The sequence below is a fragment of the Nocardia sp. NPDC049935 genome (assembly GCF_055586645.1).
The window spans coordinates 111,974-166,233 of record NZ_JBVJHV010000010.1 but is presented as its reverse complement, the minus strand read 5'-3'; the positions used below and the strand labels follow the sequence as shown (position 1 = coordinate 166,233).

Genomic DNA, 54,260 nt, shown 5'->3' with positions numbered 1-54,260 from the left:
CCTCGTCGATGACCGCGGTGGAGGCGTCGATCTTCACCCGCGGACCGCCGGTGTGCGTCGCACCCTTGGCGGCGATGGAGATACCACCGAAACCGGTCTCCGAGGAGCCGATCGAATCGGTGATCACCGTATTCGGGAGGAGGTCGATGTACTCATCCTTGAGCGCGGGCGAGAACAGCGCCGCACTGCTGGCCATCGCCCACAGACTCGTGTGCTGGTAGGCCGCACCGGTTTCCGGATGACCCGCCTTCAGCGCGTCCAGCATCGGACGGGCCATGGCGTCACCGGTGATGAAGATCATGTTGATGCCGTGCGCGTCCACCGCCTGCCAGACGGTGTGCGCGTCGAACTCCGGGATCATGATGGTCTTGCCGCCGTCGAACAGGCCGTGGAAGACCGCGGTCTGCGAACCGCCGTGGATCAGCGGGGGGATCGGGTAGCGCACCATCTGACCACCCGCGGCGCCGGTCTTGGCCTGCTGCCATTCGTCCTGCACGTACTCGCCGGTCATGAAGTTGATACCGCCGCCGAGTACCCGCCACCAGTCCTCGTGCCGCCACATGACGCCCTTGGGCATACCGGTGGTGCCGCCGGTGTAGATCATGAAGATGTCGTCGTTGGAGCGATCCCCGAAATCGCGTTCGCCCGACGATTCGGCCAGCGCCGCTTCGAAATCCACCGCGTCGGCGGGAGTCGCCGCGTCGGTGCCGTCGTCGACGATCAGGACCGCTTTCAGATGTGGGACCTTCGGCCGGACATTCACCACCTTGTCGGTGTAGCGCCGCTCGTGAATGAGCGCGACCATGTCCGAATTCTCGAAGATGTACTGCAACTCGTTCTCGACATAGCGGAAGTTGACGTTGACCATCACCGCCCGCGCTTTGAACACCGCCAGCATCGATGTCACTGCCTCGATGGTGTTGCGCGAGTAGATACCGACCTTGTCACCCGGCTGGACACCGTGTTCCAGCAGGTAGTGCGCAAGCCGGTTCGCCCTGTCCTCCAGTTGGGCGAAGGTCACCGAGCGGTGGTCGTCAGCCAGCGCAACCCGGTCCGGCACAAGATCGATGGTGTGTTCGACGAGGTCGGCTATGTTGTACGTCACAAGGTCAAAAATAGAACGTGTTACTGTTTCTGGCAAGGGTCCGAGTAACAGGAGAAACAGCGATGCCTCAATGCCTCGTCGAGAAGCGCGGCCATGTCCTCATCGTCACCATGAACCGCCCCGAGGCGCGCAACGCGCTCTCGACCGAGATGATGGCGATCATGCGCGACGCCTGGGATCAGGTCGACAGCGATCCGGATATCCGGGTCGCCATCCTGACCGGCGCGGGCGGGGCCTTCTGCGCGGGCGCCGACCTCAAGGGTATGACGCAACAGCACCCCGGTGACTCGTTTTCCGGCGGCGGCTGGGATCTCTCGAAGATCGAGGCACTGCTGAAGGGCCGGCGGCTCACCAAACCGCTCATCGCCGCGGTCGAGGGCGCGGCCATCGCCGGCGGCACCGAGATCCTGCAGGGCACCGATATCCGCGTGGCCGGTGAAAGCGCGAAGTTCGGCGTCTCCGAGGCGCGCTGGGGCCTGTTCCCGCTGGGCGGCTCCGCGGTCCGGCTGGTCCGCCAGGTCCCCTACACCGTCGCCGCCGATATCCTGCTGACCGGCCGCCACCTCAGCGCCGCCGAAGCCAAGGACATCGGCCTGATCGGCCATGTGGTGCCCGACGGCCAGGCGCTCGACAAGGCTCTCGAACTGGCCGACCTGATCGCGGCCAACGGCCCGCTCGCCGTCCAGGCGATCCTGCAGACCATTCGCGAGAGCGAATGCATTCCCGAGGAAGAGGCGTTCCAGATCGACGCCAAACTCGGTATGGCGGTCTTCCAGTCCGCGGATGCCAAGGAGGGCCCGAAGGCGTTCAAGGAGAAGCGCAAGCCGAACTTCAGCGGTAAATAGGGCTTCACTCCCGGACGCGTGCCCGGCCGGACTCCGCCCCGGCACCGGATCACGCGGCCCGGCAACCGAACGCCCCGGCCGACAGTGTCGGCCGGGGCGTTCGGTTGCCGGTCAGGCGCCGGGGTAGTCCATGTAGAAGGGCTCCCACTGGTGGCCGTCGGGGTCGAGGAACGTGCGGCCGTGCATACCGACCTGCGCCTCCTGCGCCTGTTTATCGGCATTGACCTCTTCGGTACCGCCCGCGGCCACCGCGGCCCCGGTCAGCCGGTCGACCTCCTCGGCGCTCCCCAGCGACAGCGCGTAGGCCGCGCCGGTGGCCGCCGCCGTATCGGCGATCGGCCGGCGGCTGAACATCGTGAAGTGCTCGTGGGTGAGCAGCATCAGGCAGATGTTGTCGTCGACGACGATGCAGGCGGCGTTGTCGTCGGTGAAATCGTCGTTGACCTTCCAGCCCAGCGCCTCGTAGAAGCTCTTCGAACGGCCCAGATCGGTAACGGGCAGATTTACGAAGATCATCTTGCTGCTCATGGTTTCGGTCCTCTCGGGAAGGTGGTCTGTGTTCGCCGGCCGCATAGTTGGAGACGCGGCCCGGTACCGGAACTAATCGGCGGCCGGTGGAGAATTCTCTCCCCACCTGCCGCCGCCCGCGTCCGATGGCCGCCGAGACCGTTGATACGCCCATGATCACCCTCGCGAACTGCGCGTTTCATCCCCTGTTCAGATGTCGGTGGGCTATGCCAGCATGGCACCCATGAGCGAGCAGACCGGCACGGTCGATGCCGATGTCCTGAGATCCTTCGAGGCGCACAGACGCGAACTCTGCGCCTACGCCTACCGCATGCTGGGGTCGTCCTTCGAAGCCGAGGACGCCGTCCAGGACGCGTTCACCCGCGCCTGGAAGTCCTACGATTCCTTCGAGGGCCGGGCCAGCCTGCGGTCCTGGCTCTACAAGATCACCACCAATATCTGCCTCGATATGCTCGACGGCCCGCAACGCCGGGCCCGGCCGATGGACCTGTCGAGTCCCTCGACACCGGATAAGCCGCTCGGCCCGCCGCAACCGGACTACGTCTGGGTGGAACCCATCCCCAACTCGCTCGCCTTCGGTTCCGACCCCGCCGACCACGTCTCCGCCAAGGACAGCCTGCGCCTCGCCTTCGTCGCCGCCTGCCAGCATCTGCCCGCCACCCAGCGCGCCATCCTCATCATGCGCGAGGTGCTGCGGTTCTCCGCCAACGAAACGGCCGAGGCGCTCACCATGAGCACCGCGTCGGTGAACAGCGCCCTGCAGCGCGCCCGCGCCACCATGAGCAAAGTGCAGCCCGCCGATACCGACAGCTACGACGAAACCGATTCCGACCAGCGCAAACTCATCAACGATTTCGTCACCGCGTTCGAGGCCTACGATATGGACGCCCTCACCACGCTGCTGAAAACCGATGTGGCGCTGTCCATGCCGCCCTTCGATCTCTGGATCTCCGGCCCGGAGAACGTCGCCGCCTTCATGCTCGGCACCGGCGCCGCCTGCCGCGGCTCGCGGATGGTCCCGCTGGCCGGCGCCAACGGCCACCCCGCCTTCGGCCACTACAAGCCCAGCGGCGAACCGGGTCGCTGGGTGCCGTGGTCGATCACCGTGCTGGAAATGCGCGACGGCGAAATCGCCGGCCTCAACTTCTTCCTCGACACCGAACGCCTCTTCCCCCTGTTCGACCTGCCACCGGAGTGGACGGACGAACCGGCCTGAAACCGTCCGGGTCGGCGGCAGGTACCGCCGACCCGGCACAGGCCCCGACACCGGACTCGATATCGGCCGTGTTCAGCGACGCCTGGCGCTACGGGTGCATTTGCCGAGGGAGGTCTTCGGCGCGGTAGCGGCAGCCGGTCACGCCATCGACCGTGGCGGCCAGCCGGGTGCCTATACGGATTTCGTTGCCATGGTCGGGCGAATGCAGTGTGATGTCGTGGTTGCCCGGCTTATCGACCAAGACGGTGACCACTGTCATGCCGTGTGCTGCGGCGATCTCTCGGACCCTGCCTACGACACGAGGCCATGCCGTGTCACTGATCGGTACCGAAGAGTAGAAGGTATCGGTGGTCATCGTTACACCGTCCGTCTTCAGGTAGGGGCCGGTGCAACCCCCTTGCGCACGGTCTTTCTTCATTTCCCACACCAGCTCAGGGGCGATGGTCGTGGCGGCGTCGGCGACCTGCCGGACGACGCCGACATGTTGCTGGTAGGTGTCCTCCAGGGAAGGTAGCTTCCGCATCTCGGCTTCGGCGTGGGCAATTTCTTCGGGAGTGAGTGTGTCCGTGTTGTCCACACTGGAGGCGCACCCGGCGAGTATCAAGGCGATCGCGGGCACGGCCAGCGCGCGCACGAATGACCGTGTCATATCAGCGCACCGCCAGGTGTGGCAGTCCGGCGATGATCACGGCCATGTTGTATCCGGCAGTGCGGAGTTCGCCGTTCGCACTGGAGCGGGGGTACTCGCTGTGGCCGTTGGAATCCTCGCGGCGGACGCCGTCTTCGGTGGTGGCCTCCAGTACGGAGAGCTGCTCCAAACTCGTGGTCACCGGGTCGGGGCCGAACACACCGAAGCCGTCGCCGAAAACGATGGGATCATCGTGTGCGCGCATCACGTAGCCACGTCCCTGCGGCAACCCCAGGTCCGGCTCGTCGTCGGCACTGATGCCCGGCGAGCCGTAGAAGACCGCGTCGTCCACCACTCCGGCCTCACCGGATTGCTGCAATGCCAGCGCGGTCGTATAGGAACCGTAGGAGTGGCCGAGAGCCGTGATATGCGGATCATCCTGGTTCGATGCCGCGTCCAGGCCGGCGAGGAACCCGGCCAGCTTCGGCGCACCCGCCTCGGCGCGGGCGGAGTTCGCCGCGTCGGGTCCGATTTCGGGCGGCGGCTCGTAACCGAGCCACGCGATTGCCGCCACTTGCTCATCGGGCCGGCCTGCGCGGTCCAGTTGCTTCTCGGCTTCTTTCTGCAATGTCCATGCCTCGCCGGCCATACCGTCCAGCGACTGCATCGTGGTCGAAACACCGGGCGTGGTCACCGAGATATGCTCCGCATTGTCGGGGTCACCGATCGCGATCGCCGCCATTCCTTTGTCTCCTGATTGCATATCCAGCAGTAACAGGCGAGCTCCGGCATTCGGGTTGTCCGGGTCCAGCGGGTACTTCTGCAGCGTATCTTCGAGCGCGTCGAGGTCCTTCAGCTTCGCTTCGACCTGGGCGAGATCGGCTTCGTATGACGGGTTCTCGACGAACGATTCGTCCACTTCCCGCTGCAGCCGATCACGCTCGAGTGTCAACCGCGCACGTTCGTCGTCGATGCGGTTGACATTGGCCTCGTGACGGGCCGAGGACGGTATGCCGTCGGTATTGCCGATCCATTCCGGATGTTGCTCGATGACCTCGCGGCGCTGCTGGTCGCTCAGCGCGTTCCAGTACGCGTTGTTCTGTTCCGGTGTCGCGTTCTCCGGCCGAGCGAGGGCGGTCAAACCGCCCTGGGTCGCGCCGGTGGCGGCGGCCGTCGCGGTATCGATGGCGCCCTTGTCGTCGATTGCCCCGTCCGCGGCCTTGTTCAGTACCGCGGCGGCATCGGCGATGATGTCATCGGCCTGGCGCATCACAGCACGGGCCGCATCGATCAGTTCCAGCCGCAACGGTTCCACCGTCGCGGCATCCGGCGCGCCGGGTTTGTCCGCGATGGTGACGTGGCCGGCGTCCCAGACCTCCAGCCCGTTCTCGGCCGCCCTGCGGTCGATCGTGGCGAGGGTGGCCTTCAGATGTTTCACGGCTGCCCGGGTCTGTGTGGTCAGCGTCCGCACCGCGCCCAACGCCGCGGCCTCATCGGTCAGCTGGTTGGAAGCGTCGGTGAACCGCCGTTGAGCCGCGTCCGCGGCATCGCCGCTCCAGCCGGGAAGATTTCTGAGATCGGCGAATTGTTTACCGACATCGTCGATGGTGGTGATGCGGCGCGACAGTGAGGTCTCCAGCATCTCGAGTGCGAGCTCGTTCCACCATCGGATGTCGGGCAACAACATGATCTCGTCCCCCCGGAAGTTCGCGCCATCTGTTGTTACGGTACCAATGCCGCTCTTTCAGTACAGGGGGGAACCGCATGCCCGATCCGACAGCGATGGACCCGCGAGTCCTGTATGCCGCCGCCGACCGGCTCGATGTCCTGTTCGACGAATCGGGAACTGCGCTACGCGATACCGACCGAGAGATCGCGGGCAGCGCAGACAGCTGGAAAGCGGAGGCGGCCACCGCGTTCGGGAGATTCAACGGATACCTCGACGAGCGCCGGTCGCTGCTGCAGACGAATATCGGTGAAATGGCCGAGCTGATGCGTTCGACGGCCGACAGCCTTCAGGCACAGGATCAGGCGACGTCGCAGGGTTTGTCGGAGCAGACTGCCGCACCACCGGAATCCAACAGTCTCAACATTTGACCGACCCCGGCGCGGCGCGGTCGCGATGGATGCTCCGGATCAGCTCCTACCGCACCCACGGCGACGCCGCGAGTGCGACCCGATACCCGCCGGCGCCTCCGGCGGGTATCGGCAGACAGCATTTCTGAAACAAGTTCACAGGGTGGCGACCAACGGCGCCAACCGCTTCAGCTGCTCCACATCGGGGACCGAAACCAGCAGCATCGTGACCCCGGAGGCCTCCCAGACCCCGATCTGCTCGCGCACCTGGGCCTCGTTGCCGATGATCGCCGTCTCGAGGACCAGTTCGTCCGGGACGGCGGCCGCGGCTTCGGCCTTCTTGCCGGCCTGGAAGAGGCGGCCGATCTCGTCGACCTCCTTCTCGTAGCCCATCCGGCGGTAGACCTGGGCGTGGAAGTTCAGTTCGGGCGCACCCATGCCGCCGATGTAGAGCGAGGTGATCCAGCGCATCCGCTCGATCTCCGAGGCGATATCGTCGGTGATGATCACCTGCGCGGTCGCGGCGATCTCGAAGTCCGCCCGCGAACGCCGGGCACCCGCACGCGCGAAGCCCTCGTCGAGCCATTCGTTGTACACATCCGCCATCCGCGGCGTGTAGTAGATGGCCAGCCAGCCGTCGGCGATCTCCGCGGTCAGCGCGACGTTCTTCGGGCCTTCGGCGCCCAGCCAGATCGGCAGATCCGCACGTAGCGGATGGGTTATCGGCTTGAGCGGTTTTCCCAGACCGGTGGCGCCGGGGCCGTTGAAGGGCAGCGGGTAGTTCGGGCCGTCGTTGGTCACCGGACCCTGCCGGGCCAAAACCTTGCGCACGATATCGACGTACTCGCGGGTGCGCTGCAACGGTTTGGCAAACGGCTGGCCGTACCAGCCCTCCACCACCTGCGGACCCGAGACGCCGAGCCCGAGGATGGCCCGGCCGCCGCTGAGGTGGTCGAGGGTCAGGGCGTGCATCGCGGTGGCGGTGGGGGTCCGCGCGGACAACTGCACCACCGAGGTGCCCAGCCGCACCCGTTCGGTCGCCGAGCCCCACCAGGCCAGCGGCGTGAACGCGTCCGAGCCCCAGGACTCGGCGGCGAACACCGCGTCGAACCCCGCCTGTTCGGCGGCCACGACGACTTCGGCGGCGTGTTCCGGCGGTCCGGCGCTCCAATATCCGAGCTGCAATCCGAACTTCACATCCGACCCCTTTCCGGCCTACTGCTTGCCAGCAGAATAAGAACCTGTTCTACTCGATATCGTGACTCAGGGGAATACTGCACCCACGGTAATTACGCAGGAACGCCCGCCGGGACTGAAACCGAGCGATGTGCTCAGTGCGCCCCTGCGGATGGAGTTCGACTACACGCGCTCCGTGGGACCCATCATCGGCAAGTTCCTTACCGGCCTGCGCGAGCGGCGCGTCTTCGGTAACCGAGGTTCGGACGGCCGGGTGCTCGTACCACCGGCCGAATTCGACCCGGTGACCTCCGAACCGCTCTCGGAGTTCGTCGAGGTCGCCGCGACCGGCACCGTGAAGTCCTGGAGCTGGGTACGCGACCCGCTTCCGGGCCAGCCCTTCGACCGGCCGTTCGCCTACGCGCTGATCCAGCTCGACGGCGCGGACACCGCGCTGCTGCACGCGGTCGACGTGCAGAGCCCGGAGCAGATCAGCACCGGTATGCGGGTGACCGCCCGCTGGGCCGCCGACCTCACCGGCACCATCCACGACATCGTCTGCTTCGAGCCCGGCGAGACACCGACGGCCGAACCGGCGCCGGCCTCGGACGCCGAACCGGTCACCGGGATCGTCACGCCGATCGGGATGGACTACAAACACACGGCCTCCCCGGAGGAGAGCACCTTCCTGCGCGGCCTCAAAGAGGGCAAGCTCATCGGCGCCCGGGCCGATTCCGACAGCAAGGTGTACTTCCCGCCGCGCGGCGTCGATCCCATGACCGGGCGGTCCACCGCGGAAACGGTCGAACTGGCCGAGACCGCGACGGTCACCACGTTCTGCATCGTGAACGTGCCGTTCCTCGGACAGCGGATCAAACCGCCCTATGTGGCGGCATATGTGCTGCTCGACGGCGCGGATATCCCGTTCCTGCACCTGGTGCTCGGTTGCGACGCGAGCGAGGTGCGGATGGGTATGCGGGTCAAGGTGGTCTGGAAGCCCCGCGAGGAGTGGGACTTCACCATGGCCAATATCGACCATTTCGAGCCGACCGGCGAGCCGGATGCCGACTACGACACCTACAAGCATCACCTGTGAGAGGGCTCCCCGCGTGACCATCACCGAGCGTTCCATCGACAACGCCACCGAGATCGCCGTCGTCGGCTTCGCGCACGCACCGCATGTCTCGGAGACCTACGGCACCACCAACGGTGTGGAGATGCTGGTGCCCTGCTTCCAGCAGCTCTACGACCAGCTCGGCATCACCAAATCCGATATCGGCTTCTGGTGCTCCGGATCGTCGGACTACCTCGCCGGCCGTTCCTTCTCGTTCATCTCCGCCATCGACTCGATCGGCGCGGTACCGCCGATCAACGAATCCCATGTGGAGATGGACGCGGCCTGGGCCCTGTACGAGGCATGGGTGAAACTGCGCTCCGGGCAGGCCGAAACCGCGCTGGTGTACGGGTTCGGTAAATCCTCGGCGAGCACCCTGCGCCAGGTGCTGACCACCCAGCTCGACCCGTACCTGGTCACCCCGCTGTGGCCGGATTCGCTGGCCATCGCCGGTCTGCAGGCCCGCGCCGGACTCGACGCCGGCCGCTGGACCGAACGGGATATGGCGGCGGTCTCGGCCGCGCACACCGTCGACGGCACGTCTGTCGACGAGCTGCTCGCGGGCGACTACGTCGCCGATCCGCTCCGGGCCCACGACTGCGCGCCGATCACCGACGGCGCGGCCGCGATCGTGCTGGCCGTGGGCGACCGCGCCCGCGAACTGACCGAACGTCCCGCGTGGATCACCGGGATGTCGCACCGGATCGATTCCAGTGTGCTGGGTGCCCGCGATCTCACCGTCTCCCCCTCGGCGGCGGCCGCGGGCCAGGCGGTGACCGGCGGCGACACCAGCGGTATCGACGTCGCCGAACTGCACGCGCCGTTCAGCCACCAGCAGCTCATCCTGACCGAGGCGCTCGGACTGAAACCCGAGACCAAGGTCAATCCGTCCGGCGGCGCGCTCGCCGCCAACCCCATGTTCGCCACCGGGCTCGAGCGCATCGGTTACGCCGCGCTGCCCATCATGGCGGGCGACGCCGGCCGCACCCTGGCACACGCCACCAGCGGCCCGGCCCTGCAGCAGAACCTTGTGACAGTCCTGGATTCGGAGGCCCGCCGATGAGTTTCCCCGCCGCGGTGCTGGGCACCGGACAGACCCATCACGTCGCCAAACGCGGCGACGTCACGATGGCCGGGATGTGCCGGGAGGCCATCGACCGGGCGCTGGCCGACGCCGAACTGACCATGGCCGATATCGATGCCATCGTCATCGGCAAGGCCCCGGACATGTTCGAGGGCATGATGATGCCCGAGCTGTACATGGCCGACGCGCTGGGCGCGCCCGGCAAGCCGCTGCTGCGCGTGCATACGGCCGGTTCGGTCGGCGGCTCCACCGCCAATGTGGCCGCCAACCTGGTGCAGGGCGGCGTGCACGAGCGGGTGCTGGCCATCGCCTGGGAGAAGCAGTCGGAATCCAACGCCATGTGGGCGCTGTCGATTCCGGTGCCGTTCACCATGCCGGTCGGCGCCGGCGCGGGCGGCTACTTCGCGCCCCATGTCCGCTCCTATATCCGGCGGTCCAACGCACCGCTGCACGTGGGCGCGATGGTCGCGGCGAAGGATCGCCGCAACGGGGCGAAGAATCCGTACGCGCATCTTCAGCAGGGCGACAAGACCATGGAAGAGGTGCTGGCCTCCCAGGTCCTGTGGGACCCCATTCGTTTCGACGAGACCTGCCCCTCCTCCGACGGCGCCTGCGCGGTGGTGATCGGCGGCGAGCAGTCGGCGACCGCGATGGAGGCCTCCGGCAAGAAGGTCGGCTGGATCCACGCCACCGCGATGCGCACCGAACCGCTGGCCTACGCCGGCCGCGACCAGGTGAACCCGCAGGCCGGGCAGGAAGCGGCCAAGGCGCTGTGGGCGCAGGCCGGGATCACCGACCCGCTCGCCGAGATCGACGCCGCCGAGATCTATGTGCCGTTCTCCTGGTTCGAGCCGATGTGGCTGGAGAACCTCGGTTTCGCCGCCCCCGGGGACGGCTGGAAACTCACCGACAAGGGTGAGACCGAGATCGGCGGCACCCTGCCGGTGAACCCCTCGGGCGGCGTGCTCTCGTCCAACCCGATCGGCGCGTCCGGCATGATCCGGTTCGCCGAGGCCGCGAAACAGGTCATGGGCCGGGCCGGCGACTACCAGGTCGAGAACGCCCGCAAGGCCGTGGGCCACGCGTACGGCGGCGGTTCGCAGTACTTCTCGATGTGGGTCGTCGGATCGGAACGCCGATGACTCTGCAATTCAGCCTCGGGATCGCACTGAGCCCGCTGGAGCAGCTGCCCGAACTCGCCCGGACCGCCGAGGAGGTGGGGTTCACCTCCATCGCCCTGCCGGATTCGCTGTTCTATATGAAGTCCCAGGCAGCGAAGTATCCGTACACGCCGGACGGCAGCCGCTTCTGGGGCCCGGAGACCCCGTGGGTGGATCCGCTGATCGCCGCGACCGCCATGGCCGCGGTGACCACGCGACTGCGCTTCTACACCAATGTCCTCAAACTCGGTTCGCGCAATCCGCTGCTGCTCGCCCGCCAGGTGGGGTCGGTGGCGAACCTGTCGAACAACCGGTTCGGCTTCGGTGTGGGGATCGGCTGGGCGCCGGAGGAATTCGAGTGGTGCGGGGTGCCCTACGCGCGCCGCGGCACCCGGGTCGACGAGATGATCGAGGTGATCAAGCTGGTACTGGCCGGCGGGATGGCCGAGTACCACGGCGAATTCTTCGATTTCGACGAACTGCAGATGAGCCCGGCGCCGAGCGAACCGGTCCCGTTCTATATCGGCGGCCATACCGAGGTCGCGCTGAAGCGCGCGGCCAAGGTCGGTGACGGCTGGACCTCGGCGATGATGAAGTTCGAGGATCTGCAGAGCACCATCGCCCGGCTGGGCGAACTGCGGGCGGAGTCCGGGCGGGCCGACGAACCGTTCGAGATCCAGGCCGTCTGCATCGACAAGTTCGGCCGCGACGGTTACCAGGAGCAGTACGACGCCGGTGTCACCGACGCCATCGTGATCCCCTGGCTGGCCGCGGGTATCGGATTCGACGGCGAAATCGAGGCGAAGAAGGACGCGCTGCGCAAATTCGCCGAAGAGAACATCCAGAACCCGATCAACTGATCCCCCTGTCGCCGCCGCCCACCCGGCGGCGACAGGTCTGCCGAGAGGACACCCCATGAGCAGCGACGAACATCCCGCCCGGGTGGCGGGCCTCGCCTCGCAGGCCGCGGTCCGGGCCCGGGACAAGGACGCCTGGCTCGCGCTGTTCGCCGCCGACGGCATCGTGGAGGACCCGATCGGGCCCTCCGGATTCGACCCCGAGGGCAAGGGGCATCGCGGGCCGGAGGCCATCGCGGCGTTCTGGGACAAGGCGATCGCCGGCACCGAATCCATCGAGTTCCTGTTCGGTGATTCCTTCGCCTGCGGCGCCGAAATCGCCTTCACCGGGACCATCCGCAGCATCATCGGCGGTCACCGCATCGACGCCGAGGGCGTTTTCACCTACAAGGTGGACGACGCCGGCAAGATCCTGGCGCTGCGCGCGTTCTGGGAAGTGGACCGCGCGATGGCGACCGCCACCAAGATCAGCTGAGCGGTGGGGCGGGCCGCCCCTCACGGCCCGCCCGGTCACTCGGCCGCACGACGAACAGGCCCCGCACTCTCGGTAGGTGCGGGGCCTGTTCGTTCGAAAAGCGAGAGAGTACCGGCCCCCGCGCAACCTCATCGGGCACGAGCCCGACCGGGCGCGGGGGCCGGTCCGGTGCCTACGCCGCCGCCACAACGACGCGGCACATCCCAGGGTTGAGGCGCCGGAGGCGACGCCACAATTACTTCTACTTGCCCGTTACCGGGCAGGTCTTGTAGTCGACCTCGAATTCCTTGATGCCGTTCAGCCAGCCCGACCGCAGGCGTTTGGGGTCGCCCAGCTTGCTGATATCGGGCATATGGTCGGCGATCGCGTTGAAGATCAGGTCGATTTCGAGCTTGGCCAGGTTGGCGCCGATGCAGTAATGCGCACCGGTGCCGCCGAAGGCGACATGCTGGTTGTCCTCGCGCATGATGTCGAACTTCTCCGGGTTCTCGAAGACGTCCTCGTCGAAGTTCGCCGACCGGTACAGCATCAGGACCCGCTGTCCCTTCTTGATCTCGACCCCGCCCAGTTCGGTGTCCTCGAGCGCGGTGCGCTGGAAGGTGGTGATGGGGCTGGCCCAGCGGATGATCTCGTCGGCCGCGGTCTTGGGGCGCTCCTTCTTGTAGAGCTCCCACTGATCCGGGTTCTCCAGGAAGGCGATCATGCCGTGGGTGATGGCGTTGCGGGTGGTCTCGTTACCCGCGACCGCCAGCAGCATCACGAAGAATCCGAATTCCTCGGACTTGAGGGATTCGCCGTCGATATCGGCCTCGACCAGGGTGGTGACGATATCGTCGGCCGGACAGGCCTTACGGGCCTCGGCCATCGCGTAGGCGTAGCCGAGCAGTTCGGTGGAGGCCTGTACCGGATCCACATCGATTTCCGGATCGTCGTACCCGGTCATCTCGTTGGACCAGGTGAACACCTTCATCCGGTCTTCCTGCGGGACGCCGATCAGCTCGGCGATCGCCTGCAGGGGCAGTTCGCAGGCGATCTGGGTGACGAAATCGCCGGATCCGGTCTCGGCCGCGGATTTGACGATCGCCTCGGTCCGCTTCGACAGTTCCTCGCGCAGCGAGTTGATCGCGCGGGGGGTGAACCCGCGCGAAATGATCTTGCGCATGCGGGTGTGCTCGGGCGGATCCATATTCAGCAGGATGAATCGCTGCAGGTCGATCTGCTCGCGCTCGATATCGTCGTTGAAGCGCGGCAGCGCCGTGTTCTCGTAGGTCGAGAACACATCGCTGCGTCGCGAGACCTCTTTGACATCGGCATGCTTGCTGACGACCCAGAAGCCGTCATCCTTGAATCCGCCGACCTCCGGCGACTTCTCCTGCCACCAGATCGGGGCGGTACGCCGGAGTTCGGCGAACTCCTCGACCGGAATCCGCTGCACATACATGTCCGGGTCCGTGACGTCGAACCCGTCCGGCAGGTTCGGCCGGGCATTGCGCGTATCGACCACCAGATGTCTCCTTCGACAAACTGAAACACGTTCTACAATCATTGAAGCACAGGCATGAGAACGAGGAAAGAAACCGGACTGATCCACACCTGTTCTGTGTGCGGAACACGTTACAGTTTTATGTCCGAAACGAAAGGTTCACCATGGGCTCACCCGTTATCGTCGAGGCAGCTCGCACCCCCATCGGCAAGCGCAACGGCTGGTTGTCCGGGCTGCACGCCGCCGAGATCCTCGGCCTCGCCCAGCGCGGCCTGCTCGACCGCGCCCATCTCGATCCGGCGAAGGTCGAACAGATCATCGGCGGCTGCGTCACCCAGGCGGGCGCGCAATCCAACAACATCACCCGCACCGCCTGGCTCGCCGCCGGCCTGCCCTGGCAGGTGGGCGCCACGACCATCGACGCCCAGTGCGGTTCGGCCCAGCAGGCCAATCACCTGATCGCCGGACTCATCGCCACCGGGGCCATCGATATCGGTGTGGCGTGCGGCGTGGAGGCCATGAGCCAGGTGCCACTGGGCGCCAATGTGGGCGAAGCGGCCGGGCCGCGGCGGCCCGAGGGCTGGGATATCGATATGCCCAACCAGTTCGAGGCGGCGGAGCGAATCGCCAAGCGGCGCGGTATCACCCGCGAGGATGTGGACGCGCTCGGCGTCCGGTCCCAGAAACTCGCCGCCCAGGCCTGGTCCGAAGGCCGTTTCGACCGTGAGGTGCTGACGATCACCGCGCCGGTGGTCGACAAGGAAGGCAATCCGACCGGCGAGAAGCAGGAGGTCAAGCGCGACCAGGGTCTCCGCGAGACCAGCGCGGAGAGCCTGGCGAAGCTGAAGCCGGTGCTGGAGGGCGGTATCCATACCGCCGGCACCTCCTCGCAGATCTCCGACGGCGCCGCGGCGGTGCTGCTGATGGACGAGAAGGCCGCCGAGCGTGAGGGTTTGCGCCCCCGCGCCCGCGTGGTGACCCAGTGCCTGGTCGGCGCGGAGCCCGAATTCCACCTGGACGGACCGGTGCAGGCCTGCGGCCGGTTGCTGGAGCGGTCCGGGATGAGCATCAACGATATCGAGCTGTTCGAGATCAACGAGGCGTTCGCCTCGGTCGCGCTGTCCTGGGCCCAGGTCCATCAGCCGGATATGGACCGGGTGAATGTGAACGGCGGCGCGATCGCGCTGGGCCATCCAGTGGGCTCGACGGGATCGCGACTGATCACCACCGCGTTGCACGAACTGGAGCGCTCCGACAAGAGCGTCGCAATGGTTCTCATGTGCGCCGGTGGCGCACTGGCGACAGGAACGATCATCGAACGCCTGTAGTCGTATCGCCGAATTACCCGATGCGGCACGGGTGATGGGGCCGGGGCCCGCAGTGTAAGTACACGCGAGCCCCGGCCTCGCCGCAAATTCCCCCTGTAGGTTGAACGTTCATCTCCCACTTTCCGCGACGTGTCGTACGCCACAAAAGGCGTAGAAGACCCACTGGGAGGGGTAACAGCTACCCGGAGGCTACTCGAGAGACTTCCGGGAAGACCCCCGCGACGGGCGGCTACCTGGCGGTATCAGTAGTCCGCAAGATCCGTGCGGGCAACCCGCAAACGCGAGACCACGGTCCACTTCTCCGGATACGCGCCTAGAAGCTTCAAGGAAATCCTGAATCAGGCGTAGGTTTTCAGTTACTGAGCCGCTAATATCAATGATAGGTATCCGAGATAACGACTGTTAGTACAGTGAAGGGAATTGGGCGGCTCACAATGGCTGATTTCGCGGCGCGGCTGAACAAGCTGTTCGAAACCGTGCATCCCCCGGGGCGCAAGCCGCATACCAATGCAGAGGTAGCGGCCGCTCTGACGGCATCCGGTCATCCGATCTCCAAACCGTATCTCTCGCAGTTACGGTCCGGGCAGCGTACGAATCCCTCCGACGAGACGGTGGCCGCTCTGGCGAAGTTCTTCAAGGTCAAGCCCGACTACTTCTTCAACGACATCTATGCCGCGAAGATCGACCACGATCTCGAGCTCCTCTCGCAGCTACAGGGTTACGGGCTGCGGCGGCTGTCCAGCCGGGCGTTCGACCTCTCCGAGGAGTCGCAGAATCTCCTCACCTCCATGGCGGAGAAACTGCGCGCCAGTGAAGGTCTCCCCGAAATTCCTCCGGACGGGACCGAATAGAACCGGAAGTCGACGCGGTGCGATCCGATCGGGGTCGCACCGCGTCGTCGTCCGCGGGTAACCATATCCGGCTCTACGTATGGATCGGCGGAACGAATTCGTCCGGCAGAAGTATCGCCGGGCCTGAACTTCTACGGTCGAGGCGATTCCAGACCGACCGCTCGGCATGATTTCCCGGGCCGCCGGGCGCGCAATCACAGTGACGTAACGGACATACCGCACACCCCCGGCAACTAGCGAACCGACATCTCCGCCGGATTCACGGGCTCCGGTTCGGCGTCGAAGGCCTGAGCGATCGCCTGCACCCAGCCGCGCGGGCTCATACCTTCGGGCGGCGCTATCCAGCGGGCGTCCACCATGGCCGGGCCGAGCGGATTGCGGGCCCACCGCGCCACCCGGCCGGCCCGCGCGGAGACCGAGTCGGGAGGCTCACCGGCGGTGGCGATCTCGACTCCGCCCCCGGACTGCAGGTAGAGCGCGTCCATGATCTGCGCGACCCGATCCGAAGCCTTGAGCTGGGTGGCGGTTCCGGTTTCCTCCTGCACGACCTCCGGGAAACGCTTCACCAGCACCCGGTGCAGCAGCCGGACCCGGCGCAGCAGCAGGCGCGCGCGGACCCACATCTCCACCACGATCCACACCGCCCCGAACGCGATGAGCAGCGCCGCCGCCTGCCAGACCGGCCATGCCCAGCCCGGTTGCCCGGCTTCGGCTCCCGCAGTATCGGTCAGGCCGCGCTGCACCTGCGCCGCCGCGAGCACGACAACGGTCGCGGTCCCGGTGATGTAGACCGCGATACCGCGGCCGAGCGCGGTCCAGCTCAGGTTCCGCAGCCCGGTGACCACGATGAACACACCCGCGGCCGCGATCACCGCCCAGCCCGCGATATAGGTCCGGGTGAGCGCGCCGAGCACCGCCAGCGCACCGACCCCGTAGATACCCCAGGCGATCTGGCGCAGATTCCGGCGCGAGACCACCGGCCACGCCGCCGACGCGACCACCGAGGTGGCGGCGACGAACAGCAGCCAGGCGCCGACCACCACCCCTTCGGAGAGCAGACCGGGCGGCAGGCCCCCCGGCAGCAGATTGTCGATGGCGAGCCCCACATCGGGGATGGCGGCCGTACAGGCCAGCGCCACCGCCGCGACGGCGATCACGATGGCCACCCGGGCGGTGGTCGCCGGTTTCACCAGTACCCGGCCCACGCGCGCGCCCGCGGCGATCCACACCAGCAGGGCGGTCAACCAGAACGTCATCCCAGAGCCTCATCGAATCGAAGGACCGAGACGCCCGCGCCCCGGCTGTTGAGTACGCGCAGGCGGGTCATCAGCATGGCGGCGAAGGTTTCGGCCTCCCATTCCGCCTGATCGTCCTCGCCGTCCTCGAGCGCCCGCTGGTGGGCACGCTGACTCAGCATGTAGGCGATGAGTTCGTCACTCACCTCGAGGGTCACCTCGGTGGCAGGCGCCCCCTCGTGGTCGAAGACGATATGGCCGAGTTCGTGGGCGAGCGTATGGTCGCGGCTCGGCAGCGCGCTGGCCAGCACGATGATGTCCTTGGCCGGGTAGTAGCGCCGCTGCCCGCACACCCCGGGCCCGAGATCGGCGTCGGCGATCTCGATCGGGCGGCCGCGTTCGGCCGCCACCGCGTGCACCACGTCTTCGAGAGTGGTGGCGTCGGCGTCCGCGGCCACCGCGCAGACCGCGTCGACCGCGGCGGCCACCCGGCGGTAGGCGAGGGCGTTCTGGGTTCGGCTCCGCGTCATCGCGATCACGCACCCGTTCCGAAGAATTCGGCACGCGCGGCGTCGATCCGCGCCTGCGCCTGCGCCGCGCTCTGGTAACTCATCACGGCCGAGCCCGCGCCCGCGATGGTCAGCGCCACCAGCCCGCCGATCACCGAGAGGACCTTCGGTGCGGGCAGCAGATCCTCCGCGTTCGTGGGCCGCACCGCGTGATTCGGCGGCGCGGCGAGCGCGGGAGCTCCGCCGGGAGCCGCGTTCGGGGGTGCGGGCGGCGGGGTCGCGGTGAGACCGGCGCCGACGGCGACGGCCGCGCCGGCCCCGAGTCCGCCCCCGGGCGCCGGTAGCGCGAGAGGCGGCCCGACCGGTGGTGCCGGGACCGGGGGCAGCGGGATGAGGAGTAGCAGAAGCGGAGCCGCCGAACCGACCGCTGCCGATCCCACCGCGGCCGAACCGGTGGCTGCCGAACCGGCTGCCGCCGATCCCGTCGCCGCCGAACCGACCGCGGCCGATCCCACCGCGGCGGAACCGGTCCCCAGCACCCCGGCCCCGGCCGAGCCCACGGCCGCCGAACCGGTCCCGAGGACCCCGGCACCCGCGGAACCCACGGCCGCCGAACCGGTCCCCAGCAGTGCCGAACCTGTACCGAGCGCCGCCGAACCGGTCGCGCCGACACCGACACCCGCCGAACCGACCGCGGCCGAACCGACGCCGACTCCGGCCGAACCGGTACCCGCCAGGGCCGATCCCGTTCCCGCGGCGGCCGAACCGGTGAGTCCGAGCGGGGCGAGGGCGGCGGAACCCACCGCCGCCGAACCGGTGGCGAGGATGGTTCCCAGGGCGGTGCCCGCCAAGCCGGCCGCACCCGCCGGACCGGCGACCGGGGCGGGAGCGGGCGCCGGAGGCGGTGCGGATTCGGTGGCACCGCTCACCACGGCTTCGCCGGCGCGGCCGGGAATGCCGAGCGGCTGCCATCGGGCTACGTCTTCGGAGTCGGCGGCACCGGTCTCGGCCGGTCCGGGATCCGGGCTACCGCTGCCGGTATCGGCCGGTACACCGTGCCCCGGAATGGCCAGCGATCCCCCGTCACCCGGCGGTTGGGGCGCACCGGGTGGCACCGGCGCGGCCCCACCCGCACTACCGGTGGGTCCCTGTTCCAGGATCGGGTCGCGTCCCGGATCGGCGTGGGTATATCCCGTCCCCCCGGCCAGTCCCAGACAACCCGCCGCCCCGGCCACTGCGAGCAATCGCCTGATGCGACCCACGGCCATGCGCCAGCCATCCCCTCGATCGGTATTGCGGATTCCCCCCGGTGATGACGGCTTCCGGGCAGAACGAACGAACGGTTGCTCATGGTAAACCAGGCTCACGACCGGTGCATGAGGAAGCGGTGGACCGGTGAAAGCGATACCGGTCCACCGCAGTTCGGGGTGTGGGCCTGCGTGCGAAGACGCCGATCCATAGTGTTGTAGGTCACAGTGACCAGGTTGTGGGTCGGATAGCTGACCGGCCGCACGGATCCGCGTCCGCCGCCGGTTCCGCGCTCCCGGCACGGCCGATCCGCACCCGGTCGCCGTCCTCGGCGACCGAGGGAACCGGGCGACCCGGTTCGCTCGGGTCAGGCGCCGTAGACGGGTTCCGGGGTCGCGCCCTTGGCGATCAGCTCCGCGACCACCGTGCCGAGCTCGGCCGGCTGCCAGCGGGTGCCGCGGTCGACCGGGACGCCGTGCCGCCAGCCCTCGGCCAGCGCCAGCCGCCCGCCCTCGACTTCGAACATGCGGCCGGTGATCCCGGCCGATTCGGAACTTCCCAGCCACACCACGATGGGTGAGATGTTCTCCGGCGCCATGGCGTCGAAGCCGTCCTCCGGTTTCGCCATCATGTCGGCGAACACCGTTTCGGTCATCCTGGTGCGGGCCGACGGGGCGATCGCGTTCACGGTGACGCCGTAGCGCGCGAACTCCGCGGAGGCGGTGAGGGTCAAGCCCGCGATACCCGCCTTCGCGGCGCCGTAGTTGCCCTGGCCGACACTGCCCTGCAGCCCGGCGCCGGAGCTGGTGTTGATGATCCGCGCGTCGACGGGACGACCGGCCTTCGATTCGGCCCGCCAATACGCGGCGGCGTGCCGCATGGTGGCGAAATGCCCCTTGAGGTGGACGCGGACCACCGCGTCCCATTCGTCCTCACCGAGGTTCACCAGCATGCGGTCGCGGACGAAACCCGCATTGTTGACCAGCACGTCCAGGCCGCCGAAGGTGTCCACGGCCTGCTGGACGAGGTTCTGGGCGCCCTCCCAGCTCGCGATGTCGTCACCGTTGGCGACCGCTTCCCCGCCCGCGGCGCGGATCTCGGTGACGACCTGTTCGGCGGGGGTCTCCGCGGTCGACTCACCGCTGAGGCTGGTGCCGATATCGTTGACCACGACCTTCGCCCCCTCGGCGGCGAAGGCGAGCGCGTGCGCCCGGCCGATGCCCCGGCCCGCGCCGGTGATGATCACGGTCCGTCCGGCGCAGATGCCCTCGGTTGCCATATGCGTTCCTATCGTCGATGTCGGTATCGGGTGGTGGTCGAACTACGGGTGCGCGGTCTCGCTGCCCGCCGAATGGCCCGCTGTCGCCACCGACAGGAAGGCCGGGGGCTCCCCGCCGCCGTGGATCTGCAGTGTCGCGCCGCTGATATAGGCGGCGAGGGGCGAGAGCAGGAACGCCACCCCGTTGCCGACATCCTCGGGCCGGGCCAGCCGGCCCATCGGGATGGTCCGCCCGACCGCGGCGACGCCGTCGTCGTCGCCGTAGTGCAGGGCGCTCAGTTCGGTTTCCACCGCGCCGACCACCAGCGAGTTGATGCGGACCCGGGGCGCCCACTCGGCGGCGAGCGAAACGGTCAGAGCGTCGACCCCGGCCTTGGCCGCACCGTATGCGGCCGTTCCGGGCGAGGGCCGGTGGCCGCTGAGGCTGGAGATATTGACGATCGATCCGCCGGACTCCTGGCGGCTGATCACCGCGTGCGCCGCCTGCGCCACATGCAGGGCGGAGAGCAGATTCAGTTCGATGATCTTGGTGTGGAACCGCGGGCTGGCATCGGCGGCCAGCGCGTAGGGCGCTCCGCCGGCGTTGTTGACCGCGTGGTCGAGCCGGCCGTGCCGGGCGACGATTTCCGCGACCATCGCCTGCACCGCGTCGGCATCGCGCACATCGCAGGGCAGGAAATCGATACCGCGGCCGTCCACTTCCACCGGTTGGTCGCCGGGCCGGCGGGCGCAGGCCACCACGGTCGCGCCGGCGGCCAGCAGGACCCGGCTGATCCCGGCGCCGACCCCGCGGACTCCGCCGGTTACCAGAACGACGCGATCGGACAGGTCGATTTCGAGTGCCACCGTGTTAACCTACCAAGCAATTGCTTGCTTAGCCAAGATGCTCGAGATGCGAGATGGGATACGCGATGGGGATCAAGCGCCATACGGAATCCGCCGGTATCGCCGTGGTCACGGTCGACTATCCGCCGGTCAACGCCATACCCTCGGACGGCTGGTTCGCCCTCGCCGACGAGATCCGGGCCGCGGGACGCGACCCCGAGACCCGGGTGGTGGTGTTGCGCGCGGAGGGCCGCGGGTTCAACGCGGGCGTCGATATCAAGGAAATCCAGCGCAAACCCGGCCACCAGGCGCTGATCGACGCCAACCACGGATGCTTCGAGGCGTTCGGCGCGGTCTATGACTGCGCGGTTCCGGTGATCACCGCGGTCCAGGGCTTCTGCCTGGGCGGCGGTATCGGGCTGGTCGGCAACTCCGACATCATCCTCGCCTCCGAGGACGCGACCTTCGGCCTGCCCGAGGTCGACCGTGGCGCGCTCGGCGCCGCCACCCACCTGGCGCGCCTGGTCCCCCAGCATCTGATGCGGGCGCTGTTCTTCACCGCGAGCACCGCCACCGCGCAGCAGCTGCACCACTACGGGTCGGTGCTGAAGGTCGTACCGCGTGCCGAACTGGACGCCGCCGCGCTCGAGGTCGCGAAGGATATCGCCGCCAAGGACGGGCGTGTGATCCGTGCCGCGAAACGCGCCCTCAACGGTATCGACGTGCAGGACGTGCACCGCAGCTACCGGTTCGAGCAGGGTTTCACCTTCGAACTGAACCTTTCCGGGGCCTCCGACGAGATCCGCGAACGATTCGACGCCGATCTGGCGGCGCAGAAGGACAAGAACTGACATGGAACGGAAAACCATGCGAGACAAGCGGAAATCGCTGGACGAGATCGTCGGCGAACTGCGCAGCGGAATGACCATCGGCATCGGCGGCTGGGGGTCGCGGCGCAAGCCGATGGCCCTGGTGCGCGCGCTGCTGCGGTCGGATGTCACCGACCTCACCGTGGTCACCTACGGCGGCCCGGACCTCGGCCTGCTGCTTTCGGCGGGCAAGGTCCGCAAGGCCTACTACGGCTTCGTATCCCTGGATTCGGCGCCGTTCTACGATCCCTGGTTCGCCAAGGCCCGCACCTCCGGGCAGATCGTGGCCCGCGAAATGGACGAGGGCATGCTCAAATGCGGCCTCGAGGCGGCCGCCGCGCGGCTGCCGTTCCTGCCGATCCGCGCCGGGCTCGGCTCCGACGTCCCCAACTTCTGGGACGGCGAACTGACCACCGTCACCTCGCCGTATCCGGGTCCGGACGGCCGCGCCGAAACCCTGATCGCCATGCCCGCGTTGAATCTCGACGCCGCGCTGGTGCACCTGAACATCGGCGACGCCCACGGCAATGCCGCCTACCAGGGTGTGGACCCGTATATGGACGACCTGTTCTGCCTGGCGGCCGAGAAGCGCTACCTGTCGGTGGAGCGGATCGTGGAAACCGAGGAGCTGGTGAAAACGGTTCCCCCGCAGTCCCTGCTGCTCAACCGCATGATGGTCGACGCGGTGGCCGAGGCCCCGAACGGCGCGCATTTCACCCTCGGCGGCGAGAGCTACGGCCGGGACGAGAAGTTCCAGCGCCACTACGTCGAGGCGGCCGGGTCGCCGGAGACCTGGCAGACCTTCGTCGACACCTACCTCAGCGGCTCCGAAGCCGACTACCAGGCCGCCGTCGCGCGATTCAAGGAGGAGCAGCGGTGACCAGCACCGACACCATCACCCGCGCCGAGGTCTGCGCGATCGCCTGCGCCGAGATCTTCCGCGACGCCGGGGAGATCTTCGCCAGTCCCATGACCCCGATGGCGCAACTCGGGGCGCGACTGGCGAAACTCACCTTCGAACCCGATCTGCTGCTCTCCGACGGCGAGGCGTTCTTCCTGGCCGAGACCCCGCCGATCGGCGGCAAGGCGCCCGTGGAGGGCTGGATCCCGTTCCGCCGGGTCTTCGACGTCCTGGCCTCGGGCCGCCGCCATGTGGTGATGGGCGCCAACCAGATCGACCGCTACGGCAACCAGAACCTGTCCGCGTTCGGTCCGCTGCAGCAGCCGACCCGGCAGATGTTCGGCGTGCGCGGGGCGCCCGGCAACACCATCAACCACCCCACCAGCTACTGGGTCGCGCGGCACACCAAACGAGTGTTCAGCGAGCAGGTGGATATCGTCGCCGGTGTCGGATACGACAAAGTCGATCCCGCCAACCCCGCCTTCCGGTTCCACCACATCCACCGGGTGGTCACCAACCTGGGCGTTTTCGATTTCAACGGGCCGGACCACACCATGCGGGCGCTGAGCCTGCACCCCGGGGTCACCGCCGACGAGGTCGCCGAGAACACCTCGTTCGAGATCGCCGGCCTGGCCACCGCCGGGGAATCCCGCCTGCCGGCCGACGAGGAACTGCGGATCATCCGCGAGGTACTGGATCCCAAGAAGATCCGTGAGAAGGAGGTCCCGCAGTGACTCCCCGGCTGCGGACCCCGCTGACCGAACTCGTCGGCATCGAACACCCCGTCGTGCAGACCGGTATGGGCTGGGTCGCGGGCCCGAGCCTGGTCTCCGCGACCTCGAACGCCGGCGGACTGGGCATTCTGGCCTCGGCCACCATGACCTACGACGAGCTGGAAACGGCCATCGCCAAAACCAAGGCGCAGACCGATAAACCGTTCGGCGTCAACATCCGCGCCGACGCCTCCGACGCCGGCGAGCGGATCGACCTGCTGATCCGCGAGAACGTGAAGGTCGCGTCGTTCGCCCTGGCGCCCAAGAAGGACCTCATCGCCAAGCTGAAAGACGCGGGCGTGGTGGTGGTCCCGTCCATCGGCGCGGCCAAGCACGCGGTGAAGGTCGCCTCCTGGGGCGCCGACGCGGTCGTCGTCCAGGGCGGCGAAGGCGGCGGGCACACCGGCCCGGTCGCCACCACCCTGCTGCTGCCGTCGGTGCTGGACGCGGTGGATATCCCGGTGATCGCGGCGGGCGGTTTCTACGACGGCCGCGGCCTGGCCGCCGCCCTCGCCTACGGTGCCGCCGGTGTCGCGATGGGAACCCGCTTCCTGCTCACCCAGGAGAGCAGCGTCCCCGATTCGGTGAAACAGGAATACCTGCGCCGGCCCCTCGGCCAGACCGTCGTCTCCACCAAGGTCGACGGTATGCCGCACCGGGTCCTCAATACCGAACTCGTCCAGAAACTGGAGAACTCGGGACGTATCCGCGGGCTCACCGCCGCGGTCGGGAACGCGGCCCGGTTCAAGAGCATGACCGGGATGAAATGGTCCACGCTGGTCAAAGACGGTTTGGCCATGCGCAAGGCCAAGGACCTCACCTGGTCGCAGGTGGTCATGGCGGCCAACACCCCCATGCTGCTGCGCGCCGGGCTGGTCGAGGGAAACACCGAGGCCGGTGTGCTGGCCGCGGGCCAGGTCAGCGGCATCCTGGAAGATCTGCCGACCTGCCAGGAGTTGATCGACCGGATCGTGACGGAGGCGGTCGCGCGGATCGGCAGTATCGCCGAACTCCCCCGGACCGCGGAATCGAACAGCTGACAGAGTTCGCCGAACATCCCCTCCCGCTCCCCGCAGCCCGAACCGGATTTCCCGGCCGGGTCCCGCGGGGAGCGGTGTTTCCGGGAGGTGCTCAGGCCCGCGGCCAGGGACGCACCTCGCCCCAGCCCCAGGTGGGTGTGGGTTCACTGTCCCCTTCCGGAGCGTCCGGGCCAGAGAACAACAGTGCCATCCGAGTTCCCCATTCCAGGTATCCCACGAACGCCGACCGGAATTCGGCGTCGGTGGGCAGCCCGACCTCGTCGGCCGTATCGAGTAGCAGAGTCATCCAGCGCCGGCGCTGTTCCTCGGTGAGCGCCTTGCCCCGGTGCCGCGAGATCATGTGCTGATGGCCGCCGTGGGACTCCGAGTACACCGTGGGCCCACCGAAAACCTCACCGAGCCAGGCCGCTACATGTTTCGCGTGGTCGGGATGCATACCGTCGAACACCGGCGCCAGCACGGGGTCCGCGGGCACGCGCTCGTAGAACGTCGCGAAGAGTTTCTCGAAGGCCGCCGCCCCGCCTGCCCAATCGTAGAGCGAAGGCACCAGGGCGACCGGCTCGTAATGCCGCATCTCCTCGATATCGGTCACATAGTGCTCGATCTCGGCGAAGAACGCCCGGAACTGGGAGCTCTTGCGGAACCTGTCCAGGTGATCGCTCGCCGAGGTCCAGGTCAGCCGGAGGGTGTAGACCTCGGGTTCGTCGACGCACCGGTCCAGGTCGTAGGTCCGGCAATAGGGCGAGGACTGCAGCGATACCACGGCCCGCCGATAAGCGTCCTCGAAAGCGGCCGGATCGGTGATGCGGTACCGGATGTACTCGGTGATCATCGAAGAATTCGATCACCTCCGGACGTGCCTGTACAACAACGCTATCCGTGGCTGGTGAATGCACTTCGGGCGCGCCGATCCGAGACAGCGCGACCGAGAGATCAACCAGGCCGGCGAATTGCTCGATCGACGACCCCACGGGACTCCCGCCGACTCGATGGGCTGCAGCCGCGGTCACCTCACCCGAACGGGGTCTGCGGACGCTGCTGCAGTTCACCGTCGAGGTAGATATCGACCTTCTCGTTGTAGAAGCAGGCCAGCCCCGCGACCTTCTGGCTCTCCGGGGTGGGGGTGCGATAGATCCACACCGGGTCGGGATGCTCGGTGTCCCCCACCCGGACGTTCCAGTAGTCGGCGTTGCCCTTGTACGGGCAGCTGGTGTGGGTGTCGGACGGGCTCAGCAGGTCCATGCGGATATCGGTGAGCGGGAGGTAGTACCGGGCGGGGAGGCCGGTTTCGAACAGGATCCGGGGTGAGTGCGAGTCCGCGACCGTGACGCCGTCGATCTCCACCCGGATATGCCGCGAACTCGCGAGGATATCGACGCGCGAGTACGGATTGCGCGGATGCACGTAGACCGGTTCGTCCTCCTCGAACCATTCGTCCATGGCGTTCCAGTCCAGCCGGACCAGATCGGCGATACCGGGTACGGGCGACTGCGGGTATCGCAGCGCGGCGCCGGGCGCGGTGACGCCGTCCACCACGACGTCGTAGCCGGTGCCTTCGCCGAGGCGGGCCGAGCCGCGGGTGGCGCCGGTCGGTTCGAGTTTCGCGTGCAGATCGGCCACCGGTATGTAGTAGGCGGGATAGTAGGGGTTCTCCCACACCAGGGCGGGGCGCAGGGTGTCGGCCACCAGCCGGCCGCCCAGATAGACCCGCACCCGCTTCTGGCTCGTTTCGACCCGGACCTCGTCTCGCTGCGCTTCGGTCATATCTCCGACGCTACGCCCGGCGCTGCGCGGCACCGGGAAAAGAGCGGGCCCCGCCTGTTGGCGGGACCCGCGCGCGACCTCTTGTGAAGGTCAGTCTCCGACCGTGACGGCCTGCGCCTCTTCGACACTGTGCGGGGCCGGGTCGTGGTCGTCTATATGGGCGAGAGCGCCGCGCCCGGCCAGCAGGACCAAGACGCCGACGGCGGTGCAGGCCGCACCCACCCAGAACGGGAGCGAGATGCTGTGCTCGCCGAGTTTGCCGGCCAGCCAGGGCGCCGCGGCGCCGCCGGAGAACCGGACGAAGCTGTAGGCGGCCGAGGCGGTCGACCGTTCCACCGGGGCGGAGATCATCACGGCCTCGGTGATGAGGGTGTTGTTCACACCGAGGAACAGACCCGCCAGGACCACACCGGCGATCAGCACCGGCTTGTGCTCGGCGAACATCGCCATCACGGCGAGATCGGCGGCGAACAGCCCGACCGCCACCGCGATCATCGGCAGGGTGCCGAAGCGGTGCTGCAGTTTCGGGGCGAAGAACACCGAGGCGACGGCCAGCAGGATGCCCCAGCCGCAGAAGATGAACCCGATCGCGTAGGTGCCCATATCCAGCGGGAACGGGGTGTAGGCGAGCAGAGTGAAGAAGCCGAAGTTGTACAGCAGCGCGGTGATGCTCACGACCAGCAGGCCGCGGTGGCGCAGCGCCTTGAACGGGGCGGCCAGCGACGTCGGTTTCGCGGCCTTCGGTCCTTCCGGTAGCAGCACGACGATGGCGATGAACGCGATGGCCATCAGCACCGAGACACCGAAGAAGGGACCACGCCAGCTGATTCCGCCGAGCAGGCCACCCAGCAGCGGGCCGGTGGCGATACCGATTCCCAGCGCCGCCTCGTAGAGGATGATGGCGCGGGCGACCCCGCCGCTGGCGGCGCCGACGATGGTGGCCAGCGCGGTCGCGATGAACAGCGCGTTACCCAGGCCCCAGCCGGCGCGGAATCCGACGATCTGCCCGACCGTCCCCGAACAACCCGCGAGCGCCGCGAACACGATGATCAGCGCCAGGCCGGCGAGCAGCGTCTTCTTGGCGCCGAACCGGCTGGAGACGACGCCGGTGACCAGCATGGCGACGCCGGTGACGAGCATATAGCTGGTGAACAGCAGCGATACCTGCGAAGGCGAGGCGTTCAGCTGTTCACCGATGGGTTTGAGGATCGGGTCGACCAGGCCGATGCCCATGAACGCGATAACGCTCGCGAAGGCTACGGCCCAGACCGCTTTCGGCTGCCCGGTCGATGTGCTGTGTTTTTCTGACGCGCTCATACCGTTCGGCGCGGCGGCCGTCCTGGTCGTGATGCTCATCGGTGTTTCCTCGGTTGCGGTTGGTCCCCGGCCGTCTCCCGGATCGCCGCCAGCAGTTCGCGCAGGTCGGCGGCCATACCGGCCAGCCTTTCGGCATCGAAACCCGGAAGCGGGCCGGTCAGCGCGTCGCGCATGGCCGCCCGGGAAGCGGCTAGCCGGTCGTGCCCGGCCGGGGTGAGTTCGACGACGACGGCCCGCGAATCGTCCGGATCCCGGCGGCGGGATGCGTATCCCTGCCCGACCAGCCGGGCGATCAGTGCTGTCGCCGTGGGTTGTGAGGTCCGGTCGAGGCGGGCGAATTCGCTGACGCGCAGCGAACCGTGCTCCTCGAGAACGGCCAATGCGCGCACGGTGGCGCGCGGGAGGTCGTCGGGACTGGAAGCGCCCGCCGATCGGGTGAGCCGGCCCGCGGTGACCAGCAGGTCGACGACGATGTCGCCTGTTCGGGTCATCGCGTCCGGCTGCACTCCGATATTATTGCATAGGCTAACTATCTATTTCCAGGGCCGTCCGCTGGGATACCGGCCACATGCCGGAGCTGCGCGAGGAAACCGGCCCGGTCGTCGCCACGGACCACGTAGTGACAGGCCGCGAGCCGCACGATCGCCGCGGCCACGATATCGGCGTCCGGCCCCTCGATCATCGGCCGGATGAGCGCGCGCATATCCGGCATCACCCGGGTCAGCTCCCCCAGGACGTGATCGGGTTCCACATCGACCAGCCGCCCCAGCGAATACGACTCCTGATGCTCGACCATGTAGCGCAGTGCCGCGTCGAGCCGGGCCGCGCCGGTGAGCCCCTCGGTCGCCGCGGCGAAGGCGTCCTGGGTGTTCTGCTGCTCGTAGCGGCCGAAGGCGGTGAGCAGTTCCTCTTTGGAGGAGAAGAACCGGTACAGCGTCGGGCGGGACACCTTCGCCTCGGCCGCGACATCGGACAGGCTGAGTTTGCTGTGCCCGTGCCGGCTCAGCACCTCGAAGGTCGCGCGCAGGATCCGCGTGCGGGTCGACCCGTTCGAGTTCGCATCCGATGACATTTACATCCTTTACACTTTTTGTAAGTTGTGTAACACTCTACCCAGTACCGCTCCGGTCGGTCCGATAGCCTGTTTCAGCTGGTGGAGCCGCATATTCGCACGCTGCCACCGAATGGTACGGACAGCTCGACGCGGCACGTACCATCCAGCTCCAGCAGCATCGAGGTGAGTCCGATGACGGACACCTACATATCGGGCGACGAGATCGAGTTCGACCCGTTCTCCGACGAATTCTTTCGCGATCCGCACGAAATCTACCGCCGCCTGCGCGCCGAGGCGCCCGCCTACTTCAACCCCCGGTACGGCCTGTGGGCCCTGTCCCGCTACGCGGACGTCGCCCCCGGGATGAAGGACTTCGAAACCTTCTCCTCGGCCGAGGGCATCACCCTGGATATGGTCCTGGACCCCGAGCAGGCCAAACCCGAGATCCCGATGATCATCATGATGGATCCGCCGGATCACACCAGAATGCGCAACCTGGTGCGCAAGGTGTTCACACCTCGCGCGATCGCCGCCCTGGAACCGATGGTCCGGGAGATCATCGAAACGTTCGTCCGGCGGATACCGGCGGGCGGGTTCGATGTGGTGGCCGATTTCTCCAACCACTTCCCGATCGAGGTGATCAGCACCATGCTCGGCGTCCCGGCGAAGGACCGGGCGTGGCTGCGGGAACTGCACGCCCTCCCCCTCGAACGCAGCCCCGGGCAGACCGGGATGCGGCCCGAGGCCAAAGAGGCCATGCAGCAGGCCGGGCGGTACTACTTCCAGCTCATCATGGAACGCCGGGCGCATCCGCGCGACGATATGATCTCGCGCCTCATCGAGGCCGAGGTGGATCGCGGCGACGGGGTGAGCACCACCCTGAGCGATATCGAGATCGCCGGATTCATCTCGCTACTCGGTGGCGCGGGCGCGGAAACGGTGGCCAAGCTGATCGGAATCGCCACGGTGCTGTTCGCCGACCATCCCGACCAGTGGCAGGCCCTGCGCACCGACCGTTCCCGGATCCCCGGCGCCTTCGAGGAAGTGCTGCGCTACGACGGCCCGGTCCAGTACGACCTGCGCTACACCCTGCGCGACGTCGACCTGCACGACCGCACCATCCCGCAGGGCAGTCACGTCCTGATGCTGCTCGCCTCGGCCACCCGCGACGAACAGGCCTTCCCCGACGCCGGCCGATTCGATATCGACCGACCACATTCCGGCCACAACCTCGGCTTCGGCTACGGCATCCACAGCTGCCTCGGCGCCGCCCTGGCCCGCCTCGAGGGCAAGATCGCGCTGGACGCACTCCTCGACGTGATGCCCGAATTCACCCTGGACCGCGAAGGTTTGCGCCGAGCAACGGTCACCAATGTCGCAGGCTGGGCCAACGTCCCAATACAAATCGGCTGAGCCGCCGCCGAACCTTCAGCGAGTCCCACAAAGGTTCGGCCCGCGTCGGCTGTCGGCCCTCGAAGCGCATGCGGCGCAGCCGCGAGTCTCGAGGGCTGACAGCCGACGCTCAGGAGGGCCGAACCTCGAGCAGCGGAGCTGCTCCAACATTTCAGCTTATTCGCTCGATGATGGTGGCGTTGGCTGTGCCGCCGCCCTCGCAGATGGTGAGCAGGCCGTAGCGGCCGTTGATGCGCTCCAGTTCGTTGAGGAGGGTGGCGAAGAGTTTCGCGCCGGTTGCGCCGAGGGGGTGGCCCAGTGCGATGGCGCCGCCGTTCACGTTCACCTTCTCCGGGTCGGCGCCGGTCTCCTTCAGCCAGGCCAGCACCACCGGGGCGAAGGCCTCGTTGATCTCGACCACGTCGATATCGTCCATGGTCAGACCGGTCTTCTCCAGCGCCCACCTGGTGGCCGGGATCGGCGCGGTGAGCATGTAGAGCGGGTCGGCGCCGCGGGCGCTGACATGGATGATGCGGGCGCGCGGTTTCAGGCCGTATTCCTGGACCGCCCAGTCCGACGCGAGCAGGGTCGCGCTGGCGCCGTCGGAGATCTGCGAGGCCACCGCGGCGGTCAGCGGGCTGCCCTCTTCCAGGGCGGGCAGCGAGGCCATCTTCTCCAGGCTGGTCTCGCGCGGGCCCTGATCGATCCAGAAATCCCCGACCGGGACGATTTCCTTGTCGAACCGGCCGGCCTTGATGGCCGCGCGGGCGCGCTCGTGGCTGCGCAGCGCCCAGCGCTCCATTTCCTCGCGGCTGATCCCCCATTTCTCGGCGATCATCTGCGCGCCCCGGAACTGCGACACCTCGGCGGTGCCGTAGCGGTGATCCCAGCCCTTGGCGCCCACGAACGGCGAATCGAAGCCGTATTCCTTACCGGCGATCATGGCCGCGGAGATCGGGATGGCGCTCATGTTCTGCACACCGCCGGCCACGATGACCTCGGCGGTACCGCTCATGATCGCCTGGGCGCCGAAATTGATGGCCTGCTGGCTGGATCCGCACTGGCGGTCCACGGTGACGCCGGGGACCTCTTCGGGGTAGCCGGCGGCCAGCCACATGGTGCGGCCGATATTGCCGGCCTGCGGGCCGACATTGTCGACGCAGCCGACGATCACATCGTCGACGTGGGCCGGATCGACGGGGTTGCGTCCGAGCAGGCCCTGCAGCGCGGCCGCGCCGAGATCCGCCGGATGGACCTCGGCCAGTGCGCCGTTGCGCTTACCGACCGGGGTGCGCACCGCGTCGATCACATAGGCCTCACGCAGCGGTGCGTAGGGGCGGCGGGCAGCAGTTGCCATGGGAATCTCTCCTAATGGGTGTGGCCCGGCACGGTGAGCCCGTCGAGCACGATGGTGAGGTACTGCTTGGCGAGGGTGTCCACGGTGACCGATCCGCCACCGGGCCGGTACCAGCGCACGGCGACCCAGACGGTGTCGCGCAGGAAGCGGTAGGCCATATCGACGTCGAGTTCGGGCCGGAAACTGCCGTCGGCGACGCCGCTGGTCAGCACGCGGCGCCACAGGTCCCGGAACTCGCGGTTGTAGTCGTTGATGTAGTCGAAGCGCGGCACGGTCTGCAGCCGTTTGGCCTCGGACTGATAGATCGCGACGGCGGCGTGGGAGCGGTCGAACGATTCGTAGGAGGCCAGCACCAGGGCTTCGAGGGTGGCGCGTGAGTTCAGGCCGGCGGCCACGATCTCGCGGTACCGTCCGAACAGTTCGTCCAGGAAACCGCGCAGGATCTCGTCCACCATGCCCTCTTTGGAGGAGAAGTGGTGGTAGAGACTGCCGGAGAGGATACCGGCGGCGTCGGCGATATCACGCACCGTGGTCGCGCGCACGCCCCGATCGGCGAACAGTTCGGCCGCCAGGTCGAGGAGTTCGGTTCGCCGGGCCGATTTCGTGGAGTCGGGTGCGGTCACCCCGCCATGATACAACCAAGCATTTGCTTGGTCTATGGTGGCCGAAACGAAACGGGCCCAGGGTTTCCGGCTCCCCCCTCCTATCGGAGCCGGACCCCACCGGGCCCGAATCACGGAAGCGGCGCGGCCGCACTACTTCCGATCTGTTGGACGCTTGCCCGCCGGAACGGGTTCCACCGACTGCGAACCTTCTCGCGCCGGACAGCCGGGCGACTCGGCGGGAGCACCCGGGACGCGACGGTATATTGCCGCGCATGACGACGCCTTTCCCGCAGCGGCAGTGGGGTTCTCCGGACGGTCTGCCGGCCCGTGCGGCGAGCGCTCTCGCCGCCACGAAGGTGGGGTCCCGTGTCATCCGCGCCCTCACGCCGCTGGATCGCCGGTTGCTGGAACGCACCGGCGCCAGATACACCGTGCTCGGGCCGGTCGGAGTCCCGGTGATCCTGCTGACCACCACCGGCCGCCGGTCCGGACAGCCGCGGACCCAGCCGCTGCTGTGCGTGCACGACGGTGCCACCCTGTACATCGTCGGCAGCAATTTCGGCCAGGCGCACCATCCGGCCTGGACTGCCAATCTGCTCGCGAACCCGGGCGCCACCGTCGCCATCGCGGGCGAACGTATTCCGGTGACGGCCGCGCTCGTGGAGGGCGCGGCCGCCGACGCGGTCTTCCAGCGTTTCGTCGATATCACCGGCGCCTACGCGGCGTACCGCACCCGGACCGACCGGAATCTGCGTATCTTCGCGCTGACCCGGGCCTGAGGCGCGGCTACGCGCGCTGACTGCTGATCGACACCACTTCGCCGGTCAGGTAGGTCGTGTAGTCGCTGGCCAGCATCGCGATGGTGGCCGCGACCTCCCACGGTTCGGCCGCGCGGCCGAACGCCTCCCGCTCCGAGAGCCGGTCGAGCAGTTCGGAGGAACTGGTCTTGTCGAGGAAGGCGTGCCGGGCGATGCTGGGCGATACCGCGTTGATCCGGACCCCGAGTTCGGCCGCCTCGACCGCGCTGCACCTGGTCAGCGCCATCACGCCCGCCTTGGCCGCGGCATAGTGGGCCTGCCCGTACTGGGCCCGCCAGCCCAGCACACTGGCGTTGTTGACGATCACGCCGCCGTGCTCGGCGTCCCGGAAGTAGTTGAGCGCGGCCCGGGTGCAGCGGAAGGTGCCGTTGAGAGTGATGTCGAGGACCTTGTCCCACTGTTCGTCGGTCATATCGACCACGGGGGTCTCGCCGCCGAGACCGGCGTTGTTGACGAAGATCTCGACCCCGCCCAGCGCCGCGGCGGATCCGCGCACGAGTTCGTCGACCTGCCGGGTGCTGGTGACATCGCAGACGATGGCATGCACCTTACGGTCGGCGAACTCCTCCGACAGTTCGGCGCGGGTCGCCTCCAGACGCCGTTCGTGCCAGTCCGACACCACCACGTCGGCGCCTTCGGCCAGCAGCCGGCGGGCGGTCGCGGAGCCGATCCCGGTCCCGGCGGCCGCGGTGACCACGGCCCGGCGGCCGGCGAGGAGTCCGTGCCCGGGGGTCTGCTGCGGCGCGACCGACAGCGGCCCGCTCACTGCCGGGCCTCGCGGGGAAGTCCGAGCACCCGCTCGGAGATGATGTTGCGCTGCACTTCGTTCGAACCTCCGTAGATCGTATCGGCGCGGGTGAACAGGTACAGCCGCTGCCATTCGTCGAGATCGCCGTCCGCGGCGACCAGGCCGGCGGCACCGCGCACCGCCATGGCCAGTTCACCGAGACCGCGATGCCAGTTGGCCCAGAGCAGTTTGCCCACCGAGGCCTGACCGCCGTCGTCGGCGGTTTCGGCCATGGTGCGCATGGCGTGCGCCCGCAACACTCGCAGACCCACCCAGGCCCGGTCGATCTTGTCCACCAGCAGCGGGTCGTCGAGTGCGCCCGATTCCCGGGCCAGCTCCTCGATGGCGGCCAGTTCCCGGGCGAAGCGGATCTGCTGGCCGAGGGTGGAGATACCGCGTTCCACGTTGAGAGTGCCCATGGCGACCCGCCAGCCGTCGCCGGGTTCGCCGACCACCAGGTCGGCGTCTGTGCGAGCGTTGTCGAAGAACACCTCGTTGAATTCGGAGGTGCCGGTGAGCTGGATGATCGGGCGCACCTCGATACCGGGCTGATCCATCGGCACCAGCAGGTACGAAAGACCTTTATGGCGTTTGGAACCGGGTTCGGTGCGGCAGACCGCGAAACACCAGTCGGCCACATGGGCCAGCGAGGTCCAGATCTTCTGCCCGTTGATCGACCACTGCTCGCCGTCGAGGCGCGCCGAGGTGGATACCGCCGCGAGGTCGGACCCGGCGCCCGGTTCGGAGTAGCCCTGGCACCACAGTTCGGTGACGGTGCGGATACCCGGCAGGAAGCGGTCGCGCTGGGCGTCGGTACCGAAGGCGAGCAGGGTCGGGCCGAGCAGTTCCTCACCCACATGGGAGACCCGCGCGGGCGCGTTCGCCTTGGCGTACTCCTCGTGGAAGATGATCTGCTGGGCGACGCTCGCGCCGCGGCCGCCGTATTCGACCGGCCAGCCCAGGCAGGTCCAGCCGGCCGCGGCCAGGGCGCGGTCCCATTCCAGGCGTTCGTCGAACGCCTCGTGCTCACGGCCGGGACCACCGAGTCCGCGCAAATCGCGGAACTCACCGCCCAGCTGTTCGTCGAGCCAGCCCCGGACCCGGGCGGCGAACTCGCCGTCGCTCAGGTCCGCGACGCTGGTCCGTTCGGCGGTAACGCGCGCCCCGGCGGCCGGATCGGCCGATTGCCGTCCGCCGTCGCGACCGGTACCGGATTCTGAGGTCTGGATAGCACCCACGCCGGTAGGATAACCTACCAAGCACTTGCTTTGTAGACCGCAACTCGCAGACCGCGCACCGCCCACGGCCGCACGACATCGAGGACACCCGTGACAACCCCTGCGCACACACCGCCGACGGACCGCACCACTCCCCTGGCGTTGCATGCCGCCGCACAGACCTACGGCACCGCCCCGGCGCTGGCCGACGGTCCCGTGCGGCTCGACTGGAACCAGCTGCTCGAACAGGTTCAGGACGTGGCGCGCGCGCTGCTCGCCCGCGGTGTGCGGACCGGCGACCGGATCGCCATCTGGTCACCCAACACCCACCACTGGGTGCTCGCCGCGCTCGGCACGCACTACGTGGGCGCGACGCTGGTCCCGCTCAACACTCGCTACGTCGCCGGCGAGGTGGTGGACGTACTGCGGCGGGTGGACGCGAAGGCACTGTTCATCGCGGGCACCTTCCTCAAGCGCGACCGCCTCGCCGAACTCCGCGCGGCCGCTCCCGACCTGGGTATCGATACCGTCGTCGTGCTCCCGGTGGAGGGCGTCGAGGAACCGGTGGACGACGCGCTGAACTGGTCGGACTTCCTCCAGATCGGCGCCGAGATCCCCCGGGAACAGGCCCGGGAACGGGCGGAATCGATCGATCCCGGGGAACTGTCGGACATCCTGTTCACCTCCGGCACCACCGGCCGCAGCAAAGGTGTGCTGATCGCGCACCGGCAGACCCTGTCCGCGGTCCGCGGCTGGACCGAATGCGCGACCCTGAACAGCGACGACAACTACCTGATCGTCAACCCGTTCTTCCACAGTTTCGGCTACAAGGCCGGGATCATCGCCTGCCTGCTCACCGGGGCGACCATGGTGCCGCAGATCGTCTTCGACGTGCCCACCACGATGCGGCTCATCGACCAGGAGAAGATCACCGTCCTGCCCGGCCCGCCCACCATCTACCAGTCGATCCTGGACTTCCCGGACCGCGGCGAATACCGGCTCGACGGCCTGCGGGTGGCGATCACCGGGGCCGCGCCGGTACCGGTGGTCCTGGTCGAACGGATGCGTTCGGAACTGGATTTCGACGTCGTCCTCACGGCCTACGGCCTCTCGGAGTCCACCGGTTTCGGCACCATGTGCCGGGCCGACGATCCCGCCGAGACGATCTCGGCCTCCAGCGGCCGCCCGATGGCCGGATTCGAACTGAAGCTCAGCGATGCCGGTGAAGTCCTGCTGCGCGGGCCGAACGTGATGCTCGGGTACCTGGACGATCCGGAGAGCACGGCGAAGACCATCGACCCGGACGGATGGCTGCACACCGGCGATATCGGCGAGATCGACGACAAGGGCTACCTGAAGATCACCGACCGGCTCAAGGATATGTACGTCAGCGGTGGTTTCAACGTCTACCCGGCCGAGATCGAACAGGCACTGGCCCGGCTGGACGGCGTCGCCACCTCCGCGGTGATCGGCGTTCCGGACGACCGCATGGGCGAGGTCGGCAAGGCCTTCGTCGTACGCAAACCGGGCGCCACGCTCACCAAGGACCAGGTGTTCTCGCACGCGACCCGCGCGCTGGCCAACTTCAAGGTGCCGCGTTTCGTCGAGTTCCGCGACGAGCTGCCCTACAACGCGGGCGGCAAGGTGCTCAAACGTCAGCTACGTGAGGAGAATTCGTGATGACCGAGAACGGGGCCGACAGCGCCGGCGGGAGTGTCCCGTACGAGCCGGATGTGGTGACCTACGAGCGCCGGGGCGCGATCGCGGTGGTCACTCTCAACCGGCCCGACTACCGCAACGCGCAGAACTCCGTGATGACCTACGCGATCGACGCCGCGTTCGAGCGGGCGGTGGAGGATCCCGAGGTCAAGGTCATCGTGCTGGCCGGAAACGGTAAGCATTTCAGCGCCGGGCACGACCTGGGCACCCCGGGCCGCGACCATCATGTGAAGTACCCGAACAAGGCCGCGCTGTGGTGGGACCATGTGGACCGCCCCGGCGGTGACCAGCGCTTCGCCCGTGAGACCGAGGTCTACCTGGGAATGTGCCGCCGCTGGCGGGAGATCCCGAAACCGACCGTCGCCATGGTGCAGGGCGCCTGTATCGCCGGCGGGCTCATGCTGGCCTGGGTCTGCGACATGATCATCGCCTCCGACGACGCGTTCTTCTCCGATCCGGTGGTCCGTATGGGCATCCCCGGGGTCGAGTACTTCGCCCATCCGTGGGTGATGGGTCCGCGCGCCGCCAAGGAATTCCTGTTCACCGGTGACCGTTTCGGCGCGGCGCAGGCCAAGGAGTGGGGCATGGTGAACCGGGTCGTCCCGCGCGACGAACTGGAAACCGAGACCATGGCGGTGGCGGAGAAGATCGCGGCCATGCCGCAGTTCGGGCTGGCCCTGACGAAGAAAGCGGTCAACCAGGCCGAGGACCTCATGGGTATGCGCACCGGTATGGATTCGGTGTTCGGCCTGCACCATTTCGCCCACGCCCACAATGCCGAGGTGGGCGCCGATTCCCTGGGCGGGATGAACGCCAAATCGATGAAGGCGAGCGCGAGTTCGGCCGACAAGAACGACGGGAAAGCCTGAATGGATCTCGATCTCGACGACAGCACCCGGGAATTCCAGCGGGAAGTCCGCGAATTCCTGGCCGCGAACAAACCCGCCGCACCGCTGCCCTCCATGGACACCGCGCAGGGTTTCGAAGCGCACCGCGAATGGGAACGCACCCTCGCCGACGCCCGGCTCTCGGTCGTGTCCTGGGACCGGGAATACGGCGGCCGCGAGGCCTCGCTGCTGGAATGGGTGCTCTTCGAACAGGAGTACTACGCGGCGGGCGCGCCCGGGCGGGTCAGCCAGAACGGAATCTTCCTGCTCGCCCCCACCCTCTTCGAGCACGGCACGCCCGAACAGCTCGCGCGGATCATGCCGCGGATGGCGCGGGCCGACGATATCTGGGCGCAGGCCTGGTCGGAACCGGAGGCCGGGAGCGATCTCGCCGGTATCCGCTCGACCGCCCGCCGCACCGACGGCGGCTGGGTGCTGAGCGGTCAGAAGACCTGGAGTTCGCGGGCGGCGTTCGCGGACTGGGCGTTCGGCCTGTTCCGCAGCGATCCGGAGGCCGAACGGCACCGCGGGCTCACCTACCTGATGTTCCCGCTCACCGCGGACGGCGTCACCGTGCGCCCGATCCCGCAGCTGGACGGCGAACCCGGTTTCGCGGAGATCTTCCTCGACGATGTGTTCGTCCCGGACAGCGATGTGATCGGCGCGCCGAACGAGGGCTGGCGGGTCGCGATGAGCACCTCCAGTAACGAACGCGGACTCTCGCTGCGCAGTCCCGGCCGGTTCAGCGCCACCGCGCAGCGGCTGGTGGACCTGTGGACCGAGCGCGGCGATACCGGTACCGCCGCCCGTGACGCCGTGGTGGACTCCTGGATCGGCAGCGAGGCCTACCGGCTGCACACCTTCGGTACCGTCACCCGGCTCGACGCAGGCGGCAAACTCGGCGCCGAATCGTCGATCACCAAAGTGTTCTGGTCCGAGCTGGATATCGCCATGCACGAAACCGCGCTCGATCTGCTGGGCGCGGAAGCCGAGGAGGAGAGCCGCTGGACCGACGGCTACCTCTTCTCGCTGTCCGGCCCGATCTACGCCGGGACCAACGAAATCCAACGCAATATCATCGCCGAGCGGCTCCTCGGCCTACCCAGGGGAGGCAGCCGATGAAGTTCGCGCTCAGCCCGGAGAATCAGGACTTCGGCGCCAGTATCCGCAAACTGTTCGAGTCCGGGAAGACGCCCGCCGCGGTGCGCGCGTGGAGCGGCGACGATCCGGCGGCCGGTCGCGCGCTGATCGACCAGCTCGCCGCCGCCGGCGCGTTCGGACTGACCATCGACGAGGAATACGGCGGCCTCGGGGCCGAACCGCTCGACCAGGTGGTCGCGTTCGTCGAGATCGGCCGCGCCGCGGCGCCGGGCCCGCTGGTCGAATCGGCGGCCGCGATTCCCGCGCTGCTGCAGGCGCTGGCCGGCGCCGATACGGAACCGGCCCGGCGCTGGCTGCCGGGTATCTCGGAGGGCACACTCACCGCGACCCTCGCGATCGCCGGTCGCGGCGGGCGCGCGCTCGCCGTGGACGCCGACCGCGTCGATCTCGTCCTGCTGGCCGACGGCGACCGGGTGAGCACCGGCCGTGTCGGCGAACGGGTCCGGTCGGTGGATCCGGCCCGCCGGCTGTTCGTGATCGAGGCGGACGAAACGGTCGCGCAGGGTCCGCAGGTGGCCGAGGCGATCGCGGCCGGGTTCGACGCCGCCGTCCTGGCGAACGCGGCCCAGTTGCTGGGCGCGGGCAAGGCACTACTCGACGCGTCCACCGACTACGTGAAACAGCGCAAACAGTTCGGGCGGCCGATCGGTGAGTACCAGGCGATCAAACAGAAGCTGGCGGACGTGTTCATCGGCCTGGATCTGGCCGAACCGCTGCTGCACCGGGCCGCGCTGACCACCGGCACCGCCAACCGCACCCGCGATGTGTCCGCCGCCGCCGTCGCCTGCGCGGACGCGGCCTACCGGGCCGCGCGCACCGGCCTGCAGGTACACGGCGCGATCGGCTACACCGCCGAATACGACCTGTCGTTGTGGCTGACCAGGGTCACCGCCCTGCGCACCGCCTGGGGCACCCCCGACCTGCACCGCGGCCGGGTGGCCGAGGCGTTGCGCGCGGGGACCGCGACGGATCCGTCCGGCGCGCTCACCTAGCGACTCCAGCGGGCAGCGGCGAGCACCGGACGGACGCGCTGCAACCGGTATCCGTCCGAGAAGACCTACGGGAGAAGAGATGATCAGCGAGGAACAGCAGGAGCTGGTGTCGGCGGTCCGGGGACTGCTCGCCAAACGGGACGCGCGGGCCGGTATCCGCAAGGCCATGGACACCGACCTGGGCTACGACCCGCAGCTGTGGGCGCAGCTCTGCGAACAGGTCGGAGTCGCCGCGCTGGCGATCCCCGAGGAGTTCGGCGGGTTCGGGGCGGGCCTGCCCGAAGCCCTGCTGGTGGTCGGGGAACTCGGCCGGACACTGGCCGATGTCCCGATGCTCGGCTCGGCGGTGCTGGGCGCGCAGGCGGTGCTGCTCTCCGGCGATACCGACGCCTGCGAACGGTTGCTGCCCGGGGTTGCCGAGGGCAGCGCCACCCTCGCCGTGTGCTGGGCCTCGGCCCGCGGCTGGGACGAGTTCGGTGTCCGCGCCGACGGCGACACCCTCGCGGGGTCCGCGCACTACGTGCTGGACGGGACGATCGCCGACACCCTGATCGTGGTCACCGAAACCGGCCTCTTCGAGGTGGATCCGGCCGCGGCCGGGGTCGAGCGCCGGAAGGTCGCGGCGATGGACCCCTCCCGGACCCTGTCCGAGATCACCTTCGCGGCGACCCCGGCCCGCCGGCTCGGCACCGGGGATCCGGGTCCGGTGGTCGAGCGACTCCGGCAGATCGCCTGGGCCGCGGTGGCCGCCGAACAGGTGGGCGCCGCCGAGTACTGCCTGGAGGCCACGGTCGAGTACACCAAGTCGCGGGTGCAGTTCGGCCGGGTCATCGGGAGCTTCCAGGCCCTCAAGCACCGGATGGCCGATATGTACGTCCTGGCCGAATCCGCCAAATCCACGGCCCTCACCGCCGCCATCGCGCTGGCCGAGGACAGCCCGACCGCCGCCGAGGATGTCTGGGTCGCCCGCAACCAGTGCTCGGAGGCGTTCACCACGATCACCGCCGAAACCATCCAGCTGCACGGGGGGATCGCCATCACCTGGGAACACGATGCCCATCTGTACTTCAAACGCGCCCACGGCGACGCGCAGCTGTTCGGTGTCCCCCGCCGGCCGCTGGTCGACCACTGACGGCGTAGGCGGTTCGGTTCAGCGCGTCGCGGCCGAGTCGACTGCCCCGGCTATTCGCCGGAAAACCGCGCCGGTAGGCGATTCGGGGCTCGCGCAGTACACGATGATCCGCTGATCGGTATCGGGTATGTCCAGTACCTGACATTCGAAGTCGAGCACACCGAACTCGGGATGGGACACCTGTTTACGGTGGGTGCGCCGGACAGCGACGTCCTGGGCGGCCCACAACTGCGCGAACCGCGGTGAGGTCCCGAGCAGTTCGGTCACCAGTCCGCTCACCGACGGGTTTCCCGGATAGCGTGCGTAGGTGGCGCGCAGATCCGCGACGGTGCTCCGGGCGAACGACAGGGTCTCTTCATCCTCCCAGCGCGGGTCGTCGGCGGCCTGCCGGAAAATCCACCGCACCATATTGCGTTCGGCCTCGGGCACGATGGCCAGATCGCCGATGAACGGCACGGCGCACCGGTTCCAGGCCAGCACCTCGTAACCGGCATCCACGATATAGGCGGGCAGCGGCACCAGACTGTCGACGACCGTGCGCACCGCCGAGGACACGACCCGGTTGGGGCCGATACTCCCCGGCGTCCGGTGCCCGGCCGTCCGGTAGAGGTAGTCACGTTCGTCGCCGGTCAGCATCAGGGCCCGGGCCAGAGCGCCGAGCACCTGCTCCGACGGCCGCGGTCCCCGGGCCTGCTCCATCCGGATGTAGTACTCGACCGAGATCCCCGCGAGCTGCGCGACCTCCTGCCGGCGCAGGCCCGGAGTCCGCCGCCGCGCGGTATCGGGCAGACCGACATCGCTCGGACGCAACTCACCGCGCCGGGCACGGAGGAAAGCGGCGAGATCGACGGCCTCGGTCATCACTCCATTCTGGGCCGTTCCGGCGTTCCCAGGGTGGTACAGCCGATACCACCTTCGGCCGGGCCTCCCGCTCCGGGACCGTCGATGAAACCGTCTGCTCATGACGACAATCGCCTTGATCACCGGAGCCAACAAGGGCATCGGATTCGAAACCGCCCGCCTGCTCGCCGAGCGGGGAGCCACGGTCCTGATCGGGGCCCGGAACTCCGGCCGGGGCCGGGCGGCCGCGGAGAAACTGGCCGCGGGCGGCGGCGACGCCCGCTTCGTTCCCCTGGACGTGACCGATGCCGATTCCATCGCCGACGCGGCGAGCCTGATCCGCACCGACTTCGGACGACTCGATGTTCTGGTGAACAACGCCGGTATACCGGGCCGCCTCGACGGTGACGGCACCCCGTCCGCGACCGCGCCGGACACGCTGCGGGAGGTATTCGAGACCAATGTGTTCGGACCCGTAGCGGTGACGAACGCGATGCTGCCGCTGCTGCGCCGGGCCGCGGCCGCCCGGATCGTCAACACCTCGAGCGAGGTCGGGTCGATGGCCATGGCCGCCGATCCGGCCGGCCCGCTCTGGCCGATGGCAGCCATCACCTACCCCACCTCGAAGACCGCGCTGACGATGATCACCCTGATGTACGCGAAGGAACTGCGTGACACCCCGATCAAGGTGAACGCGGCCAACCCCGGCTACTGCGCCACGGATTTCAACGGCAACACCGGTTTCCGCACCGCGGCCCAGGGCGCCGAACCGGTCGTACACCTGGCGACGCTTCCCGCCGACGGACCGACGGGACAGTTCTGGGGCTATCGCTGGGGTGCCGAGGACTCGGAGTACGGCCCGCTGCCGTGGTGAGAACCGCACGGGCGCAAAGCCGGACCCCGCCGCGACCACTCGGGTCCCACGAGTGGCCACGCCCGACCGCGTTCGCTCCGTCCGCTATCGGATCCGCATGATGCCGGTGATCGTGCCCTGCCAGAGTTCGCCGTTCGCGGTGGTGAGACCGGCCATCTGGAGGGTATCGGCGACGATCGTGGCCGACATCGGGCGTTTCGCCTTCACCTCGCCGGTGGCGGCGTCGATCACGCCGTAGGCGTAGCCGTCGAGCGGGGTGGTGAGCCCCAGACCGAGCCGGATGACGGTGTAGATATTGCCGTCGGCGACCGACAGTTTGGGAACCGCGGCGCTGCGCACCTTGTTGTCCCACACCGTATGGCAGCCCTGCTCGTCGATATCGACGCGGGTCATACCGCCGGTGAAGGGCGCGACGGTCGGTTCCGCCGGGCCCGCGTCGTCGGGCACCGTGGGATACGGATATCCGTAGGTGCCGGCCACGAATACCGAGCGGCCGATGCCGATGGGCGAGTTCTCGCTGCCCGGACCACCCTGGGCCAGGACGGGACGGTCGCAGACCAATTCACCGGTGCCCGAGCGGTATACCAGCAGGTGCACCCGGTCGGCGGCGTTGTCCACGATGGTCACGTACTCGGTGCCGTCACCGGGGCCGAAATACGTCGGGGTCGAGCCGGTGCCCCAGCTCAGCTGCCCGGGTTTGCGCGCCGGTCCGCGATCGTAGGGAGCGCGCCAGAGGACCTGTGGCGCACCGGAATCAGCGGCGCGCAGTTCGTACAGGGCGTGGGTCGTCGCCACCGCGACACCGCCGGGCGCGGAGGAGATACTGTTCGCCACCCGCTCGCCCGCCGGTAGCGGATGGGTGGCCACGGCCCCGCCGGGCGCGACCGTGCCGACCAGCCCGGCCCCGGTCGCGAACCAGACATTGCCCGCCCAGTCGGGCACGAGTCCGGTGACGGCGTCTCCGGCCGGGATGGCGCCGGTCAGATCGGTGGACTCGTCGACGACCAGGCTCCATGCCCCGTCGTGATCCGCGGTGTGCCCGATCCGCAGCAGCCTGCGCTCCCCGTCGACCACCACCAGCCGGTTCTCGTTGTCGAGATAGGCGTAGACACCGCCCAGCAGGCTGCCCTTGGTGAGACCCAGCTTCGCCGCGGGCGCGCCGAGCGGACCTTTCGCCGGGTCGAACAAGTACACCGTGGGCGCCCGGTCGACGATGGCCGTGCACAGCGCGACGACCATCCCGTCCGACCCCTGCAGGATGGTCGGGCAGGCCGCGGCCAGCGGATCGCCGGACGGCGTGACCCAGCCGGTCCCCGGGCCGGCCAGTGGTGTGACGTCGGAGGAGCCGGCATCGCCGTGCATGGTCGCGGAACCCAGGGGTCCCAGATACGGATTCGCGGGACCCAGCGGACCCCAGCCGGGTGCGGCGCCGGAGGGAATCGCGTTCAGCACGAGGACGGCGGCGAGCGCCGGCAGCACTCGACCGGCCGACGAGAGGAAACCCATGGCGGGATGGTACTGGAACACGTTGCAGTACAAGCCCCGATCACCCGGGTTCGGCGGCGAGCGCCGGCGCCCGGAAAAAGGATTGCGCCACCGCCGGGCTCCGTGCCAGAGTGGCGGCAACAGCGAGTCGTGAAGGAGGTGGAGAACGTGACGGTCGCCCGGATTGCCGTGGCGCGGCGAACCACACCGGTTCGTACCGCCCCGTCGTTCTCCCTCTCGAACTCCACTCGCTGAGCCCGCCGGGCTCGGCGCCCGACGAAGGAATTCCTCCTCTCATGGTCGACTTCGACCCTCTCGTTCCCTACGGCTGGACAGCGTCCGTGGCCGCGCGGTATCTCCCCCACCTCGAGGCCGGGTGTGTACCCGCCCGCATCGTCCGGATGGATCGCGGCGAATGCGATGTGGTGACCCCCACCGGCCCCGCCCGGGCCACCTGCCCGCGCGCGGATTCCGCGGTGAGCGGACTGTGCACCGGCGACTGGGTGAGCCTGGACGCGCGATCGCAGGTCCGGGCCCTGCTACCGCGCCGGTCGGCGATCACCCGGTCGTCGGCCTCGGGCCGTTCCGAAAGCCAGATACTGGCGGCCAATGTCGACACCGTGCTCATCTGCACGGCCGCCGACGGTGATGTCGACCTCGGCCGGATCGAGCGCATGCTCGCACTGGTCTGGGAAGGCGGGGCCCAGCCGGTTGTCGTCCTCACCAAGGCCGATGCCGCGGAGCACCTGCCGCTCGACGAGGTCCGCGCGGTGGCACCGGGGGCCACGGTCCTCGCGGTCAGCGCGGAGACCGGCGCCGGCCTGGAGGTGCTGACGGCGGTCCTGGACGGCACCGTCGCCCTGCTCGGCCCCTCGGGCGCGGGTAAATCCACGCTGGCGAACGCTCTGCTGGGTGCGGATATCTTCGCGACGAACCAGGTGCGCGCGGCCGACGGAAAAGGTCGTCACACCACGGTGCACCGGGAACTGCGCCCGCTACCCGGCGGCGGCACCCTCATCGACACCCCCGGCCTGCGCGGGGTCGGGGTGTGGGATGCCGCGGAAGGTATCGGCCGGACGTTCAGCGATATCACCGACCTCGCGGCCCGCTGCCGGTTCGGCGACTGCTCGCACGACTCCGAACCGGGTTGCGCGGTACGCGAAGCGGTCGACGCGGAGATGATCTCCGCCCGCCGCCTCGACAACTACCGCAAACTGGCCCGGGAGAACGCGTGGATGGAAGCCCGCACGGATAAGCGCCTGCGGGCCGAACGCGAAAAGGTCTGGCGCGGTATCGCCAAGGAACAGCGTCGCATGTACCGGGACCGCGGCACCCGCCGCTGACCGGAGACCGGCTCGGCGAGCGAGTCCATGAGCACCCACCGGCCCCTGGTGTCAGACTGCGAGGATCGGCACTTCGTATTTCTGGCACCAGGGGTCTCTGGTCGCCAGCACCATACCTTCGACACCCGCCTGGGCGATCAGCATGCGATCGAAGGGATCGCGATGGATCAATGGAAGGCGGCCGGCGGCTATGGCATGCCGACCACTGATCGACAGGGCAGTGAAGCCGCTGTCGCGGACTCGCTCCGGAAGGTCGGGAGGCCCGCTCAACTTGCCGCCTGCGTGTTTGATCGTGACCTCCCATACCGTGGCGGCGCTGACGAAGACATCGGGGTCGTGGTCGAGCCGATCCTTGATGTCGTCCGAGAGATTCGGGTCGTCGGCCAGCCACCACAACACCACATGGGTGTCCAGCAACAAGCTCATCGCGAGATCCCGAAGTCGTCGGCTATCACGTTGTTGGTCTCTTCCGAATCCCAATCGGTTCCCATTGTCAGCATGCCCTGCAGCGACCCCCGGCCGGTGCGATCGGCCCGCCGGACCAGTGGCACCACCTTGGCCACCGGTTGCCCGGCACGGCTGATCACTATCTCCTCACCGCGCTCGACTCGTTCCACGATGCGCGAGAGATTCGTCTTCGCCTCGTGGATGTTGAATTGCTCCGCCGCGTTGCCTGACATCTCAGCCTCCTTAGCTAAGATGTTAGTCCATATCGCGTCGCAGGTCACCGAGCAGACGGAACGCGAATCGACCCCGGCCACCGGGCCGGGGTCGATTCGCAGGCATACGCGCCGAGCGCGGGTGGACGGGATCACTCCGGCACTTCGAGGACTCCCTCGTCGACCGCCCATTTGATGGTTTTCTGGAGGCGTTCGCAGGTATCGGGACGACCGGGCCGATAGCCGTTCGCGCTCAATTCCGCGAAGACCGGACACTGGTCGGCCGGGTTACCGGTCCACTGCACCGAGGTCTGCCGGGAACTGCTCTTGCGAACCAGCACCTCGGCATGGCAGGCCTGACACCGCAGCGGCGTCAGGCCGCCCTCCAGGTAACGCTCCTTGTCCACGACCGTCTGGGCCCGCACCGCGTCCCGCCGGGCGGGCTGGTCGGCGAAGTCGGGTGCTTTCGCCCAGCTGGTCATATCAGACTCCTGCCTCCGCCTGGTCGGCGTCCGCTTCTTCTTCGCGCTTGCGCCGCAGGTTCTCTTCGACCTCGGCTTCCCACGCTTCGTTCGCCTTCGTGGTGTCGACCTCGAATTCGAACCGCTGGGTCATCTTCTCCGTCACCTCGGCGACGTCGACGTAGAACTGGTCGTACCAGCGACGCAGCTGGTAGACCGGGCCGTCCTCCTCGGTGAGGAGCGGGTTCTCGACCTTGGATTTATGCTTCCAGATCTCGACGTCCTGCAGGAATCCGTCGCCGAAGAAATCGGCCATGGTCCGGGCCAGGTTCTGCGCGGTCGCGTCGTCGAGACCCTTGGGCTTCTCGACGGTCAGGCCCCACTGCAGCATGAACGAATCCTGCGTCACCGGATAGTGGCAGTTGATCAGCTGCACCTTGATCTCGTAGCCGCCGTAGCTGTTGATGAGCGGGTTGATCATGTACGACGGGCCGAAGTAGGACGCCTCCGACTTCAGCAGCTGCTCACCGGCGTACTTGGCCCCGGCACCGACATCCGGCCGACCCTTGGTCTCCAGGAATTGAGTGGCGACATGGCCCTCGAAAACGTTCTTGAAGTAGGTGGGGAAGGCGAAGTGGATATAGAAGAAATGCGCCATATCCACGACGTTGTCGATGATCTCGCGGCAGTTCGCGCCCTCGATCAGCAGGTTGTTCCAGGTCCACTCGGTCCAGCCGCTGTCCAGTTCCTCCACCGGGTTGCCGTCGGCGTCGGTGTAGGGGCCCTCGATATGCGGGATGGTGACTTCGGACGGCGGCTCGTTGCGCTCGTGGTCGTGCCAGACGAAGAACTGGCCGTTGCGTTCGAGGGTCGTCCACCGCCGCGTCTTCGCCAGCGGGGGCACCCGCCGGGCGTAGGGGATGGACGTGCATTTACCGTTCGCGCCCCAGCGCCAATCGTGGAACGGGCAGGCGATATCGTCGCCCTTCACCTCGCCCATGCTGAGGTCGCCGCCCATATGGCGGCAGTACGCGTCGAGCACGTGCAACTCGCCCGCGCTGTCCTCCCAGACCACGAGCTTGGTCCCGAACGCTTTCACCGAATGCGGTTTGCCATCCCGGAAGTTCTGCGCCAGCCCCAGGCAATGCCATCCGCGCGCGTACCGGGTGGGAGCCGAACCGACGTCCAGCTCCCGAACCTTGCCGCCGCCGCTGGGCGGGGTTACTGCCATCGCGATTCCTCCTCCTGCTGTACTAGAACACGTTACAAAACTGGCGTCCCGAGCGCCAGCGATTCGCGCCACATCCAGCACATGTCCCATAACGGCCGGACACCGACACCGGTTCTCGACATGAACAAGAACGTGTTCTAGTCTCAGAAGTAAATTCTGCCCACGAGCAGATCACCATTGGTTAGTAAACGACCAGGCAGGAGCAGGGCCGGAGATGACGCGAGAAGTGACCGAACGGGTCGAAGCGCTGTTGCCCACGCTGCGCGCCCGCGCACAGGAAGCCGAAGATCTTCGGCAGATCCCCGAGGAGTCCATCAAGGACCTGCAGGAAGCCGGGTTCTTCCGGTTGCTGCAGCCCAAGCAGTGGGGCGGCCTGGCCGCCGACCCCGTGGTCTTCTACGACACCGTCCGCAAGATCGCCAGCGCCTGCGGTTCCACCGGCTGGGTGGCCGGCATCATCGGCGTCCACAACTGGCATCTGGCCCTGTTCGGCCAGCAGGCCCAGGACGAGGTGTGGGGCGACAACACCGATGTCCGGATCTCCTCCTCCTACGCCCCGATGGGCGCCGGCACCGTGGTCGACGGTGGTTACCAGGTCAGCGGGTCGTGGGCGTGGTCGTCGGGCTCCGGCCACGCCGACTGGACCTTCGTCGGCGGACCGGTGATCAAGAACGGCAAGCCGGTCGACTTCGGCAGCTTCCTCATCCCTCGCTCGGAATACGAGATCGACGATGTCTGGAACGTGGTCGGCCTGCGCGGCACCGGCTCCAACACCCTGGTGGTCAAGGACGTGTTCGTGCCCACGCACCGCTTCCTCAGCTACAAGACCATGAACGATCTGGCCTCCCCCGGCCTGGAGAACAACACCGACCCGGTGTACAAGATGCCGTGGGGCACCATCCACCCCACCACCATCTCCGCCCCCATCGTCGGTATGGCCTACGGCGCGTACGAGGCGCACGTCGAGCACCAGGGCAAGCGGCTGCGCGCGGCCTACGCGGGCGAGAAGGCCAAGGAGGATCCGTTCACCAAGGTGCGGATCGCGGAGGCCTCCAGCGATATCGACGCGGCCTGGCGGCAGCTGTCGGGCAATGTGGCAGACGAGTACGCCCTGCTGCTCGAGGGTAAGGAGATCCCCTTCGACCTGCGCGTGCGCGCCCGGCGCGACCAGGTCCGCGCGACCGGCCGGGCCATTGCCTCGATCGACAAGCTGTTCGAGAGCTCGGGCGCGACCGCCCTGGTCAACGGCACTCCGCTGCAGCGTTTCTGGCGTGACGCGCACGCCGGCCGGGTGCACGCCTCCAACGATCCCGAGCGGGCCTACGTCATGTACGGCACCCACGAGTTCGGTCTCCCGGTCTCCGACGGGATGGTGTGATGACCTCGACCGCCGAACTCACCTACGAGTCCACCTCGAAGTTCGCGCAGGTGCGGCCGGACCTGAAACTGCACTACCACGAGGCCGGGGTCGGCAACGGCCCCACCATCGTGCTGCTGCACGGCGGCGGTCCGGGTGCCTCGTCGTGGTCGAACTTCTCCCGCAATATCCCGGTGCTGGCCCGCGACTTCCATGTGATCGCGGTCGACCAGCCCGGGTACGGGCAGTCGGACAAGCCGACCGAACATCCGCAGTACTTCGTGCACAGTTCGTCGGCGCTGAAGGATCTGCTCGACACCCTGGACATCACCGGCCGCGTCCACCTGCTCGGCAACTCGCTCGGCGGCGGGGCCGCTGTGCGGTTCGCGCTCGACTACCCCGACCGCGCCGGGAAGCTGATCCTGATGGGGCCGGGCGGGCTGAGCAGCAATCTCTTCGCTCCCGACCCCACCGAGGGCGTCAAACTGCTGGGCAAGTTCAACTACGAACCCACCCGGGAGAACCTCGAGGCGTTCCTGCGGATCATGGTGTTCGACCAGTCCCTGGTGACCCCGGAACTGATCGAGGAACGGTTCGCCTCCGCGAGCACCCCCGAGGCGCTCGCCGCGACCCGCGCCATGGGCAAATCCTTCGCGAGCGCCGATTTCGAGAAGGGCATGCTCTGGCGCGACGCCTACAAGCTGCGCCAGCCGGTCCTGCTGATCTGGGGTCGCGAGGACCGGGTGAACCCGCTCGACGGCGCGCTGATCGCGCTGAAGAACATCCCCCGCGCCCAGTTGCACGTTTTCGGTGGCTGTGGACACTGGGCGCAGCTGGAGAAGTTCGCCGAATTCAACCGGCTCGCAATAGATTTCCTGCTCGGCGTCAAGGAGAAATGACGATGAGTATCAAGGCACTCGGCTATATGCGCATCGAGGCCACCGATATGGCGGCCTGGCGCGAATACGGCCTGAAGGTGCTCGGCATGATGGAGGGCAGCGGGAACAACCCCGACGCGCTCTACCTGCGGATGGATGATTTCGCCGCCCGGCTCGTGATCGTGCCCGGCGAGAAGGACCGGCTGCTGGTCTCGGGCTGGGAGGTCACCGACGGGCCCGCGCTGCAGCGGCTGCGGGAGACCCTGGAGAAGAACGGCATCGCGTTCGAGGAGGGCACCAAAGCGGAGCTCGACGAGCGTCGCGTGGAGGGGATGATCCGGTTCCAGGACCCCTCCGAGAACACCCTCGAGGCGTTCTACGGCGCGCAGTACCTCGGACGCCGGTTCGTCAGCCCGTACGGGCACAAGTTCGTCACCGCCGAACAGGGCCTCGGCCATGTGGTGCTGACCTGCTCCGACGATGCCGCCGCGCAGGCGTTCTACCAGGACATCCTGGGCTTCCGGCTGCGTGACTCGATGCGGCTGCCGCCCCAGCTGGTGGGCCGCCCGGAGGACGGGGACCCGGCCTGGCTGCGGTTCTACGGCTGCAACCCGCGCCATCACGCGCTGGCGTTCATGCCGCTGCCCAACCCGACCGGCATCGTCCACCTCATGGTCGAGGTGGAGAACTCCGATGATGTCGGCCTGTGCCTGGACCGGGCCATGCGCAAGAAGGTGAAGATGTCGGCCACGCTCGGCCGGCATATCAACGACAAGATGCTGTCGTTCTATATGAAGACCCCCGGCGGATTCGATGTCGAATTCGGCTGTGAGGGATTGGAAGTCGACGACCACAGCTGGATCGCCCGGGAATCGACCGCGGTGAGCCTGTGGGGCCACGATTTCTCGGTGGGTTTCAAGTGATCTCCGGCCGGGCCCGGTGCGATACTCGCACCGGGCCCGGCTGAATCCGGCGGTCCGCCGCCGGCAGCTCCAGAACGAGGCGAGGACGGTATGAACGTGACGGCACCAGCGGATCCGGCCGACGGCACGGGCGAAGCGGCCGAGGACCAGGCCACCATCGATCCCCGGCAGTTCCGCAATATCCTCGGGCAGTTCTGCACCGGTATCACCGTCATCACCACCTTCACCGACGGCGAAACCCCCATCGGTTTCGCCTGCCAGTCGTTCGCGGCCCTCTCCCTGGACCCGCCGCTGGTGCTGTTCTGCCCCACCAAGGGGTCGCGTTCCTGGGCCGCCATCGAGGCGAACGGGCGTTTCTGCGTGAACGTCCTCGCCGAGGAGCAGCAGCCGGTGTGCGCGAAATTCGGTTCCCGCGAACCGGACAAGTTCGCCGGAACCGACTGGCACACCTCCGCACTCGGCCTGCCCCGGCTGGACAACTCGCTGGCGACCATCGAATGCCGGGTGGACAGCGTGGTGGACGGCGGCGACCACTTCATCGTGATCGGCCGCGTCCTGGCCATGGAGGAGACCGCCGCGACCACCAACGGCCGCCCGCTGCTGTTCTACCGCGGCCAGTACACCGCCATCGAACCGGAGAAGACCACCCCGGCCCCCTGGCGCGCCGATCTGGACCACTTCCTCACCACCACGACCCTCGACACCTGGTTGTAGCGCGTCGGTATCAGCGCCGGTTCCCCGCCAGTTCTTCGGTGATCCTTTCCATTCCCTCGCCCGCCCGGCCGTCGGCGATCTGCCGGTCGATCAGGTTCTTGATCGGCCCGACGATATCGAGGGCCACGCCCGCGTCGCGGCTGGCACGGACGATGGCGTCGAAGGCGGGTTTGTGGAATGTCGCGGGCTGGATGTCGTCGGCGTAGTCGCCGCTGTCGATCACCGCGGCCAGAGCCGGGAGCAATCCCGCCATGGCGGTGACGTACGCCGCCGCCCGGGGTGCGAAATCCGACGCGGCCACACCGGCCGAACGCACCATGGCCGCACCGTGGAAGAAACCGGTGAACATGGCGTACATACCGGCCAGCAGGGCGAAATCGTAGAGTGCGGCGGTTCCGGCGTCGGCGCCGAAATATTCCGCCGAGCCGAGCTTCTCGAGGTCGCCGCGGAATCGGTCGAAAACAGGCGCCGACCCGCTGTACAGGATCGAGGCACCGGGCGTACCGATCATGGGCGGCACCGCCATGATGCCGCCGTCGACGAAATCGATACCGTGGGCGGCGGCCCAGGCGGCGAGCTCGCGGGAATCCTCCGGGGCGGTGCTGGTCAGATTGATCAGGGCCTTGCCGCGTAACTCCGCGGCCACGGGATCGAGAACCGAGTGCACGGAGGCGTGGTCGCCGAGCACGGCGATCACGAGATCGGCGGACTCGATCGCCGTGGCGGGATCGGCTCCGGCGACGGCGCCGAGGCCGAGGAGACCCGCGTCCTTTCCGGGGGTCCGGTTCCACACGGTGGTGGGCGTCCCCGACTTCACCAGCGTGGTCGCGATGGCTCGTCCCATCGGGCCGAGACCCAGCACGGCCACGCTCGTCTGTTCGTTCGCGGTCATATCCGATTACTCCTTGCCGAGAGGAATCCGCTGTTCCGGTCGCCGCGGTCGAAGCGGGACGAAGCGGCGGATCCGGTGAACGGGGGGCGCGCCGTTATCCACATTCGTCAACAGGAGATGCCGGGACAAGTACCCACTATTCGGTGCGATACTGACCTACAGGTATGTGAGCAGCTGGAGCGTGCGGGATGGGCGAGAAGCGATTCGGACCGGGTCCGCACCGGGTGACCGGGTGACTCACCAGACGAACGGCGTGGCGCGGAATTCCGCGATACTCATATCGCGGCGGCGGCGTACCAGATTGCGCAGAGTGCCGGCGTTGAGATAACCGACCCGGGACGCCACCGCCTCCAGCGGGAGCGTGGTGGTGCGCAGCAGCAGCGCGGCGTGTTCGAGCCGGATGTCGTGGACCAGATCGCGTGGCGACATACCCAGTTCGGATTGGGTGGCCCGCTGCAGACTCCGCTCGGTGATACCCAGTTCGCGCGCCGCGTCCGCGATCCGGAACTGGTCCCCGATATGGCCTCTGACCCAGCGTTCGAAATCCGCGATGAGCGGGTTGCCCAGCGCCATCACCTCGGGGACGATATGCCCGGCCTGCGAACGGCCCCGGCCCAGCACCAGGTAGCGCGCGGTTTTCTCGGCCAGCGCCGGACTCACCCGGTAGACCAGCGAGACGGCCAGATCCACATGCGACAGATACGCGCCGGCGGTGGTGACCGCCGGGGTGCGGCACAGGGTGAGTCCTTCGTCGAGGGCGACCGCGGGATAGCGCTTCCGGAAGGCCGGTCCCAGCCACCAGCTCGTGGTCGCCGAGAGACCGTCGAGGACACCGGCTTCGGCGAGGAAGAACGTCCCCGCGCAGGCGCCCGCGATATGCACGCCCCGCGAGCGATCGGTACCGATCCGGTCCAGGATCGGTGTGTTCTCCGGCGCCGAGATCCGCTCGACGAGTTCGGACGCGTCGAGCACGTGGAGAGCCGGCACGATCAGTTCGCCCGGAAACGCGCGGTCGCCGGACGTATCCGGCAGCTCGCCGAGGGGGACGGTGGGAATCGTGTAGCCGTTTCCCGACCGGACGCTCGAACCCTGCGAGACAGTGCGGACCTGCCAGGCGGGCGGCACGGTCGCGAGCGTATCCCGGAGGGCATTGGCCAGCGTGAAGGTTTCCAGTACCGCGGCCAGTCCCAGGTCCGCGACACCGTCCGTCACGAGAACAGCGACATCCATGTCGGGAATGGTACTGAATATGTCGTATCCGACACTTCAGTAGGGCACCCGTCGGGCCTTACGGTCATTTCATCCGCTCGACCCGAGCCGGCCGGCCGGTCCGCACGGCGAACCCCGACGCCGCGGAGCCGCAGCTATCCGATTCGCCGACCACCACACCTTCGCGGTGGGTCGCGAACCGTCACAACCGAAGGCTCACCCATGAACAGCCGCACCCTTCTCGACCCCGACGCTCTGCCGCCGTATCCGCGATTGTGGGCGCGCTGGACAGCGGTGGCGGCCGCGTCCGGCGCGACCGGCGACGAGTGGGGACCCCGGGTGCTGCCCCGGCTCGCCTGGTACGACAACGGTCGCGGCGGCGGGTCCGTGCTGCGGGCCCTGCCGGGCGGAAAGGCGGCGTGGTGGGGTGAGATCGCGACCGGGAGCGCCCCGGATTCGCCGGTGATCCCCTTCGGCTACTGGTGGCAATCCGGACGCTGGCAGCTGTCCGAACCCCTGCCGCTCGCGTATCGCGCGGCGGCGGTCCCGCGCGTCTGGAGCACCGGTGACACCGTGGACGCGGTCAC

The 54,260-nt window shown here is 68.0% G+C and carries 56 protein-coding genes (2 of these 56 running past the window's edge); 28 read left to right on the top strand and 28 right to left on the bottom strand.

What is annotated here, in order from left to right:
* Nucleotides 1–1,105 carry the 5' portion of an acyl-CoA synthetase gene (locus ACZ6SF_RS30555; protein ID WP_466066815.1) on the bottom strand. 542 nt of this gene lie to the left of the window's left edge, so 1,105 of the gene's 1,647 nt are visible here — the first part of the coding sequence; the start codon lies at nucleotides 1,103–1,105; its stop codon lies beyond the left edge, outside the window.
* Between the two features lie 62 nt (nucleotides 1,106–1,167).
* On the opposite strand from ACZ6SF_RS30555, the gene ACZ6SF_RS30550 reads away from it, so the two are divergent.
* Nucleotides 1,168–1,950: a crotonase/enoyl-CoA hydratase family protein gene (locus ACZ6SF_RS30550; protein ID WP_466066814.1), complete on the top strand. Its 783-nt coding sequence runs from the start codon at nucleotides 1,168–1,170 to the stop codon at nucleotides 1,948–1,950.
* A 111-nt stretch (nucleotides 1,951–2,061) separates the two neighbouring features.
* On the opposite strand, the gene ACZ6SF_RS30545 is transcribed toward ACZ6SF_RS30550, so the two are convergent.
* The gene (locus ACZ6SF_RS30545; RefSeq protein ID WP_466066813.1) at nucleotides 2,062–2,478 is read right to left on the bottom strand and encodes a VOC family protein; all 417 of its coding nucleotides are present in this window, start codon (nucleotides 2,476–2,478) and stop codon (nucleotides 2,062–2,064) included.
* A 193-nt stretch (nucleotides 2,479–2,671) separates the two neighbouring features.
* On the opposite strand from ACZ6SF_RS30545, the gene ACZ6SF_RS30540 reads away from it, so the two are divergent.
* Nucleotides 2,672–3,694, top strand: a complete 1,023-nt coding sequence (locus ACZ6SF_RS30540; RefSeq protein WP_466066811.1) for a sigma-70 family RNA polymerase sigma factor — start codon at nucleotides 2,672–2,674, stop codon at nucleotides 3,692–3,694.
* An 88-nt stretch (nucleotides 3,695–3,782) separates the two neighbouring features.
* Here ACZ6SF_RS30540 and ACZ6SF_RS30535 read toward each other — a convergent pair whose 3' ends face one another.
* Both ACZ6SF_RS30535 and ACZ6SF_RS30530 read right to left on the bottom strand, forming a co-directional pair.
* Nucleotides 3,783–4,343, bottom strand: coding sequence for an LppA family lipoprotein (locus tag ACZ6SF_RS30535; protein WP_466066809.1), 561 nt, complete (start codon nucleotides 4,341–4,343; stop codon nucleotides 3,783–3,785).
* 1 nt (nucleotide 4,344) lies between these two features.
* On the bottom strand, nucleotides 4,345–6,009 hold the full coding sequence (locus tag ACZ6SF_RS30530; RefSeq protein ID WP_466066807.1) for an alpha/beta hydrolase: 1,665 nt from the start codon (nucleotides 6,007–6,009) through the stop codon (nucleotides 4,345–4,347).
* A 77-nt stretch (nucleotides 6,010–6,086) separates the two neighbouring features.
* Here ACZ6SF_RS30530 and ACZ6SF_RS30525 point away from each other — a divergent pair, with 77 nt between their 5' ends.
* A complete protein-coding gene (locus ACZ6SF_RS30525) occupies nucleotides 6,087–6,419 on the top strand; it encodes a WXG100 family type VII secretion target (protein ID WP_466066806.1) in 333 nt (110 codons plus the stop codon).
* 135 nt (nucleotides 6,420–6,554) lie between these two features.
* Here the strand turns inward: ACZ6SF_RS30525 and ACZ6SF_RS30520 are convergent, their stop codons facing one another.
* Nucleotides 6,555–7,595: an LLM class F420-dependent oxidoreductase gene (locus ACZ6SF_RS30520; protein ID WP_466066805.1), complete on the bottom strand. Its 1,041-nt coding sequence runs from the start codon at nucleotides 7,593–7,595 to the stop codon at nucleotides 6,555–6,557.
* Between the two features lie 61 nt (nucleotides 7,596–7,656).
* On the opposite strand from ACZ6SF_RS30520, the gene ACZ6SF_RS30515 reads away from it, so the two are divergent.
* The 5 genes from ACZ6SF_RS30515 to ACZ6SF_RS30495 are packed head-to-tail and all read left to right on the top strand — an operon-like array spanning nucleotide 7,657 to nucleotide 12,264.
* Nucleotides 7,657–8,670, top strand: coding sequence for a Zn-ribbon domain-containing OB-fold protein (locus ACZ6SF_RS30515; RefSeq protein WP_466066803.1), 1,014 nt, complete (start codon nucleotides 7,657–7,659; stop codon nucleotides 8,668–8,670).
* A 13-nt stretch (nucleotides 8,671–8,683) separates the two neighbouring features.
* Complete coding sequence (locus ACZ6SF_RS30510; RefSeq protein ID WP_466066801.1) at nucleotides 8,684–9,751, top strand: thiolase domain-containing protein; 1,068 nt, start codon at nucleotides 8,684–8,686, stop codon at nucleotides 9,749–9,751.
* Nucleotides 9,748–10,914: a thiolase domain-containing protein gene (locus ACZ6SF_RS30505; protein ID WP_466066799.1), complete on the top strand. Its 1,167-nt coding sequence runs from the start codon at nucleotides 9,748–9,750 to the stop codon at nucleotides 10,912–10,914. The genes ACZ6SF_RS30510 and ACZ6SF_RS30505 overlap by 4 nt, the downstream gene beginning before the upstream one ends.
* Nucleotides 10,915–10,916: 2 nt before the next feature.
* Nucleotides 10,917–11,792 carry a TIGR03619 family F420-dependent LLM class oxidoreductase gene (locus ACZ6SF_RS30500; RefSeq protein ID WP_466066945.1) on the top strand — a complete coding sequence of 292 codons (876 nt, stop codon included), beginning with the start codon at nucleotides 10,917–10,919 and terminating at the stop codon, nucleotides 11,790–11,792.
* 55 nt (nucleotides 11,793–11,847) lie between these two features.
* On the top strand, nucleotides 11,848–12,264 hold the full coding sequence (locus tag ACZ6SF_RS30495; protein WP_466066797.1) for a nuclear transport factor 2 family protein: 417 nt from the start codon (nucleotides 11,848–11,850) through the stop codon (nucleotides 12,262–12,264).
* Between the two features lie 241 nt (nucleotides 12,265–12,505).
* Here the strand turns inward: ACZ6SF_RS30495 and ACZ6SF_RS30490 are convergent, their stop codons facing one another.
* Nucleotides 12,506–13,810 (bottom strand): cytochrome P450, encoded by a 1,305-nt coding sequence (locus ACZ6SF_RS30490; RefSeq protein WP_466066943.1) that lies wholly within the window; start codon nucleotides 13,808–13,810, stop codon nucleotides 12,506–12,508.
* 101 nt (nucleotides 13,811–13,911) lie between these two features.
* Between ACZ6SF_RS30490 and ACZ6SF_RS30485 the strand changes: the two genes are divergently transcribed.
* Together ACZ6SF_RS30485 and ACZ6SF_RS30480 are read left to right on the top strand one after the other, a co-directional pair.
* Nucleotides 13,912–15,075, top strand: coding sequence for a steroid 3-ketoacyl-CoA thiolase (locus ACZ6SF_RS30485; protein ID WP_466066795.1), 1,164 nt, complete (start codon nucleotides 13,912–13,914; stop codon nucleotides 15,073–15,075).
* Between the two features lie 434 nt (nucleotides 15,076–15,509).
* Nucleotides 15,510–15,926 carry a helix-turn-helix domain-containing protein gene (locus ACZ6SF_RS30480; RefSeq protein WP_011207048.1) on the top strand — a complete coding sequence of 139 codons (417 nt, stop codon included), beginning with the start codon at nucleotides 15,510–15,512 and terminating at the stop codon, nucleotides 15,924–15,926.
* 233 nt (nucleotides 15,927–16,159) lie between these two features.
* On the opposite strand, the gene ACZ6SF_RS30475 is transcribed toward ACZ6SF_RS30480, so the two are convergent.
* From ACZ6SF_RS30475 to ACZ6SF_RS30455, 5 genes are all read right to left on the bottom strand, one after another.
* Nucleotides 16,160–17,182, bottom strand: a complete 1,023-nt coding sequence (locus ACZ6SF_RS30475; protein ID WP_466066793.1) for a hypothetical protein — start codon at nucleotides 17,180–17,182, stop codon at nucleotides 16,160–16,162.
* On the bottom strand, nucleotides 17,179–17,691 hold the full coding sequence (locus ACZ6SF_RS30470) for an ImmA/IrrE family metallo-endopeptidase (RefSeq protein ID WP_466066792.1): 513 nt from the start codon (nucleotides 17,689–17,691) through the stop codon (nucleotides 17,179–17,181). The genes ACZ6SF_RS30475 and ACZ6SF_RS30470 overlap by 4 nt, the downstream gene beginning before the upstream one ends.
* A gap of 5 nt (nucleotides 17,692–17,696) precedes the next feature.
* A complete protein-coding gene (locus tag ACZ6SF_RS30465) occupies nucleotides 17,697–18,938 on the bottom strand; it encodes a hypothetical protein (RefSeq protein ID WP_466066790.1) in 1,242 nt (413 codons plus the stop codon).
* Nucleotides 18,939–19,285: 347 nt separating this feature from the next.
* On the bottom strand, nucleotides 19,286–20,197 hold the full coding sequence (locus tag ACZ6SF_RS30460) for an SDR family oxidoreductase (protein ID WP_466066788.1): 912 nt from the start codon (nucleotides 20,195–20,197) through the stop codon (nucleotides 19,286–19,288).
* Between the two features lie 42 nt (nucleotides 20,198–20,239).
* Entirely contained in the window at nucleotides 20,240–21,043 is an 804-nt protein-coding gene (locus ACZ6SF_RS30455) for an SDR family oxidoreductase (RefSeq protein WP_466066786.1), read from the bottom strand.
* Between the two features lie 65 nt (nucleotides 21,044–21,108).
* On the opposite strand from ACZ6SF_RS30455, the gene ACZ6SF_RS30450 reads away from it, so the two are divergent.
* From ACZ6SF_RS30450 to ACZ6SF_RS30435, 4 genes are read left to right on the top strand one after another with little or no spacing between them, the layout of a single operon-like run.
* A complete protein-coding gene (locus ACZ6SF_RS30450) occupies nucleotides 21,109–21,873 on the top strand; it encodes an enoyl-CoA hydratase family protein (RefSeq protein ID WP_466066785.1) in 765 nt (254 codons plus the stop codon).
* Between the two features lie 16 nt (nucleotides 21,874–21,889).
* Entirely contained in the window at nucleotides 21,890–22,771 is an 882-nt protein-coding gene (locus tag ACZ6SF_RS30445) for a CoA transferase subunit A (RefSeq protein ID WP_466066783.1), read from the top strand.
* Complete coding sequence (locus ACZ6SF_RS30440) at nucleotides 22,768–23,526, top strand: CoA-transferase subunit beta (protein WP_466066781.1); 759 nt, start codon at nucleotides 22,768–22,770, stop codon at nucleotides 23,524–23,526. The genes ACZ6SF_RS30445 and ACZ6SF_RS30440 overlap by 4 nt, the downstream gene beginning before the upstream one ends.
* Complete coding sequence (locus tag ACZ6SF_RS30435) at nucleotides 23,523–24,605, top strand: NAD(P)H-dependent flavin oxidoreductase (RefSeq protein ID WP_466066779.1); 1,083 nt, start codon at nucleotides 23,523–23,525, stop codon at nucleotides 24,603–24,605. Before ACZ6SF_RS30440 ends, ACZ6SF_RS30435 begins: the two co-directional genes overlap by 4 nt.
* A 91-nt stretch (nucleotides 24,606–24,696) precedes the next feature.
* Here the strand turns inward: ACZ6SF_RS30435 and ACZ6SF_RS30430 are convergent, their stop codons facing one another.
* The 5 genes from ACZ6SF_RS30430 to ACZ6SF_RS30410 form a co-directional block, all read right to left on the bottom strand.
* Nucleotides 24,697–25,437, bottom strand: coding sequence for a globin domain-containing protein (locus tag ACZ6SF_RS30430; RefSeq protein WP_466066777.1), 741 nt, complete (start codon nucleotides 25,435–25,437; stop codon nucleotides 24,697–24,699).
* A gap of 179 nt (nucleotides 25,438–25,616) precedes the next feature.
* Nucleotides 25,617–26,369 carry a DUF427 domain-containing protein gene (locus tag ACZ6SF_RS30425; protein ID WP_466066775.1) on the bottom strand — a complete coding sequence of 251 codons (753 nt, stop codon included), beginning with the start codon at nucleotides 26,367–26,369 and terminating at the stop codon, nucleotides 25,617–25,619.
* Nucleotides 26,370–26,459: 90 nt separating this feature from the next.
* Entirely contained in the window at nucleotides 26,460–27,725 is a 1,266-nt protein-coding gene (locus ACZ6SF_RS30420; protein ID WP_466066774.1) for an MFS transporter, read from the bottom strand.
* Nucleotides 27,722–28,177 carry a MarR family winged helix-turn-helix transcriptional regulator gene (locus tag ACZ6SF_RS30415; RefSeq protein ID WP_466066772.1) on the bottom strand — a complete coding sequence of 152 codons (456 nt, stop codon included), beginning with the start codon at nucleotides 28,175–28,177 and terminating at the stop codon, nucleotides 27,722–27,724. The genes ACZ6SF_RS30420 and ACZ6SF_RS30415 overlap by 4 nt, the downstream gene beginning before the upstream one ends.
* A gap of 38 nt (nucleotides 28,178–28,215) precedes the next feature.
* Nucleotides 28,216–28,758, bottom strand: coding sequence for a TetR/AcrR family transcriptional regulator (locus tag ACZ6SF_RS30410; protein ID WP_466066770.1), 543 nt, complete (start codon nucleotides 28,756–28,758; stop codon nucleotides 28,216–28,218).
* Between the two features lie 174 nt (nucleotides 28,759–28,932).
* Here ACZ6SF_RS30410 and ACZ6SF_RS30405 point away from each other — a divergent pair, with 174 nt between their 5' ends.
* Nucleotides 28,933–30,153, top strand: coding sequence for a cytochrome P450 (locus tag ACZ6SF_RS30405; RefSeq protein ID WP_466066768.1), 1,221 nt, complete (start codon nucleotides 28,933–28,935; stop codon nucleotides 30,151–30,153).
* 151 nt (nucleotides 30,154–30,304) lie between these two features.
* On the opposite strand, the gene ACZ6SF_RS30400 is transcribed toward ACZ6SF_RS30405, so the two are convergent.
* Nucleotides 30,305–31,456 (bottom strand): acetyl-CoA C-acetyltransferase, encoded by a 1,152-nt coding sequence (locus ACZ6SF_RS30400; protein WP_466066941.1) that lies wholly within the window; start codon nucleotides 31,454–31,456, stop codon nucleotides 30,305–30,307.
* 44 nt (nucleotides 31,457–31,500) lie between these two features.
* Nucleotides 31,501–32,112 carry a TetR/AcrR family transcriptional regulator gene (locus tag ACZ6SF_RS30395; protein WP_466066766.1) on the bottom strand — a complete coding sequence of 204 codons (612 nt, stop codon included), beginning with the start codon at nucleotides 32,110–32,112 and terminating at the stop codon, nucleotides 31,501–31,503.
* Between the two features lie 254 nt (nucleotides 32,113–32,366).
* Here ACZ6SF_RS30395 and ACZ6SF_RS30390 point away from each other — a divergent pair, with 254 nt between their 5' ends.
* Nucleotides 32,367–32,873 carry a nitroreductase family deazaflavin-dependent oxidoreductase gene (locus ACZ6SF_RS30390; protein ID WP_450003608.1) on the top strand — a complete coding sequence of 169 codons (507 nt, stop codon included), beginning with the start codon at nucleotides 32,367–32,369 and terminating at the stop codon, nucleotides 32,871–32,873.
* 7 nt (nucleotides 32,874–32,880) lie between these two features.
* Here the strand turns inward: ACZ6SF_RS30390 and ACZ6SF_RS30385 are convergent, their stop codons facing one another.
* Both ACZ6SF_RS30385 and ACZ6SF_RS30380 read right to left on the bottom strand, forming a co-directional pair.
* A complete protein-coding gene (locus tag ACZ6SF_RS30385) occupies nucleotides 32,881–33,678 on the bottom strand; it encodes an SDR family oxidoreductase (RefSeq protein ID WP_466066764.1) in 798 nt (265 codons plus the stop codon).
* Nucleotides 33,675–34,826: an acyl-CoA dehydrogenase family protein gene (locus ACZ6SF_RS30380; RefSeq protein WP_466066940.1), complete on the bottom strand. Its 1,152-nt coding sequence runs from the start codon at nucleotides 34,824–34,826 to the stop codon at nucleotides 33,675–33,677. The genes ACZ6SF_RS30385 and ACZ6SF_RS30380 overlap by 4 nt, the downstream gene beginning before the upstream one ends.
* Nucleotides 34,827–35,027: 201 nt before the next feature.
* On the opposite strand from ACZ6SF_RS30380, the gene ACZ6SF_RS30375 reads away from it, so the two are divergent.
* The 5 genes from ACZ6SF_RS30375 to ACZ6SF_RS30355 all read left to right on the top strand — a co-directional run bounded on the left by ACZ6SF_RS30375 (nucleotide 35,028) and on the right by ACZ6SF_RS30355 (nucleotide 40,807).
* Nucleotides 35,028–36,596 carry a FadD3 family acyl-CoA ligase gene (locus tag ACZ6SF_RS30375; RefSeq protein ID WP_466066762.1) on the top strand — a complete coding sequence of 523 codons (1,569 nt, stop codon included), beginning with the start codon at nucleotides 35,028–35,030 and terminating at the stop codon, nucleotides 36,594–36,596.
* Nucleotides 36,596–37,504: an enoyl-CoA hydratase gene (locus tag ACZ6SF_RS30370; protein WP_466066760.1), complete on the top strand. Its 909-nt coding sequence runs from the start codon at nucleotides 36,596–36,598 to the stop codon at nucleotides 37,502–37,504. The genes ACZ6SF_RS30375 and ACZ6SF_RS30370 overlap by 1 nt, the downstream gene beginning before the upstream one ends.
* The gene (locus ACZ6SF_RS30365) at nucleotides 37,505–38,644 is read left to right on the top strand and encodes an acyl-CoA dehydrogenase family protein (protein WP_466066758.1); all 1,140 of its coding nucleotides are present in this window, start codon (nucleotides 37,505–37,507) and stop codon (nucleotides 38,642–38,644) included.
* A complete protein-coding gene (locus ACZ6SF_RS30360; protein ID WP_466066756.1) occupies nucleotides 38,641–39,675 on the top strand; it encodes an acyl-CoA dehydrogenase family protein in 1,035 nt (344 codons plus the stop codon). Before ACZ6SF_RS30365 ends, ACZ6SF_RS30360 begins: the two co-directional genes overlap by 4 nt.
* Before the next feature lie 79 nt (nucleotides 39,676–39,754).
* Entirely contained in the window at nucleotides 39,755–40,807 is a 1,053-nt protein-coding gene (locus ACZ6SF_RS30355; protein ID WP_466066755.1) for an acyl-CoA dehydrogenase family protein, read from the top strand.
* A gap of 18 nt (nucleotides 40,808–40,825) precedes the next feature.
* Here ACZ6SF_RS30355 and ACZ6SF_RS30350 read toward each other — a convergent pair whose 3' ends face one another.
* Nucleotides 40,826–41,668 carry a helix-turn-helix transcriptional regulator gene (locus ACZ6SF_RS30350; protein WP_466066753.1) on the bottom strand — a complete coding sequence of 281 codons (843 nt, stop codon included), beginning with the start codon at nucleotides 41,666–41,668 and terminating at the stop codon, nucleotides 40,826–40,828.
* A 100-nt stretch (nucleotides 41,669–41,768) separates the two neighbouring features.
* On the opposite strand from ACZ6SF_RS30350, the gene ACZ6SF_RS30345 reads away from it, so the two are divergent.
* Complete coding sequence (locus ACZ6SF_RS30345) at nucleotides 41,769–42,521, top strand: SDR family oxidoreductase (protein ID WP_466066751.1); 753 nt, start codon at nucleotides 41,769–41,771, stop codon at nucleotides 42,519–42,521.
* A gap of 84 nt (nucleotides 42,522–42,605) precedes the next feature.
* Here the strand turns inward: ACZ6SF_RS30345 and ACZ6SF_RS30340 are convergent, their stop codons facing one another.
* Nucleotides 42,606–44,027: a hypothetical protein gene (locus tag ACZ6SF_RS30340; protein ID WP_466066749.1), complete on the bottom strand. Its 1,422-nt coding sequence runs from the start codon at nucleotides 44,025–44,027 to the stop codon at nucleotides 42,606–42,608.
* Between the two features lie 275 nt (nucleotides 44,028–44,302).
* On the opposite strand from ACZ6SF_RS30340, the gene rsgA reads away from it, so the two are divergent.
* Nucleotides 44,303–45,349, top strand: a complete 1,047-nt coding sequence (gene rsgA, locus ACZ6SF_RS30335; protein WP_466066747.1) for a ribosome small subunit-dependent GTPase A — start codon at nucleotides 44,303–44,305, stop codon at nucleotides 45,347–45,349.
* A gap of 51 nt (nucleotides 45,350–45,400) precedes the next feature.
* Here rsgA and ACZ6SF_RS30330 read toward each other — a convergent pair whose 3' ends face one another.
* The 4 genes from ACZ6SF_RS30330 to ACZ6SF_RS30315 form a co-directional block, all read right to left on the bottom strand.
* Nucleotides 45,401–45,775 (bottom strand): type II toxin-antitoxin system VapC family toxin, encoded by a 375-nt coding sequence (locus ACZ6SF_RS30330; protein ID WP_450000723.1) that lies wholly within the window; start codon nucleotides 45,773–45,775, stop codon nucleotides 45,401–45,403.
* Nucleotides 45,772–46,029, bottom strand: coding sequence for a type II toxin-antitoxin system Phd/YefM family antitoxin (locus ACZ6SF_RS30325; protein ID WP_466066744.1), 258 nt, complete (start codon nucleotides 46,027–46,029; stop codon nucleotides 45,772–45,774). The genes ACZ6SF_RS30330 and ACZ6SF_RS30325 overlap by 4 nt, the downstream gene beginning before the upstream one ends.
* 131 nt (nucleotides 46,030–46,160) lie before the next feature.
* Complete coding sequence (locus tag ACZ6SF_RS30320; protein ID WP_466066742.1) at nucleotides 46,161–46,490, bottom strand: hypothetical protein; 330 nt, start codon at nucleotides 46,488–46,490, stop codon at nucleotides 46,161–46,163.
* Nucleotide 46,491: 1 nt separating this feature from the next.
* Complete coding sequence (locus tag ACZ6SF_RS30315) at nucleotides 46,492–47,700, bottom strand: Rieske 2Fe-2S domain-containing protein (RefSeq protein ID WP_466066740.1); 1,209 nt, start codon at nucleotides 47,698–47,700, stop codon at nucleotides 46,492–46,494.
* 214 nt (nucleotides 47,701–47,914) lie between these two features.
* Here ACZ6SF_RS30315 and hsaA point away from each other — a divergent pair, with 214 nt between their 5' ends.
* The 4 genes from hsaA to hsaB all read left to right on the top strand — a co-directional run bounded on the left by hsaA (nucleotide 47,915) and on the right by hsaB (nucleotide 51,572).
* A complete protein-coding gene (gene hsaA / locus ACZ6SF_RS30310; protein ID WP_450003544.1) occupies nucleotides 47,915–49,078 on the top strand; it encodes a 3-hydroxy-9,10-secoandrosta-1,3,5(10)-triene-9,17-dione monooxygenase oxygenase subunit in 1,164 nt (387 codons plus the stop codon).
* Nucleotides 49,078–49,956: a 4,5:9,10-diseco-3-hydroxy-5,9,17-trioxoandrosta-1(10),2-diene-4-oate hydrolase gene (gene hsaD, locus ACZ6SF_RS30305; protein ID WP_450003542.1), complete on the top strand. Its 879-nt coding sequence runs from the start codon at nucleotides 49,078–49,080 to the stop codon at nucleotides 49,954–49,956. Before hsaA ends, hsaD begins: the two co-directional genes overlap by 1 nt.
* A gap of 2 nt (nucleotides 49,957–49,958) precedes the next feature.
* Nucleotides 49,959–50,858: an iron-dependent extradiol dioxygenase HsaC gene (gene hsaC / locus ACZ6SF_RS30300; protein WP_450003541.1), complete on the top strand. Its 900-nt coding sequence runs from the start codon at nucleotides 49,959–49,961 to the stop codon at nucleotides 50,856–50,858.
* A 96-nt stretch (nucleotides 50,859–50,954) separates the two neighbouring features.
* Nucleotides 50,955–51,572, top strand: a complete 618-nt coding sequence (gene hsaB, locus ACZ6SF_RS30295) for a 3-hydroxy-9,10-secoandrosta-1,3,5(10)-triene-9,17-dione monooxygenase reductase subunit (RefSeq protein WP_466066737.1) — start codon at nucleotides 50,955–50,957, stop codon at nucleotides 51,570–51,572.
* 10 nt (nucleotides 51,573–51,582) lie between these two features.
* Here the strand turns inward: hsaB and ACZ6SF_RS30290 are convergent, their stop codons facing one another.
* Both ACZ6SF_RS30290 and ACZ6SF_RS30285 read right to left on the bottom strand, forming a co-directional pair.
* Nucleotides 51,583–52,464, bottom strand: a complete 882-nt coding sequence (locus ACZ6SF_RS30290; RefSeq protein WP_466066736.1) for an NAD(P)-dependent oxidoreductase — start codon at nucleotides 52,462–52,464, stop codon at nucleotides 51,583–51,585.
* A 237-nt stretch (nucleotides 52,465–52,701) separates the two neighbouring features.
* Nucleotides 52,702–53,694 carry a GlxA family transcriptional regulator gene (locus tag ACZ6SF_RS30285; protein ID WP_466066735.1) on the bottom strand — a complete coding sequence of 331 codons (993 nt, stop codon included), beginning with the start codon at nucleotides 53,692–53,694 and terminating at the stop codon, nucleotides 52,702–52,704.
* Between the two features lie 201 nt (nucleotides 53,695–53,895).
* On the opposite strand from ACZ6SF_RS30285, the gene ACZ6SF_RS30280 reads away from it, so the two are divergent.
* Nucleotides 53,896–54,260, top strand: partial view of a hypothetical protein gene (locus tag ACZ6SF_RS30280; RefSeq protein ID WP_466066733.1) — the 5' portion only. It continues 277 nt past the right edge of the window; the window shows 365 of its 642 coding nt (coding positions 1–365); it begins with the start codon at nucleotides 53,896–53,898; its stop codon lies off the right edge, out of view.

What these genes read in the sequence shown, in the direction of transcription:
- ACZ6SF_RS30495 (WP_466066797.1), top strand. Translation starts at nt 11,848, where the DNA reads ATGAGCAGCGACGAACATCCCGCCCGGGTGGCGGGCCTCGCCTCGCAG.
- ACZ6SF_RS30360 (WP_466066756.1), top strand. Translation starts at nt 38,641, where the DNA reads ATGAAGTTCGCGCTCAGCCCGGAGAATCAGGACTTCGGCGCCAGTATC.
- ACZ6SF_RS30490 (WP_466066943.1), bottom strand. Translation starts at nt 13,810, where the DNA reads ATGATTGTAGAACGTGTTTCAGTTTGTCGAAGGAGACATCTGGTGGTC.
- ACZ6SF_RS30545 (WP_466066813.1), bottom strand. Translation starts at nt 2,478, where the DNA reads ATGAGCAGCAAGATGATCTTCGTAAATCTGCCCGTTACCGATCTGGGC.
- ACZ6SF_RS30445 (WP_466066783.1), top strand. Translation starts at nt 21,890, where the DNA reads ATGCGAGACAAGCGGAAATCGCTGGACGAGATCGTCGGCGAACTGCGC.
- ACZ6SF_RS30390 (WP_450003608.1), top strand. Translation starts at nt 32,367, where the DNA reads ATGACGACGCCTTTCCCGCAGCGGCAGTGGGGTTCTCCGGACGGTCTG.
- ACZ6SF_RS30315 (WP_466066740.1), bottom strand. Translation starts at nt 47,700, where the DNA reads ATGGCAGTAACCCCGCCCAGCGGCGGCGGCAAGGTTCGGGAGCTGGAC.
- ACZ6SF_RS30355 (WP_466066755.1), top strand. Translation starts at nt 39,755, where the DNA reads ATGATCAGCGAGGAACAGCAGGAGCTGGTGTCGGCGGTCCGGGGACTG.
- ACZ6SF_RS30340 (WP_466066749.1), bottom strand. Translation starts at nt 44,027, where the DNA reads ATGGGTTTCCTCTCGTCGGCCGGTCGAGTGCTGCCGGCGCTCGCCGCC.
- ACZ6SF_RS30550 (WP_466066814.1), top strand. Translation starts at nt 1,168, where the DNA reads ATGCCTCAATGCCTCGTCGAGAAGCGCGGCCATGTCCTCATCGTCACC.
- ACZ6SF_RS30460 (WP_466066788.1), bottom strand. Translation starts at nt 20,197, where the DNA reads ATGGCAACCGAGGGCATCTGCGCCGGACGGACCGTGATCATCACCGGC.
- ACZ6SF_RS30450 (WP_466066785.1), top strand. Translation starts at nt 21,109, where the DNA reads ATGGGGATCAAGCGCCATACGGAATCCGCCGGTATCGCCGTGGTCACG.
- ACZ6SF_RS30410 (WP_466066770.1), bottom strand. Translation starts at nt 28,758, where the DNA reads ATGTCATCGGATGCGAACTCGAACGGGTCGACCCGCACGCGGATCCTG.
- ACZ6SF_RS30475 (WP_466066793.1), bottom strand. Translation starts at nt 17,182, where the DNA reads ATGACGTTCTGGTTGACCGCCCTGCTGGTGTGGATCGCCGCGGGCGCG.
- ACZ6SF_RS30535 (WP_466066809.1), bottom strand. Translation starts at nt 4,343, where the DNA reads ATGACACGGTCATTCGTGCGCGCGCTGGCCGTGCCCGCGATCGCCTTG.
- ACZ6SF_RS30505 (WP_466066799.1), top strand. Translation starts at nt 9,748, where the DNA reads ATGAGTTTCCCCGCCGCGGTGCTGGGCACCGGACAGACCCATCACGTC.
- ACZ6SF_RS30290 (WP_466066736.1), bottom strand. Translation starts at nt 52,464, where the DNA reads ATGACCGCGAACGAACAGACGAGCGTGGCCGTGCTGGGTCTCGGCCCG.
- ACZ6SF_RS30485 (WP_466066795.1), top strand. Translation starts at nt 13,912, where the DNA reads ATGGGCTCACCCGTTATCGTCGAGGCAGCTCGCACCCCCATCGGCAAG.
- ACZ6SF_RS30370 (WP_466066760.1), top strand. Translation starts at nt 36,596, where the DNA reads ATGACCGAGAACGGGGCCGACAGCGCCGGCGGGAGTGTCCCGTACGAG.
- ACZ6SF_RS30525 (WP_466066806.1), top strand. Translation starts at nt 6,087, where the DNA reads ATGCCCGATCCGACAGCGATGGACCCGCGAGTCCTGTATGCCGCCGCC.
- ACZ6SF_RS30465 (WP_466066790.1), bottom strand. Translation starts at nt 18,938, where the DNA reads ATGGCCGTGGGTCGCATCAGGCGATTGCTCGCAGTGGCCGGGGCGGCG.
- hsaC (WP_450003541.1), top strand. Translation starts at nt 49,959, where the DNA reads ATGAGTATCAAGGCACTCGGCTATATGCGCATCGAGGCCACCGATATG.
- ACZ6SF_RS30420 (WP_466066774.1), bottom strand. Translation starts at nt 27,725, where the DNA reads ATGAGCATCACGACCAGGACGGCCGCCGCGCCGAACGGTATGAGCGCG.
- ACZ6SF_RS30330 (WP_450000723.1), bottom strand. Translation starts at nt 45,775, where the DNA reads ATGAGCTTGTTGCTGGACACCCATGTGGTGTTGTGGTGGCTGGCCGAC.
- ACZ6SF_RS30325 (WP_466066744.1), bottom strand. Translation starts at nt 46,029, where the DNA reads ATGTCAGGCAACGCGGCGGAGCAATTCAACATCCACGAGGCGAAGACG.
- ACZ6SF_RS30320 (WP_466066742.1), bottom strand. Translation starts at nt 46,490, where the DNA reads ATGACCAGCTGGGCGAAAGCACCCGACTTCGCCGACCAGCCCGCCCGG.
- ACZ6SF_RS30405 (WP_466066768.1), top strand. Translation starts at nt 28,933, where the DNA reads ATGACGGACACCTACATATCGGGCGACGAGATCGAGTTCGACCCGTTC.
- ACZ6SF_RS30285 (WP_466066735.1), bottom strand. Translation starts at nt 53,694, where the DNA reads ATGGATGTCGCTGTTCTCGTGACGGACGGTGTCGCGGACCTGGGACTG.
- ACZ6SF_RS30480 (WP_011207048.1), top strand. Translation starts at nt 15,510, where the DNA reads ATGGCTGATTTCGCGGCGCGGCTGAACAAGCTGTTCGAAACCGTGCAT.
- ACZ6SF_RS30540 (WP_466066811.1), top strand. Translation starts at nt 2,672, where the DNA reads ATGTCGGTGGGCTATGCCAGCATGGCACCCATGAGCGAGCAGACCGGC.
- ACZ6SF_RS30415 (WP_466066772.1), bottom strand. Translation starts at nt 28,177, where the DNA reads ATGACCCGAACAGGCGACATCGTCGTCGACCTGCTGGTCACCGCGGGC.
- ACZ6SF_RS30470 (WP_466066792.1), bottom strand. Translation starts at nt 17,691, where the DNA reads ATGACGCGGAGCCGAACCCAGAACGCCCTCGCCTACCGCCGGGTGGCC.
- ACZ6SF_RS30350 (WP_466066753.1), bottom strand. Translation starts at nt 41,668, where the DNA reads ATGACCGAGGCCGTCGATCTCGCCGCTTTCCTCCGTGCCCGGCGCGGT.
- hsaA (WP_450003544.1), top strand. Translation starts at nt 47,915, where the DNA reads ATGACGCGAGAAGTGACCGAACGGGTCGAAGCGCTGTTGCCCACGCTG.
- ACZ6SF_RS30530 (WP_466066807.1), bottom strand. Translation starts at nt 6,009, where the DNA reads ATGTTGTTGCCCGACATCCGATGGTGGAACGAGCTCGCACTCGAGATG.
- ACZ6SF_RS30430 (WP_466066777.1), bottom strand. Translation starts at nt 25,437, where the DNA reads ATGATCACCGAGTACATCCGGTACCGCATCACCGATCCGGCCGCTTTC.
- hsaD (WP_450003542.1), top strand. Translation starts at nt 49,078, where the DNA reads ATGACCTCGACCGCCGAACTCACCTACGAGTCCACCTCGAAGTTCGCG.
- ACZ6SF_RS30425 (WP_466066775.1), bottom strand. Translation starts at nt 26,369, where the DNA reads ATGACCGAAGCGCAGCGAGACGAGGTCCGGGTCGAAACGAGCCAGAAG.
- rsgA (WP_466066747.1), top strand. Translation starts at nt 44,303, where the DNA reads ATGGTCGACTTCGACCCTCTCGTTCCCTACGGCTGGACAGCGTCCGTG.
- ACZ6SF_RS30365 (WP_466066758.1), top strand. Translation starts at nt 37,505, where the DNA reads ATGGATCTCGATCTCGACGACAGCACCCGGGAATTCCAGCGGGAAGTC.
- ACZ6SF_RS30345 (WP_466066751.1), top strand. Translation starts at nt 41,769, where the DNA reads ATGACGACAATCGCCTTGATCACCGGAGCCAACAAGGGCATCGGATTC.